The organism is Acidimicrobiales bacterium (assembly GCA_035536915.1).
Classification (GTDB): domain Bacteria; phylum Actinomycetota; class Acidimicrobiia; order Acidimicrobiales; family JAHWLA01; genus JAHWLA01.
In genome coordinates, this window is the sequence record DATLNE010000039.1 from 1 (window position 1) to 53,270 (window position 53,270).

A 53,270-nucleotide genomic window follows, 5' to 3' on the forward strand; every position below is an offset into this window, starting at 1 on the left:
GCCCGCCCTTCTGGGCCTTCAAGCGCTTCAGCTTCGCAAAGCTGACCGGCCAGTACGACCACGTGATCGGCCTCATGGCCGCCATGGCCCGGCTCAACCTGCTGGCCATGATCGGCATCGAGGACGCGGTGATGTCGGAGACGAACGTCATCGGCGACACCGAGGCGGCGAAGTACCGCAAGGGCCGCAACGCAGTGAACTACTTCGCCCCCGGCACGCAGGTGACGAAGATGAACGACCGGGTGCCGTTCGAGTCGTTCACCCAACTCGACCGCCTGGAGCGCCAGTTGCGCATCGTGGCGGGCTACCCCGTGACCGACGACGCCCAGCACCCCGGCGGCGGCTGGGCCACCGGCCGTGGCCTGCAGGAGTTGACCTCGGCCATCGACGAGGAAGTGCGCGAGTACCACACGATCCTCGCCACCGGCCTCATGCAGCTCGACGCGCTACGCCTGGAGTGGGACGAGACCTACTACGGCAACGTCGACAAGACCATGGAGGGAGCGTACGGCGGCGCCGCCTTCGTCGAGACCTACACACCGTCGAAGCACATCAAGGGGCATCGCCGCACCCGGCGGGTCTACGGCGCCATGGCCGGCTGGGACGACGCCACCAAGATCGTCGGCGGGCTCCAGTTGATGCAGGGCGGCATCATCGACGACGACACGTTCCGTGAGAACCTCGACGGCCTCGGCAACCTGGAGAAGATCAAGGAGCGCATCCTTGCGTCCAAGGCCGAGGGCGTCCTGTTCGGCTCGCTCATGGCCATGGCGGAGCAGGGCGACCCCGCGGCCATGGCGATCGCTGTCGAGTTCCTCCCGGCGGGCAAGCTGCGCACGAAGATCGAGGGGGTGCTTGCCGGCCTGCAGGAGCAGCAGGCCGCGGCCGAGCAGCAGGCAGCCCCGCCCGAGGTGATGACCGGCCAGCCGCCGCCCGACGTGGCCACCGTGCTGAGCCGGCTGACCGCCGGGGGCGCAGCGACAGGCGGCGTCCAGACGGTCGGGAGGATCTGATGGAGCACTGGTACCTCCTGGCCGAGGACCGCTTCCGCGAGGCCCTCGTGCGCGCGTCGACGGGCGAGGACATCGACCTGCTGTTGGTCCAGCTATGGAGTGAGTCTCACCCCTGCACGGAGAACCACGGCGAGGACTGCGACGGGTGCGACCTTGAGGGGGGCATCGCCACCTTCAGCTTGCCGGTGGAGGCGATCTGATGGCCCGCGGCAAGGGCCGGGGCGGCTCCCGCACACCGTCGAGCCCGGCCGCCGTGTCCGGCCCCGGCGCACTCTCCCGCCGGACCGACAGCCAGCCCGTGCGTCCGGTCCCCGGCGGCACGTACGGCGACCGTAAGGCGACAGTCGAGCAGCAGCAGGCCGCGCCCATGGCCAGTGCGCCGACGCCGCAGGGCGCGCCTCCGCAGGCTGGCCCCGCAGGCGTCCCGATCGACCCCCGCTCGATCGACCCGTTCGGCCCGACGGCTCGGCCGAACGAGCCTCTCACCACCGGTGCGGAGCCGCTCGCCGGCGGCACGCCGAACATCGACGTCGTCGAGCACCTTCGGGCGCTCTACGCCCGCTACCCGTCCGAGGACTTGCGCGAGGTTCTCGAAGACGCCGAGACGGGGGCGTTCTAGTGCTACGAACCGAACGGATTGTCGAATCTCGTCCTGTCATCCGAGCATGTGTCGGGCGGCCCCCCACTCTGCAGTCGACACCTGAAACCACGATCCTGCATGCACGTGGCCCAGTCGTAGGCCCGGCCTTCTTCGCGGTCCTCCTCGGACACCACGTCAGCAGCGGAATCCGAAAAACCGTGCTCTCGTGCGCTTTTCCGCCACTGCGCTGCCGTGTTGTTTTCCCTCGCCCAGTCCGCACAATCGCTAGTCGCTTTCATGTCTGCCGTAACAGAGCACCCGAAACCCGACCAGATGGCGACAACGGCGATGGCGACATGTTTCCCCCCACGGTTTCCCATGGATGCAGACGCTATCCCTGGTCCCTCCGTAGTGCGACGGGCGCTAGCTCGTGAGCGCCCGCTTCTTCAACGCGGACGAGGACGCTGCGTTCGAGCGCATGAACGCCGAGTTGGCGCGCATGCGGACCCAGCGCGCCACGGCGAACGTGCAGACGGTGTCGAATCTGGCGTCGATCCGCCGGATCGCCCCGTGGATGCCTCCTGGCACCACGTACGCATTGGCCGCTGGCGGGCACGACGGTGCGTCGCCTGTCACGCAGGTCGCGGCGCAAGCTGCTGCCAAGCGCAAGGTCAAGCGCGGGCTCGGCTGGCATTCGATAGGCGACGTGGTGACGGCAACGGCCGACGCCGTGAGCGACGCCGTGAAGCCCGTCGTGCGCTCCGGCCTCACCGCCCTCTCTGCCCCGCTGGAAGAGGCGCAGGGTCTCTTCCGGGAGGGCGTCCAGATGGTCCGCGAGGAGGGCTTCGTCGGCGCGTTCGTGGAGCACGCGAAGCAGGGGGGCGCGGTCAACATGCTGGCCGACAACATCGTGCGCGGCCAGCACTCGACCGCAGGCCAGTCCGTGCGAAAGGTGCTACAGGGCGAGGCCGTTGACCTCGGCTCCGGGTTCATGCCGGGCGGGCAGGCCGTGCAAGACCAGGCCGCCTACGCCCGGACGTTCGGGACCACAGGCGGCAAGGCGATCACCCCCGGTCGCTTCGCTGCCAGCCTGGTGGTCGAGCCGGGGACGACGCCCTTCAATGTGCTCTCGGGCCTGACGGATGCGGCCGTGGCCATCTACGCCGACCCGGGCGGGCGGGCGCTCGATGGGCTTGGCGCCGCGGCGAAGGCCAACAAGCTGTTCGATCCCCCTTCGGTCGGCCTGGTCAACGGCAACCGCACCACGGTGTTGTCGGAGCGGGCGGAGCAGTGGCTTGCCGGTGACGGTTCCAAGGTCGTCGACTACCTGGCGACAGAGACGAACCTGAACCGTATGCGTAGCACGGTGAAGGGCAAGCTGCCCGTGGCGCTCCTGCGCGACCTGACCGACGCCCGCACCACCGACGAGGTGGTCGACGTCCTCGCACCGGCACTCGGCGTCGCCGTGCGCTCGACGGACGAGTTCGCCATGGGCAAGATCGCCCGCTTCGCCCCCGACTTCCGCAAGCGCCTCGACGGCGTGCGAATGCTCCAGCAGATGCCGGGCGAGGCGGTCGACGTGAACGACCTCGACGACGTGGTCGAGCGGATGGACCGCTTCATGCGCAACGCCAAGCTCCCCGGTGAGGTGGTCGACCAGCGTATCGACGAGCTGGCCCGCACAGAGAACCGGGTCGATCTCTTCCGCGTGGTGACAGATGTACTCACAGACACGATGACGAAGGTGGGCGACTACACCGACGCCAACACGGCGCGGCGGATGACCGGCATCGTCCGCAACTACAACGACGAGATGGCGAAGTACTTCGTCGACGAACTCGCCAACAACGTCCCCATCTTCGGCGTCGGGATCGACGGCGTGTCGGCGTCCCTGCCGTCGCCCCACCTGGCCGTTGAGTACCTGAACCGCTCGCTCCCGCTGCCCGACGCCCGTGCGATCCGCCGGATGACGTCGCGCTACGGCCGCCTGCTCAACAAGCCGGCGCTCGACCTGCCCGTCGCCTTCCTCGACTTCGCCCTGCAGGACGTGTGGAAGCCGATGGTGCTGATCCGAGGCGCCTGGACCGTCCGGGTCATCGGTGAGGAGCAGGTGCGCATGGCCGCGTCGGGGATGGACTCGCTGTTCCGTCACCCGTTGTCCTACATCGCTTGGGCTACGGGCCGTCGCGGTGGCGCGGGCCTGACCGGCGAGGGCTTCGCCGACGCCTCGGCTGCAGCCGCCGATGCCGACGAGTTCGCCAAGGCCATGAGCCGCAACGGAGGCGGGTGGCGTGACCGTGTCGTCCACATGGGCAAGCGGAAGGTGTACCGGGAGGAGGACGAGTTCCCCGCCGCATGGGGCGATGAGTTGCTCCAGCTTCGCACCGACCCGGTGGCTTCCCGGGTGGCCGGCGGCTGGGCCGACGGTGACGCCGTACCGGGCCGAACTGTCGTCGACATTATCGACGAGGAAGTCGAGGAACTGGCCGAAATCCCCGGCTCATCGTTCTACCACGGCACCTCGCGCCGGTTCCTAGGCGACGCCATTGATCCCGACGAATTCGGGACGGGCTCAGGCGCCGACAATCTTTTCGGTCCCGGCTTTTACCTGACTGATAACCCCGACGTGGCGCGCAGTTACACGAAAAAAGGTAAGGGCAACGATCCTCGGGTTTACGGCGTCGAGTGGGCTGGAGACACCCCACCCCGCCTCATCGACATCGAGCGGCCGCTCCCCGAGGACGTACGGGGAGCGTTCCGCCGCCACTACGAGGGGTTCTTGGCAGACTCCGACTTTTATGTCGACACTGAGGAGGCCATCCGAAGGGCTCTCGACGACCCGTCCGCAACGGGTGCCCGCCTTTACCAACTCTTTCGTCGCGCCTACGGCGAGGCGGGCATGGTCAAGTACGAGGTGGATGAGTCGTTGCACAGCCTCCACGATGAACTGGTCGACCTCGGCTACGACGGCTTCACGTATAAGGGCGGCGTACGGACTAAGTCCCAAAAGCACAACCCAGTCGTGATCTTTCGGCCGGCGAAACTCCGGGTCGCCCACAGCACCGAACCGGTCACGCGTCGAACGGTGCAATCGACTACAGAGCGGTTCGAGCCCGGCCTCACCGGCAACCACGTCGAGGACGCCAAGCGCTGGTTCTGGGAGGGCCCCGGCCAGAAGTTCCGCGACGAGATGGCAGGCGCCGAGGGCCGCGAGATGCTCAACGTGAGGCACCGACCGGACGGCACCTCGTACCGCGACGACGGCAAGGTGCTGAGCGCCGACGACTACATCGACAGCGTGTTCCACCGGCTGCAGGTGAAGACCGGCGGCGACCAGCGCCTGACGGATGCCGTCGCCACTGGCGTGCTCGACGGGGAACCCATCCGCGAAGGCATCAGGGCGTCGAAGGCGCTCCGTGCCAAGCTCGACGCATTGCGGGCCGAGGGCGTCGGTCCCGAGGGCGTCAAGGGCGACATCGCGCTCGTCGGACGTGGAAGCGCCGGGGGCAAGGTGGCGTCGGCGCTCGACCACGCCGTCGACACGATGTTCTCGGTGCTGATGTCGAAGCCCACGAACAAGCTGTCGCGCTCGCCGTCGTTCCGTCAGTTCTATTGGCAGCGGGTCGAGGAGTTGCTGCCGGGCATGGACGCTGCCGCTCAGGCTGCTGCCCGCCAGGCGGCCGAGAAGGCGGGATTGGGCCGTTCGACGCTGAAGCGCTTCGACGAGCAGATCGGAAGAAGCGACGCCGCCCCCGAGGGTTTCGTGCGGCTCTATCGAGGCGAGGCGGAGCACCTCACCCCCGAGCAGCTCGCGGCGCTTCCTGCCGACGCCCGTGAAAACGTCGGGCGCTGGTTCACTCATCGTCGCGACATCGCAGAGGAGTACGCGAAGGGCGGTGACATCCTCGCTGTCGATGTGCCCAGCGCTGTGTTCGACGAGAAGTTCACAGCGCTGCCCGGCGACCGTGGGTTCGCTGTGCTCCCTGCGGAATGGGCCGGCGCCGCTTCGTCGCGAAGCGGGCTCACGCTCGACGACGTCGACACGCTCGCCAAGGGGTTCGGGCTCGACAAGACCAAGGAGCTGCTCTACGACCTGAGCGACCGCAGCCAGTTCTTCGACATCACCCGCCACATCTTCCCCTTCGGTGAGGCGTGGAAAGAGGTCGGCACCCGGTGGGCCAAGATCGGCGTCGAGAACCCGAAGGTGATCCGGCGTGGCCAGCAGCTCGTGCAAGGCGCCCGCGGCTCGGGGTTCTTCTACACCGACGAGACGACCGGCGAGGAAATGTTTGCCTACCCCGGCAGCCAGTTCGTCACCGAGAAGATGATCGGGGTTCCTGTGCCGATGGCGGGGCGCGTACAGGGTCTCAACGTCTTCGGCGGCACCGTGCTGCCCGGCTTCGGCCTGGCGGTCACCGTGCCCGCCGGCGCGTTCCTGCCCGACAAGCCCGAGTGGGACGCGGTGCGCAAGATCGTCATGCCGTTCGGTGAACTCGACACCGAGGGCGGCCTGATCGAGTCGGTACTGCCCGCGTGGCTGCAGAAGTTCCGCCAGACCGGCAAGACGCCCTTCGGTCGCCAGGACGACCGCATGTGGAACAACACCGTGTGGGACGTGGCCCGCTACCTCAAGTCGACCGGCGACTACCCCACCGACTCGATCGAGGGCCAGGAGCGGCTCCTGAAGGACGCCAAGGACAAGGCCAAGCTCGTCTACGCCCTCCGGGGCGCTGCGCAGTTCGTGGCGCCCTCGGCGCCGTCGCCCCGGTTTCTCGCCTTCGACAAGGACGGGAACCTCCTCATGCAGCAGCGCATGATCGAGGAGTACCAGAAGCTCGACGAGGCGGAGAAGGCGGGCGGCACGCCCGCCCTGGAAGCGTTCCTCGAGCGCTTCGGCGAGGACGCGCTGCTCGTCGTGCAGGGCAAGACCGAGGGCCCGTCGGCACCCACGAAAGAAGTGGCCGACTGGCAGCGTGAACACCCCGAGTTGGCCCGCCGTTTCCCCGACGTCTACGGGTTCTTCGCCCCGGGCGGCGGCGAGTTCGACATCGACGCCTACACACGTCAGATCGCCTCCGGTGAGCGCAAGGCGATCAGCCCCGAGGACGCGCTCAAGCGCGTGAACGCTCGCATCGCCGGGATGGTCTACCGGAACGCCAAGGACAAGCTGGGCGATCGGCGCGACCCCGGCGCCACCGAGTGGCTGCGCACGATCCGCGAGGCGCTCATGGAGGAGTACCCCGGCTACGACCCGGGCTCGTACGACCCGGGGCGCACCGACCGCAACATCCGCCAGGTCGAGGCCGCCCTGGAGCACGAGGCCGTCCGGGCGACCGACGCAGGCGAGGGCGCCCGCCTGTACCTGCTTGCGAGGGAGCGGGCCATCGAGTCCGCGAAGGCGTCCGGGCTGACCACGTTCGGCTCGGCCAAGAAGGCTCGCGGCATCCGACAGTGGCTGCGTGCGGTCGCCACCTCCATCGCGGAGGAGCATCCCGGCTTCGCTCCGCTGTACGAGCGGGTCTTCGAGCAGGAGATGGTCGACGACCGAGAGGAGGCTGCTGCCTGATGCCAGGCCTGGAAGAACTCATCATGGCGGGCCCGCCGCCCGCTGCTGGGCCGCGGTTGCCGATCGGCGTCCCCCAGGACTACGTTGCCGTCCGAGAGCACACAGACCCGGTGACGTCGATGGACCCGTCGATCACCACGACGACAGCGATCCCGCCGTCGTACTACACGGGCGACGAGTGGCTGCCGGTGAACCTGCCGCCGGAAGACCTCGCCCGGCTACAGCGGCGCATGGTCGACGCGGGCCTGATCCCCAAGGGGGCCAAGTTCCAACTCGGCACCTACGACGAGGTGACCCGTGCGGCCTTCACGGAGCTGCTCGCCTATGCCAACGCTTCGGGCCTCGGTAGTCGCAACACCATCCCGCTCGACGCCTTGGAGCAGTACGCCGCCGGCAAGCAGCAGTTCCCCGAGGACACGAAGCCCCTGCCGCCCCTCCGGCTCCCGGGTGCCGACGAGATTGCCCAGGCGGTGAAGTCGACGGTGCGCTCGATGCTGGGCGGGCGAGACCCCGACGCCGAGGAGATGGCCGAACTCACAGGGCTGCTCGCCGGCTTCAGCCGCGAGAGTGCCGAGCAGGAGCGTTCGCTTCTCGTGGCCCAGCGTGATGCGGCCGAGGGTGAGGCGACCTCCGACGCTGTCGTGGTCGAAGACCCGGTGGCCCGGTTCAAGGAAGAAATGGAGCAGCGTTACCGGCCGGAGATTGAGCGTCTCGACAACATCGAGGAGGTCGAGGTCGGCCGCAACAACCTCCTTAAGAGCATCGTGGGGATGGACCAACTGATGGGCGCGCGCTGATGGCCGACAACTCCATGAAGGAACTCCTGCAGGGGGTGCTCGTCGACATGTCGTCCCGCATCGCCGGGAGCGGCCCCACCGGGATGATCCCCGACTTGATGTCGATGCCGGGCGAGGAGCCCGAGGAGGAAGCGGAGCACGACCACGACCACGAGGGCGAGGAGGACACGGCTACCACCGCCGCTCCTGCCTCGGGCGACGGCAGCACGATCATCAACCCCGTGCCCGGGGGCACATTCGTCGACACCATGGGGGCCGACCGCGACGGCGGGAAGCGCAAACACAAGGGGACCGACATCTTCGGCAAGAAGGGGTCACCTGCGGTTGCGCCGATCGGCGGCACAGTGGTCAAAGCAGGCAGTTCTGGAAAGGGCGGCCTCCGGGTGTGGATCAAGGGGACCGACGGCCGGTATCACTACCTCGCCCACCTTGATCGCATCGACGTGAGACAAGGTCAGACGGTCACGCAGGGTCAGCAGATTGGGACGGTCGGAAACACCGGCAACGCCAAGACCACCCCGCCCCACGTCCACTACTCGATCAACTCGCAGTCCGAGGCAGAGGACGCCATCGGCAACCCGGCCTTGGAGCTCAAGGGCCAGAAGTCGCCGCCCGCCAAGCCCGCTCAGTCCTCGCCCAGGACCAGGAGCGCCGCCCGTGCGGCGCGCGCCGCCGTCGGGAGTACGCAGGCGTTGGGTGAGCCGGCGCCGACCACGGACAACGGGATGACAACGAGAAGGGCCTTCTGATGGCCGATCTTCGCAACGTGCCCGGCGGCGCCGAACTGCTGCTGATCGGTGACCCGTCGAAGGGCCAGAACTACTGGTACCACCTCTCCTACACGATCCCCGGGACCAACACACGGATGGTGTGGGCGTTCCCCGCGGGGACCGACACCGTGAAGGCGATCACCGGCGAGACCGCCCCCGCTGCTCGCCAGGTCACGTGGGACACATTCCGCGGCGAGGGGATGCTGCACTTCGGCACAGTCAACGAGCTGGTGAACCGCAGCGAGCACCCCTTCGATGCGTTCGTGGCCGACTTCGAGAAGGAGGCGCAGATCCGGCCGTGGCTGCGCGACGCCGAGGTGCTCGCCCTCACGGCCCAGGCGATCCTCGAAGGCCGCACCGTCACGCAAGCAGAGCTGCAGACCACCAAGTGGTGGACCTCGCGCAACGAAGCGCAGCGGCAGTGGGCGGCGCTGGTGGCCGGCGACCCTGCGCAGGCCCGACGCATCCAGGAGGACAACCGGATCAAGGTCGCGGAGATGCTGCGCAAGAGCGGCCTCCAAGGCGTGCCGGAGTCGGCTGTGCACCTCATGGCCGACAGGCTCACCGTGGGCGACTGGAGCGAAGAGTACGTGGGCGAGCAGGCCCGTCGCCTCGTGAACCCGACGCTGGGCGCCGTCGACCCCGCGCTCACCGGCGCCATCGGCAAGGCGCCGGTGCGCACCGGCGTCGACTTCATCGAAGACGTCCGGGCCGAGGCGCGGCGTTGGCTCGGCCCGGTCCACGGTAGGTGGGACGACGCGCTGGTACAGAAGTGGGCCGGTCGGCTGGCCACCGAGCCCGGCGCCCAGGACATGCTCACGGAGGAGCTGCGGCGTCAGCGCCTCGCTCTGTTCCCCGAGTACGAGGACGAGCGGCTCGACTACGAGTCGATCGCCCAGCCGTGGCGCGGCGTGGTGTCGACGGTGTGGGGGCAGGTGGCCGACGAGTCCGACGCGATGTTCGAGCGCATCGTCCGCATGAACGACCGCACCACGGCGGAGGGGCTCCTGCGCAGCGAGGGGCTCAAGCGTGGTGTCAAGAAGGTGACCGCTGACGGGCTGGAGGCGCTCAGCGCCGCCTTCGCCGGCGGCGGCGTGAGGAAGGCGACCTGATGGACATCACATCCCCCGGCTCCTCTAAGACGTGGACAATTCCCGACGAGGCGCTCCAGCAGTGGCACCCTGGCCAGCCCCCGGCGTCGACTCCGCCGACGACGCCCCCCGTCACCCCGCCGCCTCCGGCCACGCCGGCGCCGGGCTCCGACTTTTACTCGCAGGTGCGCCTGCTGTTCCCCTACCTGCCCGAGCCTTTGGTGCAGGTCTTCGCAGACGCATGGACCACCACGGGCTCGCCCGAGATGGCCTTGCACACGATGCGCCAGAACCGGGCGGTGTACGACGTGTATTTCGCCGGCAACCGGCGCGAGGACGGCACGCTGCGACTCAGCGAGTTCGAGTACCTCTCCAACGTCGAGGGCTACAAGCGGCGCCTCGCAGAGTTCGGCGTGCCGCCCGACTTGGTGCTGACGCCCGAGCGGCAGCGTGCACTCATCGAGGGCGAGAAGTCGCCGGCGGAGTTCGAAGCGGAGTTGAGCGCCCTGTACGTCGGCGTCATGTCCGCGGGCGAGCACGTGCGGGCCTGGTACGCCGACAACTACGGCGCCGTCGAGATCTCCGATGCCGCCCTGTTTGCCTCCGTCATCGACAGGGCGGCATCGCCCATGGAGTTCGAGCGTCGCATCCGCGCTTCGCAGGTCGGCGGCGAGGCTTCCCGCTACGGCTTCGGTGCGCAGGTCGACCTCGAAGAGGCCGAGCGGCTGACCGCCTTCGGCCTCGAGGGCGAGGGCGCTCGGCGTCTGTTCTCGCGGGCGGCGCAAGAGCTGCCCGCGCTCAACGACCTGGTGCGCCGGTTCAACGACCCCGACGACGAGTTGACGGTCGACGAGTTCGCAGACGCCTTGGTCGTGCAGGACGCCGACCAGATCCGCACGATAGGGCGGCTTCTCTCCCGCTCACGGGCGCAGTTCGGCAGCGACGAGTTGGTCGAGCGCGACCGCTCGGGCAGGCTCACGGGCCTTCGTCCGACGTAAATGCTTGACGGCGCGCGCGCCGAATGGCATCGTTGTGACTCAGCAGGTGGCCCGCTCCCTGAGACGAGTGGGAAGGTCGATCGGTCATCACCCGAACCGGTCGTAGAACCAGGGTGTGCGGTAGCAGCGGCACGACGTCGGGGCAGCAGCGCGACGTGTCGTTCCCGTTCTCTTCTGCGCCGGCCGCGATCCAACGCCCGAGTTCGCGTATCGCCGTGTGGGGCGTAGAGGAGAGAGATGCCCGAGCCCGAAGTCGACGACAGCAAGACCGCCCAGCAGCAGCCCACCGAGGACTCCAAGGACTTCGCGAAGCTGCGCAACAAGAGCGAGGCCCAGGCCGCTGAGATCACGGCGCTCCGCAGCACCAACGCCAAGCTGCTGGCCGCCGCTGCAGGTTTCGACACCTCCACCAAGCTCGCATCCATCGCCCTCGACCAGTTCGCCGCCGAGCGCAAGGTCGACGAGTTCACCCCCGAGGCGTTCAAGGCGTTCGCCGAGGAGATCGGCCTTCCCGCCACGGTCGCACCGGCCGGCACGGAAGGCGACGGCACGCAGGCGCCGGCAGGGACCGACGCGGCGACCGCGCTCGGTGCCGTGCAGGCCCAGGCCGACGCCATCAAGGCAGGTACCGGGCAGGCCGCGCCTGCCGCTCTCCCCGAGCAGATCGCAGCCGCCGAGCAGGCGGGCGACTACCGGAAATCCATGGAGCTGAAGGACACACTCACCCAGCAGCAGATGGCGCCTCGGGCACCCGCCTGAGCCGCGACCACCGAGAAAGGTAACGAACGATGGGCGCAGTCACAGGCCAGGGCACGACATTCAACCTCCCCAACTACGTGGGCGAGCTGTTCTTCGTCACGCCCAAGGAGACGCCGTTCCTCAGCATGATCGGCGGGCTCACCGGCGGCATCCCCGCTACGGCGACCGAGATCCAGTGGCAGTCCATCGACAACGCCGCGGCCGCACAGCCGGCCATCCTCGAAGGCGCCGATCCGGTCTACAACGCCCGGACGCGCTCCCCGATCAGCAACATTCTGCAGATCTTCCAGTACGGCGTGGAGCTGAGCTACACGAAGCAGGGCGCCGTCGGCCAGATCTCGGGGGCGTCGATCCTCGGCACCCAGCCGGTGCAGAACGAGCGGGTCACCCAGCGCCGGCTCAAGCTGGAGCAGGCCGCCCGGGACATGGACTACTCGTTCCTGCAGGGCGCCTACCAGAAGCCGGTCGACAACACGACCGCCCGCAAGACCCGCGGCATGAAGAACGCCGTCACCACGAACGTGGTGGCCGCCGCCGGCGCCCGTCTGAACCGCGACCATTTCCAGTCGCTGTTCAAGTCGATGGCCGACAGCGGGGCGATCTTCTCCGAGCTCATCCTGTTCGCCAACGCCTTCAGCCGCCAGCGCATCAGCGACATCTACGCCTACGCGCCGGAGTCCCGTAACGTGGGCGGCTTCTCGATCAATCAGATCGAGACGGACTTCGGGATGGTCGGCGTGTGCTTCGAGCGGCACCAGCCGGTCGACGAGGTGCTCGCCGCCGAGATGTCGGTCATCAAGCCCCGCTTCCTCACCATCCCGGAGAAGGGCCACATGTTCTTCGAGCCCCTCGCCAAGACGGGCGCCGCCGACAAGGAGCAGCTCTACGGCGAGGCCGGGTTGGAGTACGGGCCCGAGCAGTGGCACGGCAAGATCACCGGCCTGGCGACGGCGTAAGGGAAGGAGCCCGATGAACGGAGTCCCCCCCGCCATCCGAGCTGCACTGCGCGGCAAGACCTCGCAGTGCAGCCTCCCGGCGGCACTCGCAGCCGACGCCACCAAGGAGTGGCCCATCTTCATGGCCGAGCGGCCGTGCAAGATCCTCAGCATCACCGTGGTGCCCCAGGCGCTCATCACCGGCGCCAACGCCAACACGTTCCACTGGAACGTGAAGAACCGGGGCACCGACGGCTTGGCCACCACGGAGATCGGCAACGTCGACTTCGTGGCCGGCACCAACGCCGCCGCCTTCGACGGCAGGGAAATCGTCAACGAGGTCGCCGGTCGCCGCATGACCGCCGGCCAAGTCCTGACGATCGAGCGGGAGAAGATCGGGACCGGCATCGCCGCCCCCGAAGCTCTCGTCGTCGTCGCATACGAGTACGAGGCTTAGGAGGCCGCCATGGGCAAGACCACACGCACCGCCAACGCAATCCCGACCGCCAACGACGAGTCGGTCGAAGTCGTCACCGAGGAGGTCGAGGCGCCGAACACCGACGCCGCCGTCTCGGGCGACGCTGCCGACGACCGGGGCGAGGAGGTCACGACCGACACCGTGGCCGTGCTGGGCGCCGAGCCCGACGCGTCGGACCCGAAGGACGGCGACCCCCTCACCGCCACAGTGGCCGCCGCCATCGAGCGCAACCGCGAGGCGGCTGCCGACTTCCTCGACGGCCAGGCCGGCGGGGGCATCGACTTCAGGGACCGCGCGCTGGTCAACCTCTCCGACGCGGGCCAGTTCCCGTCGTCGGTGACGCCGGCCGACGCCGAGGTCGTGGCTCCGTCGGCCGGCGAGATCGCCGGCACCGACGCCGCCGCCCCGGTCGACGAGCCCGCCGCCGCTGCGGACCTGTCCGACGGCACCGATGTCTCGGCCGCTCCCCACGCGGCCGACGACGTGGAGCCCGAGGCGACCGTCGAGCCGGAGCCTGAGGCCGTCAAGGCCGCCCCCGAGCCGGAGCCCGTCACCTTCGTGTGCGACCGGTACCCGAACCTCATCGCCTACTCGCCCAACGGCGAGCTGGTGGGCCAGTTCGTCGACGGCAAGCTCGTCGTCACCGCGCAGCGCGACATCGACATCCTCGAAGCGCTGCCCGAGGTGAAGCGGGCGTAATGGCAACTCCGGGCCTTGCCTACGGGGGCGACAGCCTCATCCCCTTCTTCGACGCCAGCGCTTCGGCGGCCGTCGAGACGATGAAGGCCGCCCCCGGCAGGCTCGGGTACATCGAGGTCTACAACCAGAACGCCACCGGCATCTTCCTCCAGTTGTTCGACGCCGACACAGTGACGCTCGGCTCGACCACCCCGAAGCTGTCGTTGTTCGTTCCGGGCAGCAGCGCAATCCGTGAAGCCCTGCCCGCTCCGTTCGACTTCACACGCTCGATCAAGTACGCCGTCACGGCGACCGCCACCGGGAGCACAGCGCCCGCCGCGGCGGGCGTCCTCAACGCCGGCTACCGCTGAGGCCGGCCATGGCGTACACCTACGCCGGGCTGTACCAGGAGACGTTCCTGGCGCCCCGAGGCGCCCTGCTGAAGAACACGCAGGTCTCGGTCTTCCTGGCCGGCACCACGACACTGGCCACGCTCTACACGTCGCACACCAAGGCGACACCGGCGCTCAACCCCTTCTCGACCGACGCCGCCGGCAACGGCCGCTTCTACGCCGACCCCGGGCACTACGACCTGGACTACGGCGACTCGACACTGCCGATCGTCGTCCACCGCGATCCCGACGAGCCGGTGTCGCTCGACGACCTCGTTGAGACGGTGGCCACCGACGCGGACGTGACCAACGCCGTGGCAGCCCACGCAGCGCTGCCCGATCCGCACCCCGGCTACCTCACGCCTGCCGAGGCCGACGCCAAGGTCGCAGACCACGCCGGCGCCGGAGATCCCCACCCGGGCTACTTGACCGCGGCAGAGGCAGCGTCCGCCTTCGAGCCCGTAGGTGCCGTGGCCGGCCATGCAGGCACACCGGACCCGCACCCCGGCTACCTCACGCCTGCCGAGGCCGACGGCATCTACGCCCCGGCGTCGGCAGTGGCCGCCCACGAGGCCGTGGAGAACCCCCACCCCGTCTACACGACCGTCGGCGAGGTCGACCAAGCGATCACCGACCACGTCGCAGGGGCCGCATTCGAGCGACAGGAGCGGCGCGGGGCGGCCGGTGGTTACGCCGGGCTCGACGCGTCCGCCCTTGTCCCCGCCGACCAGCTCGGTTCCGGTGTGCCCAGCGCCGTGACCTTCCTCGACGGCACACGGGTTTGGGCTGCCCTTCCATCGGGCGGGGCCGTTCTGTTGGCCCCCGCTGGGAGCCACAACCAGGGCGCTAGTAACACCGCGACCGAGCGGACCCTCGTGGCGTTCGACTTTGCGGCGGGGCAGCTTTCCGCCGGTGACGTCGTGATGTTCGCGACGAGCCTCACCATCCAGAACACGACTGCCGGTGACATCACCTGCATCTTCCGGGCCAAGCTCGGGGCGACGACCGTCCTGCAGAGCGACCCGATAGTGGTCGCGAACGGGGGCACGCGAAAGGGAACGCTGGACGGCCACCTCGCCGTGGTCTCCGCGACGAGCGAGCGGCTCGCCGCGTGCCTCGCTTTCGGCGCCCCGACGACGGGTTCGTGGTCGGGTGGAGGCACATTGACCATCGGGGAGGGCGCCGTCGGCGAGGACATCGCGACAGCTCTCCGGCTTGATCTGACCGTGCAGTTGAGCGTGGCGTCTTTGGGCGCCAGGTGCCTGTCGCACGGGGCGCACTCCGCGCTGGTGAAGGCGCCCTCCTGATGCCCGTCCTCGGCTCCGACGCCCGCCCCGTCTCCGGCCTCATCGACCGGATGATGCGCGAGTTCCTCGAACCCGCAGACGACCAGCCCACCCGGTTCACCCTGGCCGCCGAGCTGGCCGAGGACGCGACGTCGCTGAGCTACGACCCCGCACTGCTGTCGCCCGAGGAGGAGGACATTCTCGGCCCGGGCATGCTGATCGAGGTCGGCATCGAGGAGATCGTCGTCGGTGCGGTCGACGCCTCGACGAACGTGCTGTCGTCGCTCATCCGGGGCGCCAACGGCACCGAGCCCGCGCTGCACGCCGTAGGCGGCGTGGCCAAGGTCATGCCCACCTGGCGCCGCCGTGCGGCCTTCGACGCCGTGTGCGACGCCATCGACGCCCTCTTCCCCGAGTTGTACGCCGTGGACACCATCGCGGTGTCGGCCGGGACCGGGAGCACCACAGAGATCCCCGCCGCCGTCGCGTGGCCGCTGTGGATGTGGGACATCAGCGGCGCCCGCCACGACGAGTTGACCTTCCTCGACCACTACGGCGGCAGCTCGACGGGCAAGGCCCTCATGAACGGGGTCACCGGCCACCTGGTCTACGCCAAGTCCTTCGAGCGCCCCGACAGCGAGGACGTCGACCTGGCCGACCTGTCGATCGACCCGGCATGGGAGCGCCTCGTCATCGTGTCGGCCGTCTCGTACCTCATGTCGGGGCGCGAGGCCGACCCGATCGCACAGAAGTTCCTCACCGAGCAGCAGGCCCAGCAGGGGTTCCCCGTTGGCAGCGCCACGAGGCTGCGTGACGCCCTGATCCGCGAGTACGAGTACCTGCTGGCCAAGGCCAAGCGCCAGCTCCGCAGCCGCTACCCCATCACCGTGGCGAGGGGCTGGTAATGCCGCTCCCCAACACCTCGACCATGGCCCGGCCCCGGGCCTACGGCTACGGCTGCCGCCTGGGCGACACCTTCTACCGCCTCGCCGTCGGCCCCGACCGGCCGTTGGAGATCACATCGGCCCCGCTGCAGGCGCCGCAGGTGTCGATGGCCGAGACCCCCGAGGATCTCCGCAACGACTTCGGCTCCTACTTCAGCCGCACGAGGTTCTCCGGCGGCGAGGGCCTCGCCTTCGCCCACACCCGCGAGCCGGCGCCCGAGGACTCGCTGCGCTTCTTCGACTCGGCGCACGTCGACATCCGCCCGGGCCGCCCCGGTGAGCTCGAATCATTCACCCTCCTGCCCGAGACCCGCCTGGTCGACGCCAGCGCAGCGTCGAACCTCGCCCTGGCGTGGGACGGCACCGCGCAGTACATGGCCAGCGGCACCACCGTCCGGCGCTGCACCGACCCCGCGGCGGCGGCGGGCGGCGCCTACAACGACGACAGTCCGCACGTCGGCGAGGCGGCCACCACCGTCGAGGACCTGGTTGCCGTCGGCACCACCGTGTACGCCGCCCTGGGCGCCAACGGCATCCACCGGCGCATCGGGGGCGCCTGGGCCCATTGGAGCGACCTGGCGGCCTCGAGGGTGTGGGCGGCCAAGGCGACGTCGACCGGCGGCTTCGTACTGGCGGCCAAGGACAACGTGCTGTACGAGGCCAAGCCCGGCGTCGGCTCGATCGCCTTGGTGACGCTCGGGCCGGGCGAGACGTGGGTCGACCTCGTGGACGCGGGCGCCGCCATCCTCGCCTCGGCCTCGAACGGCTACGTGTACGCCCTCGGGCTCAACGAGGGCCTGACGGCCTTGGAGCTCAAGGGCCAGACGAAGGTGAGCGACTCGGCCCGTGTGCAGGCCCTCGGCTACGGCGGTGGGTTCGTCTTCTACTCGTTGCGCGAGCCCACCGGCACCGGCGCCGTGGGCTCGTTCTGGCGGGCGCAGCTCGACCCCGACAGCTTCACCCTCGTCAACGCCTCGGTGCGCAAGCAGTGGGACCACCAGGACAGCGACGACCACTCGCCCGACCACGCTCCGCACCGGATCGTCACGGCGCGTGACGCGGTGTACCTCGGTGTGCTTGGGCACGGGGCGGCGGCCGGGCTCTGGCGCTACGACCTCGCCACGGCGGGCATGTCACGCGACCTCGACACGCACAGCTCGGCCGGTGTCGTCACCGACGTGCAGGCGCTGTTCGACCGGCTGTTCGTCGCCGTCGCCGGGGCCGGGCTCTACCGGGAGGAGACGACCTACGAGGTCGAGGGCCACCTGATCGGCCCGTTGGGCGACCTCTTCACCGCGTCGGAGAAGTCCTGGGTGGGCGCCTACCTCGACGCCGAGGCCGTGGTCGACGACACCCGCATCGAGTTCTACGCCACCACCGACCCCGCTGCCCTGCTCGACGCCGACTCGCCTGCGTGGCGCCGCATCGTCAACCTGACGACCGGCACCGTGCCCGACGAGCAGAGCATGCGGGGCGTCACCGGCCGCTACGTGGCCGGCATGGTGAAGCTCTACGCCAGCCCCACCCGCACGGCCCGCCCCGCGGCCCGGGGCTTCGTGTTCCGGGCCTACCCGGGAGCGGGCGACACGATCATCCGCATGCCCATCTCGTGCGGCGACCAGGTGGAGATGCCGGGGCGCCGGCCCATTCGAGCCAAGGGTCTCGGCCGACGGGTCCACGCCTCGCTCAAGGGCATCGAGGGGTCCAACCTCGACCTGTACCTGTTGGAGCCCGCAGAGGAGCTTTACCGCGGCACGGTGATCGAGGTGGGGGCGCCGGTCACCGTGCTGCCCCAGCGTGGCTCGCCCCTCGTCGTCTGCTGGGTGACCTTCCGCGGCGGCATCGTCAGTCTCAGCGGCGGCTCGCAGTCGCCCGGGGCCTTCAACGTCGGCCTGCTGGCCGAGATGTTCCTTGGAGGGCACGAGTGACCGCCATCGAGACGCACCTGCTCGCCGCCTTCGAGACGACCCTGACGGGCAACGTCGGTCCGAACGACATCGTGTTCCCCGTCGTGACCACGGGCGGTGGCACATCGCCCATGTACCTCGTGTTCGAGCCGACCAACGACGCCCGACGTGAGATCGTCCTGTGCGACGGCGCGTTCGACGCTGCGACCTTCCGGTCGACGTCGCTGGCCAAGCGCTACCTGACGGGCTCGGCCGCAGGCTCGGGCCTCACGCACGCCTCGGGGACCGTCGTGCGCTGTTGCCCGGTCCCGCAGCACTTCGAGGACATCTACGACCTCATCACAGCGGCCGACCTACGGGGCCTGGTCGACGCCAAGGGCGACCTCCTGGTCGGCACGGCCGCCGACACCGTGGGCCGCCTGCCCGCCCCGGCCGACGACTCTGTGCTCATGGCCGACTCGTCTCTGCCCTCGGGCTGGAAGGGCGCCCCGCTGGCCGTCGTCGACACAGTGGCCGACGTCGCCGCCACCGAAAGCGCCGGCGTGACCGACACCCTCGCCCGCGGCGACCACGTTCACCGGGGCATCCCGACCACGCTGGTCGACGCCAAGGGCGACCTCCTGGTCGGCACGGCCGCCGACACCGTGGGCCGCCTGCCCGCCCCGGCCGACGACTCTGTGCTCATGGCCGACTCCACAGCCGCTACCGGGTGGAAGGCGGCTGCGCCGGCGGACGCCTCGACAATCGCGGATGTCACCACTGGCGCCGAGTCCGCCGGCGTGACCGACACCCTCGCCCGCGGCGACCACGTTCACCACGTCGACCCTGCGACAGTCGGCATGACCGGCGAGATGCGGATGTGGCCGGGTGCCGCTGCTCCCGCGGGCTGGCACTTCTGCGACGGCAGCCAGCGCTCCGACGGCGCTCCCGGGCAGGCCGGCGCCGCGCTGTACGCAGTCATCGGCACGACCTACGGCGGGACCGGCCCGGCCGACTTCCTCCTGCCGAACCTCAAGGGCCGCTTCCCGGTCATGCCCGACGCTGCGCAGGCCGAGTTCAACGTGCTGGGTGAAACGGGGGGCGCTAAGGCGGTCGCGCTGACCACGGCGCAACTGCCCAGTCACACCCACGTGCAGGACCCGCACGACCACAACCTCACAGACCCGGGCCACACACACGACGTGTTCCTCGCGGAGAGCGGCAACTTCGTGGACGGGGCCACGAACGCCGTGCCCAGCAACACCAACGGCGGGACAACCGACAGCGGCTCGTCGGTCACCGGCATCAACATCGTCCCCGCTACGGCGACCAACCAGCCCACGGGCAGTGGCGAGACGCACAACAACCTCCCGCCCTACTTGGCCGTCAACTTCATCATCAAGCTCTAGGAGGCACGTTGAGCAGACTGACGCCCGGCGAGGAGGACCAGCTCGACGGCTGCGACATCGACTTCGCCGCGGAGGCGGTCAACGACGAGACGACCGAGTACCTGCCCCTGTTCCCTCTCGAAATCCCGGACGTGTACCGGGCGGCCGAGTGGAAGGCGCTGTTCGATGCCTCGTGACGTCGGGATGGCCGACCGCCTGCGTGCGGCGGGGCTCAAGGTCGTCGAGGTCGACGGCTGGCGCACGAGAGGCTCGGACAGCTTCTTCCCCAAGGGCGTCGTGGTACACCACACGGCCGGTGCGGCCACGGGCAACATGCCCTCGCTGGGCATCCTCATCCGGGGCCGCTCCGACGTGCCCGGCCCCCTCTGCAACGTCGGCATCGGCCGTGACAACACCGTCTACGTCATCGCCGCGGGCCGGGCCAACCACGCGGGCCGGGGCGGCTGGCGTGGCCTGATGTACAACTCCTCGGTTCACGGCATCGAGGTCGAGAACGTCGGCACGTCCCGCGAGCCGTGGCGCCCTGACCAGATCGAGACGGCGGCGAAGGTAGCGGCTGTCCTGCTCGACGGCCATGGTCCGGCCGACAACGTGTGCGAGCACAAGGAGTGGACGAGCCGCAAGGTCGACCGCCACTCGATCAGCGGCGCCGACACCCGCCGTCGCGTGGCCGGCTACCTGAGCGGCGCCACTCCGTTCGTGCCCGGCTCCATCACCGCGCTGACCCCCGACTACCCGGAGGACGACATGAAGCTCTACGAAGTGATCCCGCCGAGCACGAGCGGGGCGGCCGACCACAAGGGCGACGGGTGGATACTGCTGCCCTTCAAGCGGGTTCACGTCGTCACGGTGGACGCCATCCCGCAGTTCCCGGTGGGCGACGCCGACGTGACAGTGCCCGACGCCGCCCCGATGTTCGGCGACAACGGCTACCCGCTGCTCGCCATCGACGACGCCGACGCCGGCGGCCGGTACGGCTGGTTCGTGTGGGCCGTGGCACCCCCCGAGCCGTGGCCCGGCTGGGTCGTCAAGGCCGCCTGAGGCCGCCGACAACGAGAGGGGGAGGAACGTGAGGGTTCGCATCGTGGAGGACACCAAGGCCCTGGCCCACCTGCTGAGGCTCGGGCTAGAGGACGAAGGCCACGACGTGGTGACCTCCACGCGCGAGTTCGAGCGCCTGCTGACGCCCGCGCCGTGGGAGGACGTCGATGCGGCCCTCATCGACCTGTACCTGCCCGGCATCAAGGGCACCGACATCCTGCGGTACCTGCTCGACCACCACCCCGAGGTGAAGCGGGTCGCCATGACCGCCTCGCTGTCCATGGCAGATGACGCGGTGGGCCTGGCCCGGGCCGTCCTCGTCAAGCCGTTCCGTACGGCCGATCTTGTGGAGGCGCTGCGATGAGCTCGGCGGAAGAAATCGCACAGCAGGCCCAGGTGTCGATCGCCCGCATCGACGCGACTCTCGTGGCCATCAAGCAGCAGCAGGACCACGCCGGGCGCACAGTCGAACAGCTCGTGCGGCTCGTCGAGGAACGGCTGTCGGCCAAGTTCGACGCCTTCGGCGCCCGCTTCGACACGCTCGAACGGAGGCTCGACGACATGGAGGCTTCCCGCGCCGCCGCCCGGGTGGAGCAGGCCGCCGAGTTCCGTGCCCTCGACCTCCGCATCGACCAGGCCAAGGTCGACCAGGCCGCCGAGTTCCGGGCGCTCGATCTCCGCCTCGATGCCGACTTCAAGGCGCTCGACGCCCGGATCGAGAACGTGGAGAGGTGGCGGGACAAGGTCACAAACCGGGGATGGGGGCTCGCTGCGGGGATGACGCTCGCGGGCGGGGGCGTGGGCGCTGCGCTCGCCACCCTGACGACGAGGCTTACAGCGTGATCCGCCGGATTTCATACCGGGAAATATGCCGTCTCGCAGGCGCCGGGGCCGTGGGCTTCCTGCTGGGCGCCGTGTTCTTCATCGTCCATCAGGTGACGGTCGACGTGGCCATGGGGCACCACCGGTGACGGGCGACCTCGCTGGGCTGGGCACATGTCCGCTTGCCGTGGGCGACAACCCCGGCCACTGCGGCTGGTGTGGTGTCGTCCTGAAGGGGCGGCGCACACGGTGGTGCAGCGACGAGCACCGGACCGCCTTCGCCAACAACCACGAGTGGACCGCCGCTCGCAAGGCAGCGGTAGAGCGGGACGGCCACGCATGCACGCGGTGCGACGCCCACGACCGTCTCGGGCCTGACGGCATGTGGATCGGCGTGCAGTTGCAGGTGAACCACATCGAGCCGCGCTGTGGGCGGGGCTACGGCAACGGCTGCCACCACCACCTCGACAACCTCGAAACGCTCTGTCACCCGTGCCACGTCGAGACGACCAACGAGCAACGGCGAGCGCGGATGGTGTCCGTATGAGTCGCGTGTGGTGGGTGGTGCTCGGCGCCTCCTGGCCGATCGTCTTCGTGGCGCTGCTGCGCCTGTGGAACGCCGCCAAGCGGCTTCCCTTTCGCTCCCCGGTGCGGCCGCTGTTTATGACCGATGTCGAGCGCGCGTCGGTAGGGCTGCGACGAATGGGCTTTCGCCTCCGCTGGCGTGGCTTCGTGCTCGGCAAGCACCTGGGCTTCTCTACGCGATGAAGCCGAAGGAAGGCGAGAGTCCGTGACCATCCCCAACCACACAGGAGCGACCCCATGTCCATGAAACTCGTCCTCGCCATCGTCGCCGCGCTTCTGGCCGTCGCCGCCCTCGTCGGCGTCATGGCTCCCGCCACGGTTCCCCTTGCCATCGGCCTGCTCGTGCTGGCCGTCGCCGTGGCGGCCTGACCGGGGCACCTTGCCGTCCGTCTCGTGGACCTGCCTCGGTACTCGCTCGTGCGAAGCCGACACCTGCATCGGATGTGGCGCCCCGACGCTCTGGCAGGCGAGCGACGGCGGCGAGCAGCTCGGCGTCTGCGACGACTGCGGCCCCACCGACGAAGCCGCCCTGCAGGTCATCGATAACTACCGAAATGGAGCGTGACATGAAGAAAACCACCACGCGCGAGTACGACGCCGAAGGGCGGCTCGTGAAGGAGACGGTCGTTGAGGAGACGCCGCCCCAGGCCCAGCAGGTGCCCGTCCTGGTCGTGCGCCAGAAGGTGACGCCGGTCTGACTATCGGTTTTGCCACCTCAAGTGAGGGGGCGAAACCGATGAAGCCGCAGGTAGCGGCGGGCCAGGAGGGTCGCTCCGAGTCGTCGTCGGGCCGGAGTTGGGAACCAACCGACGTGGGGGTCCGGGCGTCTCCCCCTGGCCCGCACCTAGCAAGCTAGGCGGACTAGGCTCGCTAGGCAACCGCGGCAGGTGGGGGCCGCCCTCTTACCCTCATGCTCTGTGGCCGTCATCAACTACGAGATCCCTGACGACCTCCACCGTCGGGCCAAGGTCGTGGCGGCGCAGCGGGACACGACGCTCAAGCAGGTGCTCATCGACGCCCTGCAGCGGTACGTCGAGGCGGAGGAGTCACCCCGGAAGTCGTAGCCCTGCGGTACTTTGGCGGTGGGACAGTGACGTGTCGATGCCCCGCCCGGGGTCTCAGGGGCGGGGCATCGGTCATTCTTGATCACACTTCTGATCACAAGTAGGGCGCACGAGGGGGTACGTAGCACGCCGAACCCCCGGATTCCTGGTCTAGGCGCTACGTGACGGCACGTCCCGAGGATCACCCTCCGGCCTTCCAAGCAGATGATGCGGGTTCGATTCCCGTCACCCGCTCTCTTCCGAGGGTCGACCGCGAGCGCCGGCGGCGCCGGTAGTCTCGGCCCCGATGAGCACTCCGAGGCAATTGCGCGGGCTGGGGGCGCTCGTCGCGCTGTTGTTCTTGGCCGGGCTGGTGGGTCTGGTCACCCAGGCAGGTGACGACGGCGACGGCATCGACACGGCGGCGTCGAGCTCGTCGTCGAGCACCACGGCGTTTGCCACCACTGCGCCGTCGCCCACGTCGTCCACGTCGACCGTGGAGACCACGACCACCACGGTCGCGCCGACGCAGCCGGGAACAACGTCAGTCGGCGCCAGCAGTACGGGCACAGCGGTCGATCCCGGCTCGGGTTCGGGTTCGGGATCGGGTTCGGGATCGGGTTCGGGATCGGGTTCCGGCGGGAGTGGGTTGGGCGCCGGCGGCAGCGGCACGGTGACCGGCAGCGACGCCATGGCCGACACCGGCGCCGAAGACCTGCTCGTCCCCGGGTTGTTGCTGCTTGGGCTGGCACTGGCCGGACGTCGGCTGGCTGCCCGAGTCGCCGACCAGCGGTAGCTCGCTTGGCCCGCCGGCGGTGGTTCGTCGGCCTGTTCCTCGGGGTACTCGCCGTCGCCGCCGTGGCCGACGTCAACGCCTGGCCGATGACGGGGTGGCGGCTGTTCAGTACAACCCGCGGGCCCACACAGGCGGGGTGGGAAGCGGTCGTCGTCTCATCGACGGGGGCCGAGGCGCCGGTGCCGTTCGAGCGGCTGCCGCGGGGGTACCGCGGTGGGCGGCATGTCCTGCAGGAGTTCCCGAGGTTGTCGCCGTCGGCGCGCGGCGCCGTGTGCCGCGCGTGGGTCGACGGCGCCCGGGCGGCCGGCGTCGACGCGGCCGGGGTGCGGGTCTATCGCACCCGTTCGACCGTCTCGTTGGGCGGCTCGCCTCCCACGACGACGGTGCGTCGGGAGGAGGGGTACTCGTGTTGAACGCCCTCTTCGCGCCGGGATCGTGCCACCGCTTCCAGTGGGTGGTCCGGGGGTTGGCCGTGCTCATCGGCGTGCGGGTGGCGCTCGGGCCGTACCGGGCGCTGGCGGGGCAACCGGGGGCGCTGTTCCGGCCGGTGTGGTTTCTGGAACTGCTGCCTGCCATGCCCTCGGCCGCGGTGTTCGTGGCGCTCCAGGTGGTGGGGGTGGCGGGCGCTTTGGGCGTGCTCGCGCTGCGGGGCCGGCGGCGCTGGGTGGCGTTCGTCGTGGCGTGGCTGGCGTATCTCGTGCTGGCCGGGCTGCGGTCGAGCCTGGGCAAGACCCTCCACAACGACGTGCTGTTGCTGCTGGCGGCGGTCCCGTTCCTGTGGCCGGTGAGCGACGACGACGAGGCCGACTGCGGGTGGCCCGTGCGGCTGGCGTCAGCGGTTGTGGCCAGTGGCTACTTCTTCGCCGGACTGGCCAAACTGCGCCACTCGGGGTTGGCCTGGGTGACCGGCGACAACATGCGCTACATCCTGTCGTGGGCGGTGATCGACGGGCGCATGCGGTTCGACTCGTGGACGGCATGGGTGGCCGACCGGGCATGGCTGTCGACCGCGTCGGCGGCAGGGATCCTGGCCTTGGAGCTGGGCGCGCCGGTGGCCGTCGCGGTGCGGGTGCTGCGGCCTGCGTTCGTCGGCGCCGCCGCCGCCCTGCACGTGGCCACGTGGTTCCTGTTGGGGCTCGACTACTGGGCGTGGATCGGCACCGTCGTCGTCGTGCTCGTTGACTGGGACCGGCTGCGCGCCCCGGCAGCCGCCGAGTAGGTGACAGCCGCCGGGGACGCGTCCGGCCCCTCGATCAGGCCGCCGACGAGTCGTCTCGATGGCGTGCGCCTTGCAGCCGTTCATCGGCATTCTCGTCACGCGGCGAGGACCGCTCCACCCGAAAGACACCGAAGGCGGCCGAGTGTTCCCGGATTCGCCGCGCGCCCCCCGGGTGGGCGCCCCCCGTTGCCCGCCCGGAGGGCGTCCGGCGGTCAGTGGCGCACGGGCTCGTGGGCGTCGACGTCGGACTCGGCTTCGCCCAGGTAGGCCGCCAACACTTCGGGCGAGTCGAGCAGCTCGTCGCTGCGGCCCTCGACGACAACCTCGCCTCGGGCGAGGACGTAGGCGCGGCTCGTGTGGCGCAGCGCCAGGTGCACGAACTGCTCCACCAGGAGCACGGCGGTTCCCGCCTTGTTGACCTCGGCGATCACCTCGAACAATTGCGTGACGATGATCGGCGCCAGGCCCATGGAGGCCTCGTCGACCAGCAGCACCCGGGGCTCGCTCATCAGTGCCCGGCCCACGGCCAGCATCTGCTGCTCGCCGCCCGACATGGTGGCGGCGTGCTGGGTGGCGCGCTCGCGAAGCCGCGGGAACAGGTCGAACACCCGCTCCACCCGCTCTTCCAGCCGGGCCTTCTCCCGCCGACGCGACCAGTGCCCGAGCCGGAGGTTCTCCAGCACGGTCAGCTCGCCGAACAGCTCGCGGCCCTGGGGCAACTGGGCGACGCCGAGTGTCACGACGCGCGACGGCGGCACGTCGGCAACCTCCCGGCCGCCCACCCGAACCGAGCCGGCCGAGTACGGCACGAGGCCCGACACGGCCCGGAGCGTCGTGGTCTTCCCGGCGCCGTTGGCCCCGAGCAGGGCCACCATCTCGCCCTCTTCCACCACGAGCGAGACGCCTCGCAGGGCCTGCACGAGGCCGTAGTGCACGTCGATGCCCTCGATGGCGAGCATCAGAGCTCGGCCCCCGTCCTGGCCAAGCGGCTCCGCCGCGCCCGTGGTTGCTCGGGGGCCGTGGCCTCGGCGCCCAAGTAGGCGGCGATCACGCCCGGGTGTCGACGCACGGAATCGGGTTCGCCGTGCGCCAGCATCCGCCCTTGGTCGAGCACGTACACGTAGTCGGAGAGCTTCGTCACCATGCGCACGTCGTGCTCGATCAGGAGGACCGACACGCCGAGGTCTCGGACGCCGCGGACGACGTCCATCAGGCGATCGGTCTCGGCGTCGTTGAGGCCCGATGCTGCTTCGTCGAGCAGCATGAGCCCGGCTCCCGTCACCAGCGCCCGGCCCAGCTCCACCATGCGGAGGATGCCGAACGGGAGGTTCCTGGCGTACTCGTCGGCAACGCCTTCGAGGGCAAGGAGTTCCAGCACGTCCTGCACCCGGCGGCGCGCCCGGTTCTCGGCGGCAAGCGTGCCCGACGACGCCACGAGGTTGGCGAACAGCCCGGAGTCGTTCTGCAGGTGGGTGGCCACGAGGAGGTTGTCGAAGACGGTGAGCTCGTTGAAGAGCTGGAGCACCTGAAAGGTGCGGGCCACGCCCATGGCTGCTCGCACGTGCGCGGGCAACGCGGTGACATCGCGCCCGTACATGGTGATCGTCCCGGCGGCGGGCTCGTTGAGCCCCAGCACGGCGTTGAACAAGGTGGTCTTCCCAGCACCATTGGGGCCGATGAGCCCGACGATCTCGCCCTCCCGCACCTCGAGCGAAGCGTCGGCGACGGCGGTGAGGCCGCCGAAGCGGACCTCGATGCCCGACGCCTCGAGGAGCAGCGTCCGGTCCGCGCGGGGAACGGGCGCCAGGGGGTCGCGAGCAGCAAACGACAGAGGCATCCGCGGGGTCTCCGTTTGGAGGTGAACGGCATCGCCGTCGGCCGGAGCTGCTTCCGCTGTCGGCCCGCGCGCACGGGTGTACCAGTCGAAGGTTGCCGAGGACGGGGCCTCGGCGATCTCGGACGGAGCGTCGGCAGGCGACACCTCTGCGCCCCTCTCCCGCCGGCGCCGCAGCCACGCCGCCACGCTCTCGGCCAGAGGCTCCACCCGTGCTTCCACTCGGTCTTCCACGACCCGAATGGCGGCGCGGAGCCGGCGTCCACCCGCCGCCAGCCCACCGGGGTATGCCAGCAGCACGAGAGCCAACAGCGCTGCCGACACGACGTCGAGCCAGCCGGACAGGAAGTCGACGCGGAAGAAGACCTCGTTGAGGCTGGCAAACACCACCCCGGCAGCGACGGCGCCCGGGAGGCTCGCCAGGCCACCCACGACCGCGATGGCGAGGTACTGGAGCGACACCGTGAACAGGAACTGCGACGGGACGACGGTCCGCTGCTCGACCATGATCAGCGCTCCCCCGAGGCCGGCCAATGCCCCCGACAGTGCGAAGGCGACGAGCTTGTAGCGCACGACGTCGATCCCCAATGCCGCCGCCGCCATCTCCGAACCCCTGACGGCCGAGAAGGCCCGGCCCGTGCGGGTGTCGCGCAGGTTCGCCATGCCGACGATCACGAGCACGAGCACCACCACCAGCGTCAGGAACACGGCGCGGCGGTTCGTGAGGTCGAGCGAGGGGAAGCCACCAGGACGCCCGATGTGCTGGTTGGGGATGGTCGAGTTGCCGCCTTTGATGCCGACCCACGGCGACTGGAACAGGAAGGCATCGGCCATCCAGGCGAAGATCAGGGTCGCCACGGCGAGGTACAGGCCGCGCACCCGCAACGCGACCGCGCCGAGCCCCGTCGCCACGGCCGACGCGGCCACGACCCCCGCGATCACGTTGAGCGGGAACCCGATGCCCAGTTCGCGCGCCGCCATGCCCGTCATCAGCGCACCGAGGCCGACGAAGCTGGCGTGGGCCAGCGAAATTTGGCCGACCCATCCCGTCAGGAGCACGAGCGACACGGCGATGACGGCGTACTCGATCGCCAGCAGCGAGCTCCCGAGCACGGAGAAGGGAACGAGCCACGGCCACGCCACCAGCAGCGCCACGCCACACACCAATGCCACCTGCGCCGTGCGCGTGCGATCGCCGGACGCCCCGCCCCCGGTGGACTCCGTCAAACCCGCCTCGGCGCTGTCGCTGCCGGAGAAACGGCGACCACGGGTCACCATCACGGCCACCGCGAGCACCGTCAGGACCAACTGCGGCGCACCGGTGAGCTGGAAGATGCGCTTGAAGCCCGGCAGTGAGCTCATCGCCGGCACGATGCCGAACGCCAACCCTGCGACGACGGAGCCGCCCATAGCGCCCGGCAGGCTCTCCAGTCCGCCGATCAGGGCGGCGACGAAGGCCGGGAGCACCTGCAGCGACAACGTGTACGGGCTGAGATTGGTGACCGATGCCAGCAGGATCCCGGCAAAGGCAGCGAGACCGCCGCCAAGTGCCCACGCGGCCGACGCGGCGCGATTGGGGTCGATGCCCATCAGCAACGCAGCGGCACGGTTCTGCGCTGCCCCGCGCATGGCGAGGCCGAACTCGGTGAACTGCAGGAAGGCGAACAGCGCGGCGCACGCGGCGATGCCGCACACCAAGAGGCCGAGGTCGCCGATACGAACGCCCGCACCGCCTACCCGCAACACGTCGGCCGGGAAGATCGTCGGCGCGGCGATCGTGCCGGTGCCGTACAGCTTGCCCACCAACGCGATGAGCAAGCCCGTGACGGCCACCGTGCCGACGGTCTGTGCCGTGGGGCCCTGGCGTCGGAGCCGCCGCACGAACGCCCACTCGACCCCGACGCCCAGCGCTGCACCGACCGCCACGCCGAGCACGAGGGCCACCACCGGCGGCAGTCCCAGCTCCGTCAAGGAGTAATACGCATACGCGGGTGCCATTGCCATGGCGCCGTGGGCCAGGTTCAACACCCGAGATGCGCGATAGATGACGACGATGCCCAACGAGAACATGCCGAACGCGCCGATCAGAGGGATCGACAGGAAGGCGAAGACCAGTACCCGTGTCATCAGGAGGTGCCGGACTCGGGCCGCGGGTCCTGCACGGCGGGCCCGGCCCGCCAACGGCCCCAACCACCCTTGTGCTGCATCACGAAGCCCTGCATCGTGACGTTGGCGAACCTCGTAGTCGGCGTGAACGAGACCTTGTCCTGGATGGTGAGGCCGGTGGCGATCGTCATGTTGTCGAGCGAGGCCCGGAGGCGGTCTCTGGTGAGCGTGGGACCGACCTCTCGCAGCGCTTGTACGAGCAGCTGCATGCCCACGTAGGCGCCCTGCGAGAACTGGTTGTAGAAGTCGACGTTCGGCTTGACCGCCTTCATCGCCTCGACGTAGGCCCGCACCGCCGGGTCGTTCTCGTATTGCTCGATGTACGGCTTGAAGCCGGTCCACACCTGCATCTGGTCACACTTGGCGCCGCAGTCGACGCCGAACTTGTTGGTGAACAGCGGCTGGGCCGCCCCGTAGCCATGTGGCACCCTCGAGTTGTTTGCGGAGACCGCGTTGGGGTCCTTCATCCACGTCAACGCCGTCTCCGGCTCGAGGAAGAGCGCGATGAAGTCGGGTGGATCTCGGTAGAACTGCGCCACTTCGCCGGAGTAGCTGTTCTGGCCCACCTGCACGCCGCAGAAGCGGGAGTCGCACGCGTTGCCGATGGGCTTGGCTCCCGAGAGGCGGCCGACCTCTGCCCTGAACGCAGCCGCCCCCTCCTCGCCGAACTTGTAGGTCTTGTCGAAGACGACACCGAAGTCGCGCGCGCCACGCTTGTAGGCCTCGTTGGCCATGACCCGCGCCGACGACACCGTGGCGGTGGCTACCGGCCAGACCCACGGCTGCGCCTTGTCGCCCTTCCGGTACTGCGAGATCTCAAGGCCGTCGGAGCCCACGACCGGCGTCTTCGTCTTTTCGAGGTCACCGGTCTCGATGACTGCGCCCACGCCTTCGGAGCTGGCGCCCACGGCGATGGCGAACACGCCCTCGTCGATGAAGTTGCGCAGGTACTGGCCGCCGCGCTGGGCATCCCACCCGTCGTCTTTGTAGGTGATGTTGATGAGGCGGCCGCAGACGCCGCCTGCGCGGTTGGTGGCGCGCACCACCGCTTCCATGGCGTCCTTCATCTCGGCCTGGAAGGCGGCACCGGGTCCCGAGTTGACGACGGTGGTCGCCAGGCTGATCTTGTCGGCGGCGACGCCGCGGTCCGTCTTGCCGCCGTTGCCGCCGCGATCACACGTGGCATTTGGGTTGCCCGCGCCGCCACCCGCCCCCGCCCCGGCAGGCCCCCCGGCGCCCGGCCGCCCTCCGGTTGACCCCGTCGCGCCTGCGGGACCGCCTGCGGACGGGCCGGCAGCCTCCCCCGCCTCGCCGAGGAGCTCGGGATCACCGCCCGCGCTCAGCGCGTCGCCATCGCCTCCGGCGGCGCGCAACGATGTCGCCGGGACCACCTCGAACATCGATGCCATGCCCACCAGCATCCCGGCAACGAACACCGCCGCGACCTTGACGCGAGGACTCCAAGTGAGAGGTCTCATGTGTCTCGTCCTTCTTGCGATCAGCGTGCAGTGAGCACGGACGTCAGCCGGCGGCGGCGCGTCACGCCACCGACCGCGCTTCCGAGCAACACGATGAATGCGGCCATGAGGAGGCCTTCACCGAGACCTCGCCGGGTGACGATGAGCCCCGCCAGTTCCGTCCCGGCCGACGGCCGGCCGCCAAGGCCGTCGCCCCGGACGCCTTGGGCGACACCGGAGCCCGCTGCCGAGGTGCCGAGGTCCGACGAAGCGTCAAGGCCACCGGACGTTCCGTCGGGCCCGCTTGCCGTCTCGGCGGGGAGGCCGTCGCTGCCACCGGGGATGCAGCCCCCGGTGTGGCACGGCGGCTCGTCGGGGTTCCGGTTGACCGTGAAGACCGACGTGTTCTCCACACCCGCGAACTGCACGATCGTCCGGGACCGTTCGGCCGAGTCGTTGTAGATGTCGACCTGGACCGCAGGGACGGCGCGGCGCGTCGTGGTGTCGCCTCCGAAGAGCTTGCCCTGGTCGTTCAGGGTGACTTCTTTGGCGAAGTCCGCCGCGCTTTGGCCGATTCCGGCAAAGGCACCCTTGGGCGTGGCATGCACGGCGGCGTCGGGGAAGAAGAGGCGCACCCGGGTCTGGAGCGCCCGCCGCACGGCCTCGGCAAGCTGCTCACACGCAAGCGAATCGCCTGAGCGCTCCAACTTGTGGCCGTCGTGCCTCACCTTGGTGGTGCACCCAGGGCTGTCCAGGACGACGGCGCCCTTGGCATCCTTGACCACGACGCCCCGTAGCGTCCTCGTCCATTCGGCGGAAGCGGTGCCGCGGCGACCGTGCGCGACGGTCGCCGCCGTGACTTCCACGCTCCCGATCTCCAACCGGCCCGCACCGGGAACGTCGATGCCGATGCCACTGCTGCGCGCCACCGAATGCGTGCGCATCCCGTCCTTGACCGTCCGCTTGACCGTCGCGTTGACCACGCTTTCCCCGACGGCCAACCCGGCTCCCGCGGCACCGGCATGCCGGGCTACGGCAGTGCCTTCGTACTCCTTGAGCGCGCACTTCACCTGGGCGGAGTCGGCAGAGCCTGTCGGTTCCGCCGGTTCGGTGGAACCGCCGTCGAGGCAGGTCTCGCTCGGGTAGTTCCAGGGGACGGCGTTGCGCTTGGCGGCCTCCGTCGACGTCGTGTCGAGGCCCGCCTGTTGCGCGGCGGCGGCGGCGCCGGCGGGCTGCACGGTGACCGTCGGCACCCGACCGAGCACGACACCCCGTGACTCAGGGCGAAGCGCGTCCCTCCCCCTCGGCACGAAGCCGACGACGTTGGCGGTGTCGCCGAGCGCGGAGACCCTCGTGCCGAACCCGGCGGCATCGCCGGAGAACGAAATGTAGGTATCGGTTGCTTCCGGAATGTCGTCGGTCAGGCTGTCGTAGTCGGCCACGGCTTCCGGGCGCACCGACTCGGTCAGGTCACGGAGCACCCGGTACTTCGTTCTCCCGAGGTCGCCCATGGGAACGAACATCCGGTCACTTGTCGGGTCGGCCACGATCAACCCGCTGGGTGCGAAGTCAGGCCCGAGCACGACACCGTTCTGCGGGGGCGTCGCCCGTCCGTCGGTGATCAGCAGGAATTTCTTGTCCTCACTTCCACCGCCCATGTAGTAGTGGCCCGTCGTCTGGTTCAGGCCGTAGATGTAGTTTGTGTCGTCCGGAGACGTGATCGAGCCCACCCACGTACCGAGGCGCGCATCGAACACCCACGCGTTCGGGGTCGTGCTCGACAAGCTCTGCACGAACAGCCGGTCGCTGCCGTAGTCGTAGCTGGCGATGCCGTTCGCGCCCCCGTCGAAGTAGGTGCCCGCCACAGGGTGGAACTGGAGATCGAACAGCGCTGCGTCCGCTGCGGTCGCCGTCGGTGAGATCGCCAGTTCGACAACCCCCGGTTGATTCGGAAAGTTGTCGTTGCCGCTAGAACCGGTGGAGCCCGCTGCGCAGGTGAACAGCAATTCGTTGCGGCCGAGCTTGGGGCTGCTGCGGGCGATGAGCGCTCCCAAGCCCATCGTCCAGAGCGGCTGGTTGCACTCCGGGACCGGCTTCGCCCACAGCAGCGAACCGTCGTCGGGGCTGAAGGCGGCCACGGTCGACACCATCCCGGCAGGCTTGCGCTGGTAGCCCCACTGCTGGCCGAGGACTGTTGTGGACATCTCGCCCACCGCGTAAATGCGGTTGTCCTCGGCGGAGTACGTGATGCCGCCGATGAAGTAGCCAGGCAGTTTCTCGGTCATCGTCCACTTCTTGACCGGCGCGGCATCAGGACCGATGCCGACGCTGTACAACGCGCTGTCGAGGATGGAGTCGCCCGGGGCCGTGAAGAAGAGGCGCTTTCCCGCGAGGTCGACGGCGCTCTTCAAGGGCGACGCGTCGGCGGTGCCGTTCAGGAGTGGGCGCTTGGCGACGAACGTCGGCACCCTCGGTCGCAGGTCGTACTCGACGAGGTACGTCGTGTACTCCGGCCCCGTCGTCACCGGCCCGACCATGTGGGGGCCGCTTTTCGCGTACATGCCGAACATCCGTTGCGACACAGGATCGATCGCCGCGATGTTGAACGGTTGATCCGGCACCTCGGGGTCCGGCTGAGGCAGGGTCCCCAGAATCTCCACCGGCGACTTGGGCGCGGCCTCGGCGACGCGCGGCGCTTGGATCCAGACGGTCACCGCTCCCCCGACAAGAGCCAGCGTAAGCAGCAGCGCACGTCGGGAGAGGGTGTGGCTTCGGGGCGAGAGTGACGAGCGAGTACGAATCGGAGTCCCCTTTCGATGCGCGGCAAACGCATCGCGACCCTGGATGGGGCGTCTACAGGTGACTAGTAGTCGGCGCGGGCGTTTCCTTACGGCCGTTCGAAGGTTTTTTCCGGGCCCGTAATCACATCGCCTGACCCCCGTGTATCCCCCGTGAGAAGCATGTACAGGAGCCGGGGGGCGGCCGTGTGCGGCATGGATGCGCGGACGTGCACCTCCTCCCGTGCACGGTGGGTCGACGCAAAGGACGCAGTGGCCACGGGCAACTCGGCGGCACATCCTCAAGGGCCCGACGGTGCGCCGTCGTCCGGCTACGAAACCGACCTTGTCGGAGAGATGTACTACCGGTACTACCGGGCGCTGGTTCGGTTCTGCCTGCGACGGGGTGCGGACGCGCACCTGGCGGAGGACGTCGCACAAGAGACGTTCGTGCAGGCGATGAGGTACCTGCATCACTACGACCCGGAGCGCCCGATGTGGCCTTGGCTCTCAACGATCGCGGCTCGAATCGCGCAGCGTGAGACGACCAAGGCCCGCCGAGAATCACCCCGCGACGTCCCGGGAGAGGTCGACGAACAGGCGCTTACGCCTATCGACCCGTCGGACTCCGATGACGCCGTTGTGCTGCAAACCGCCATGGCCGCGGTGCCGTCCCGGCAGCGACTGGCACTGATGTTGCGGTACGAGCACGACTACACCGGCGCCGAGGCTGCTCGATTCCTCGGCATCGACGACAACGCCTTCGACCAACTGCTGTGGCGGGCGAGGCGAAGGCTCGCCGTCGAGTTCAGCCGAGCGGTCTCGAAGGAGCGCCGCGGAACTTCCTGACCGCTGGGCGCCGGCTCACGACGTGCGGCGGCAGCTATCGCGCCAGGTGCGGCCTCCGTCGACCGAACAACGGACTGGCGCTCCGAGCCCCGGCTTCCGTCCTTCGACCAGCGTCCCGTCGCCGAGCACGACGATGCTCCAGTACGAATGATCCTCTTCGGCCACCAGCCGCCACGTGTCGCCCCGGTCGTCGGAGATGTACAGGCTGTTCGGCTTCCGCTGGAAGTAGCTCACGGCGCTGTAGATGCGCCCGTCGGGGGCGGCCTCGACAGCGATGAGCGAACGGGTGTCGGGTGCACCGGGGAACTCGACGGGCCGGAACGTCCGGCCACCGTCGTCGGACCGGTGCAGAGCCCGGTTCGTGCCGACGAGCACCGTGTCGGGGCCGCTCCATGCAAACTTCGTCCAGGTGGTGTCGAGCCCGCCTTCGATGACCCTGTCGCAGCGGCCGTGGGTGCAGGAGTACATGCTGTACTTCGCCACCAGCCCGGGCGGGCCCCCGACGGTGAGCTCGATGGTGGTGGCCAGCAGCCGTCCCTCACGGGCGAAGTCCGGACTGAAGGAAACCTGCCACGGCACCACGTTGGGGGGCAGCGGAAGATCAAGGGGACGGAGGACGGGGTCGCCGTCCACGTACTGCTTGGCGAGGGGTGCGGTGACTCCCGGCTCGACGCCGAAGAGGATCCTGGGGTCACCGTCGGAGAACAACGGCGACATCGTCGCCGCGCCGTTCAGCGTCGAGATGACGCGAAACGTCTGGCCCCCGTCGGTCGACACCGAGAACGACACGGGCGAGACCGAGAAAATCCTCGCGTCGCGGGGATACGCCGGCGGCAGCAGGATCTCTCCGAAGTCGCGGCCGATCGCCGGCAGCTGCCGCCAGGTGGAGCCACCGTCGGTCGACTTGAACAACACCGGGCACCGGACGTCGCAGTCGGTCTCGGCACCGGCGGCGAACATGGTCTTGTCTTCTTCGTACGACGGCGAGGGCGTGATGTCGGAGGCCCACCATTCGGTGGTGGTCGACGGAGTCGCCCCGGTGGCGTTGCCGCCGCCTGTCGATGTGATGCTCGCTCCGGGGGCAGGCGTTCGTGACGAAGCACCGCGGGCGGGCGCAGCGGTTGCGGACGCCTCGGACTTCGACGGTGCGGCAACGTCCACCGATGGCGGAGCGGAGGGCAACTGCCCGGTCCCGGCCTCGGGGGTGAGCCAGGCGACGGTGGCGGCGAGGAGCGGAACGACGAGCGCGCCGAACGAATCCGACGAGCTTGTGAACCGCCAGGGCCAATGTGGCCAGAACCGGCGACCGAGAAAGGCGCCCGCCTGTCCGAGCGCTTGGTGGAGGCGGGTGCGAGCCCGATGGCGCCGCACCGCCTCCTTCACGCTTTCACGGCGCGAGACGGTGGTGACGGGATCGTCCAGCGTGCTCAGCAACGCGGCACGATCGGTCAACGAGAGCGACCGCATCGCCGCCGCCGTCTCGCGCCACCGCTGGCGTGCTTCGACGTGGCGGCCCAGGTCGTAGCGGTCAGGGCGCTCGGCGGGCACGACGCCGACGGGCAGCACTCGCGTCGAGGCCCGCTTGGCATCCATGGCCACGTTGCGGGCCACGATGTACGCCCATCGGCAGAAGTCGTCGACATCGGTGACGACGAGCCCGCGGCTCAGGGCGCGGGTGGCTGCTTCGGCAACCGCTTCCTCGGCGGTCTCGGCGTCGATCCCCTTGGCTCGAAGTGCGCCGACAAGCCGATCGCGCGCGACGGGCCAGAAGTCTTCGAGCAGAACTGGTGTGAGCACGGCCCCCGCAGTCCCGGCTCCAACTTCCTCCGACTGCATGTCAGACAGTGTTCGGGGGGTGGCCCGCCTTTCCCTCCTCTTTTTGGAAGCTCAAGAGCACCGTAAGGGAAGGGCCTCCTCGCGCACTAGTAGATGTCGTAGCCCTCGGGCCGGATCGCCCCCCGTTCCTGTCCGAGGGCTCCTTCTCGCGCCCGCCGCGCGCTGTACGCAGGGCGCCGGTGCCGATCTCGGATGGCGGTGCACGCCCCCCGGTACGGTGGTGGCCTGTCCCGGCCCCGGTAGCTCAGCTGGACAGAGCGACGGACTTCTAATCCGTTGGTCGCAGGTTCGAGTCCTGCTCGGGGCGCAGTCCCAGATCCCACGACATAGGCGACATCTGTGTCAGGACACAGGAGACACCCGAGCCGAGGAGTCTCCTGTGGACATGCGGCAGTACCTGGTCGAGGCGCAGTGGCCGCCAGCTTGTCGACGGTCTCGCCGGCACGGGCCCAGTCGCCGAGCCCGAACCCGATCGGCGCACAGGTCGCGGAGCTCGTCGATCTGCTCTGTGGTCAACCGGTGCGTGACCTCGACCGAGATGGTTTCGGACGCACGTCGCGTCGCCGGTTCCATCGGCAGGACGCTGAGCATGTAGCAGCGTTCACCGACGGTGAGTCGGGTCGTCACAGCTGATCGACTATCGCGATGACGTCGACGTCGTGCTGGGCGAGTTCCAGCCAACGTCGCATGACAACCACGGGGACGGGCCCTGCGAGTGTGATCCGACCCCGCCGGTCAGGACCCACGCGGATGATCCCCACCAGGCCACCTTCGGTAGCGTGCAGGTCGTAGCATTCGAGAACGATGTCGTCGCCTGTCGATTCAGACAATGCCCCGAACTCGAATAGGTGGCCGTCAGCCTCGAAGTAATCCATCAGTGCCCGTCACTCTGGCGGAGTTTCCTCAACGTAAACGTCGAACGTTATGGAGCTCTTGGCTCGGTGAAGCACGGCGAGTGACTCGACATCCAGTTCGAACAGCGAGCCCATGCTACGGCCCTCGGCCATGACCACGAGGTCGTACTCGACATCGTCGGGCACGCCGTGGGCAAGGCGATCGAACAGCGGGGCGAGGGCCGTCACGTGGTCGTGAAACGTTCCGTCCTCGACGCCGGACTCGTATCTCCAGGTCGACAGCGTGCGGACTGGACCGTCGGGATTGCGGCTGCTCACGGGGGCACCCCGCTCCATGCAGCGAGTCGGCTCCGCGCCCACCAGAGCCGACAACTCCTTGCATGAGCGCTGTGCTGACTGGAGACGCAAGGCGGCCCGCAGGATCGTCATCGTTCTCCCTGAGTCGGAGCGGCGTCGCGCGTCTCCTTGAGGCGCGACACCACGACCGTGTAACGAGAGCTCTTCCCCTGCTTGAGCTCGTTGAGCCGTTCAGCTTCGGCGTCCGCCTTAGCTTCGGTGTAGAAGGCCGAGACGAGCGACAGGTGATCTTCGATTCGTTCTGACGTGCAGTAGTCGTCGATGCGCACGACGACAAAGATGTGGGTGATCCCGCGGCGAGGGTTCGGGGGCGTCGTCATCGGGTGTTTGTCAGGTCACTCATTCGACTCCAAGCCCTCCCTGGCCACGCGACGAACTTCCTCGGAGGGGTCGTCGACACGAAGCTCGGACAGGCGGGCTTCAATCCGGGGATCCCTCGACTCGTTCCACCAGGCCCCCAACTCGAAGACGGCGGACCACCTCACGTCCGTGTTGGGGTCATGCGACAGCTCGAGGAGGAGATCGGCGACCTCATCGAAGCGTTCGGCGCACCCGCTGAGTCCGTCCGGGACGGCGTACCGAACCCTCGGGCTCGGGTGGTGGGCCAACTCGCGGAGCTTGGCTATCGCTGCCTTCGAACCCGTATGGCCAAGCCCGAACACCAGCCACCGCATCACCTTGGGCTCGGCTTCCTCGGACAGCACCTGCAGCACCTCGGCGAGGCGCCGCTCGGCGGGCATGGTGGCCTCGGAAAGCAGCCGAGCGTGAAGCTGCCTCTCATCGACCGTGCCGTCCCGTAGAAAGCGAGCCTCGTCAAGGAGAGGCTCGAAATCGACGGCTGTCGTCAGCTGGTACAGCGCCGGGTTCGGCCCTGTGAAACCTGTTTCCTCCTCGTGCTCCTGCAGGCGCAGGGCCTCGGACAAGAGATCTCTCACCTACCCCCACCTCCACCGCGACCGCGCCTGTCGGCTCATCGAAGATGGGTGCGATCCCGCGTCAGCAGTGAGACCGCACCCATGTCGAGCTCGTGGTTGCCCGCTCAGCTTCCTCGTTCGGCGCCAAGTCGAGGACATCTTCGAGTGACGCGTCTTGGTCGACGAGATGGCCGAGCCCGACAACCGGAACGCCACGGCGTCGTCAGGATGATCGTCGGCACCACAAAGGAAGCACCAGTCGCCCTCCGGCCGAGTCACGTACAGGACGGGGCGTTGAGCGTCGAACACGTGCGTGCAGACGTAGCTCTTCGTGTGACAATTCAGCCGCCCGGGGGCCGGTCCACTCATCACGACGCACCCTAGTTTCAGGTACCTCAGATTGCGGCCACAATGGCGCGCAGCTGGTCAAGGCGTTCAGCCTGACCGATGAACGCCTTCGTTCGTCGATGCGGAGTCCTCGGGCGCGCCGGTCTCGGGCAACGTGGGGTCATACGCTGCATACCGTGTGCACGACGCTCGCCGGTATTCGGAAGACACAGATCTCGAAACGGGGACTTCCTTGGATAAGCAGCATGAACCTATAGAGACCCTCCTCAACATAGAACGAATGGGCGAGAATGGACGCTCTCTCCCCGCTCGTGAGCGTGATCTCAAATGTCCCGGCGTGGGGGCAGAGGCGTAAGTCTTCTGGCAACGGATCCGGATTCATCAATCCAATCCTAGATACTGTCGGCCCTTGCTGATCGCCCGCTCGACGACCGGATCGCCTTCGAGTTGCTTCTTCAGGTTGCGCGGCATGCCCACAAGACTCTCCGGCATCGAAGTCGTAGAGGCACTTTCCACCCGAGCGGTCCTGGAGGTGGAGCTGCCCCGGCCGTACGACCGGTGCGGGGTTCTCGGCGTCAATGCGCCACCCCTTTCCGGTTTCGAGGGTACGGCTCGTCGCCTGGGACCGCGAGCCCCGAGCATGCACGCGTTGGAACCCTCGTTGTGAACGAGGACGTCATCCTCACCCGCGCCCACGAAGTAGGTGTGGATGCCGTCGACGGTCAGATTGACGAGAGGCTCAAAATCGCGACCCTGTCATCAGCTAATTCAGCGCCGGGTTCGGCCGCGAAACCGGTTTCCTCCTCGTGTCCTGCAGGCGCACGGCCTCGGACAAGAGGTCTTTCATCTGCGTCATCCGCTCCCAGGCGTTGAGACCCGCTTCTCATCTGCGACAACTCCGAGCGGACGCTGGTGCGTCAGATCGCCGCCACGATGGCGCGCAGCCCGTCGAGGCGGTCGCCTTCGCTGATTAGCGCCTCCATCCGGGCGAAGTCCTCGGCGAGGTCTATAGCGCCGAGGAGGAGCCGTCGGACCTCTTGGTCTGGTTCGCCCTCTGGCGCGCCCTCGGGAATCGCCACCTGCACCATGAGGGTCCGTTCCTTTCGGGAGAACCGCCCGCTTCGGATGCCCTCGAACTCCGGTGTGAAGTCTCTTCCCGCTGGGACGTGGAATACAACATTCACGTTAAAAGGCGATGAATATGAGTCGCGGACCTCAGCGACTCGCCTCATGGCGTTGTCGATCGCCGTCGTCCAGGCCTTGTTGGACACGACGCCGGACACCGCTCCTATAGACAAGGCCTCCATGGACACACCATCAATGCCGGTCATGTCGCTGCTCCCGCCCACCTCTCAAAGTTCAACGGCCCCGGGTCCATTTCGACGATGATACGCTCGTAGCCGAGGATGTCGGACCGGTTTCCCGCGGTAAGGATCCTCATATTCTTGTCCTTCATAAACCCCTTGGTGTAGCGGCCAGCTGGGTTGCTGGTGATCCCGGTCTTCAGATAGTTCCCTGCCTTGTCCTCGAGGCGGTAGAGGTACGTCAGCTTGGGGCTGTTCCGGGAGTTGCCGTGGATGGGGCATGACGCCGTGTTGTGGACGAGGATGTCATCCTCTCCCACGCCGACGAAGTAGGTGGGGATGCCGTCGACCGTGAGGTTGAAGGCCCTCGTGCGGAGCGCGGATCGGACCTTGATGCCGCCGACGGGGACGAGTTCGCCCTGCGCCGTGCGCACGAGATCGCCGGTATCGAGCGCCGCCGCCTCCTGCCACTCCTCGTCGGTGGCGTTCCAGAAGGGATGGTCTTCGGTGGTGGTGACGAGGTCGTTGTCGATCTCAAGGTCGATGACGGTGTCGTCGTGCTCCCACAGGTGCGTGACACGCCGCGCTCCTCGTTCACCCGTCTCGGGGTCCTCGGCCAGCACGTCGTCGCCCACCCGGACCTCGGAGATCGCCTTGCGGGTGCCGTCGGCCATCAGGACCGACGTGGCGGCCCCGAACGAACAGGCTCCTGCGGCTTTGGCGCTCACCGTCGCCGCTCGCCGCGCTGTCGCCGCCTGTTTCGCCGCCGCCGCTGCCCTGGCCGCCGCCGCCTTGGCCGCCGCTGCCGCCTTGGCCGCCGCTGCGCCAGTCGCTCCTTCGATGGCACCTGAGATGGCGCCCTTGACGGCGGCTCGCGCCAGCCCGCGCAACGATTTGTTTTTGGCGTTCGCCATGTAGTTGGCCGCACCGAGCGCGCCGCCGATAGCTGCCCCGGCCAGGATCAGGCACCCGACGCCGCCGGTGCCGGCGCAGAAGGCGGCGGCGGCCATGCCGGTCGCGATACCGCGCACGACGCTGTTCCTGAGCAGTCCCTTGCCGAACTTGGCCGCCTTCTTGAGCAGTCCCCACCGATGGCCGTCGTCGATGAGCCCGGCCGGGTTGGCTCCCGCATACAGGTACCGGTTGCCGGTCAACGGGTCGAGGGCAAGGTCCATGTTCGCCGCCGCCGCCACGTACGAGTCGGCGCCCACGAACCGGTTGATGCCGGGATCGAGCAGGCGGGCTCCCAGGTTGTATGCACCGGTAGCCGGGTCACGCGGTGCCATCTGGAACCGCAGCCGGGAGTCCCACTGCGACGAGCCCACCTTGGTGAGGCCCTTCTTCTCCTTGCCGTAGGCGTCGTAGTTGTAGACGGCCACGACGTTCTGGGCGCCGTCGAGCTGCTGGGTCAGGTTCCCGCGGGGGTCGTCGACGTAGTACGACCGGCTGCCGTCCTTGTCCTGGGCGACCGGCTCGCCTGTCGAGTCGAGCACGTAGCGGGTCTGCACTGCCCCGACCCCGTCGGTCTCCAGTACCGCCTGCTCGGACGTGCCGTCATGGAAGAACAACGTCGTGCCGGGTGCCGCTCCGCTGTGGTCGACCCGTCGCACCATCCGCCCGAGGGCGTCGTAGGCGTACTCGACCTTCGACGCGGGCTCGGTCGCCACCACCGCGATCGGATGCGACGCCGCGTCGTAGCTGAAGGTGCGTGTGGGTTGGCTCGTCGCCGTCCTCGGCGAGTCGTCTGTCGAGACCAGCGTCGATGTCCGCGTCATTGTCTCGGCCGCCTGGTTCCCCAGGTGGTCGTAGCTGTACGTGGCCGCCTCGTTGGTGGTCGTTGTCTCGTTCTGCTCCTTGTCTTCCTCGACCTCGGTGGTCGTCCTGCGCGTCAACCGGTTCTTGGCGTAGGAGAACGTCGACTCGTCGTCCTGCAGCGTGTTGCCGCCGTCGTCGAGCGGGTACGACACCGTCTTCGCCTCGAACGGGTGCTTCGCCGCGTTGAGCCTGCCTAGCGAGTCGTAGGAGTAGGTGCCCGTCCCCGCAGTGAGCGGGTCGGGGGCGGCATCGGCCGTCAGCTTCCGCTGCGTGACCGTCTCCGACGTGCGGTTGTCGTCCTCGTCGTAGGCAATGCCCGTCCACGCCGAGAGCTGCGTCATCGTCGTGTCCTGCTTGCGGTAGATCCTCGACGCCAGCCGGTCGGACGGGTCGAAGAGCTGCTCCATGAGGACGGTGTTCGGCAACGTCGTCTGCTTCAGCAGGCCGTTCTCGAAAAAGTCGTTGGTGAAGCTGCCCAGGTTCCCCCACGGCGTCACCGTCTTCTCAAAGCCGTTGACGGTGTAGCCGTAGCTGGTGGTCAAGCCGTCTGTCGTGCGAGATGCCGGCAACCCGTCGGCCTGGTAGGCGTACGAACCGGCCTTGGTGTGGGCTACGCCGCCCGCGTCGTGGATCGTCTCGCTGTACGACGAGACCGCGTACGCCTGGTCATAGGCCAGTGACAGCGACGCCACCGGGGCACCGCCGAGTGTCGCCGACGCCGACGTCATGTTGCCGACGTTGTCGTACCCGAAGGTCGACTGGTGCGTGGGCAGGTTCAGGCCCGTCGCCGTCCTCGACAACAGCGCGCCGTCGCTGCGATAGGTCTGCTCGACGGTTCGCTCGATGCCACCGTCGTACCGGTCGTAGCGGTAGCGCTGCCTGCCCTCGGGGTCGTAGACGTAGTGGGTGGTGTGCGAGCCGTCGGACGGGTCGGTTTCCGACTCGATCTCGTTGCGCTTCGTGTACGAGTACGTAGTGGTGAGCTGCCCGCCCTGGCCTTCCGGCTGGGTGAGCGTCATCAAGTTCCCGACCGGGTCGTACGTGCGCGACGACTGGCGTCCCTGGGCATCGATGCTGCGAAGCATGCGGCCCGCCTTGTCGTACACGAAGCTCGTCACCTGGCCCTTGGCCGTCTTGGTGGAAAGCACCTCGCCGTGCAGGCTGTAGGTCATCGTCGTCGGGTTGGAGTGGCCCGACTCGGTGGTCGACGTCACCTGTCCGCGGCGGTTGTACGTGTGGGTGGTGGCGTGACGACCGGCCCCGCCCGGCGGCTGGATGGAGGAACGTACGAAGCCATCGGGCGTGTAGACGACATCGCTCCGGGTCCCGGCCTCGTCGAGCATGGCCGACACCCGGTTGTTGGGGAACCGCAAGTACGTGACCTTTTGCGTGAGGGCAGGCGCGGTCGCCGTTCCTGCGAAGGACCGCGGCTCGAAGATCTCCTTGAGCTGGCCGTCGTCGTAGTAGCCGTAGGTCGACTTCCGCAGGCCGCCGTTCACGGTGGCCGATGCCGCCTTGACCAGGTCGCGGGAGTCGTACTCCCGGGTCAGCGTCGCCCCACTGGGTGGTGTTGCCGTGACCTGGTTGTCGTTGCCGTCGTAGCCGTAGGTGGCGGTGGCGAAGGGCGTCGAGCGTGTCACGACGTTGCCTCTGGCGTCGTAGCCGACGGTCCACGTGACGCCCGTGCGGTCGACGATCGACGTGGTGCGACCGAAGGCGTCGTAGGCGAACTGCTTGGTGTGGCCCAGCGGGTCTGTGATGCGCTCCGGCTGGCCGGAGGCGTGATAGCTCCCGTACGTCGTGGTGTTGCCCTTGGGGTCTGTCGCCGAGGCCAGTCGACCGCCCGGGTGGTACGTGAAGGTGGTGACGGTCCCGTCGGGCGCCGTCGTCGACATGAGGTTGCCCTGTTCGGACAAGCCGAACTTTATGACCCGTTCGTCGTGGGTGCCTGCTGCCACCCGGGCTTCCACCATGTCGGCCACGCCGGGCGCCACGTCGCGGTAGGTGAGCGTGGTGGTGATTGGCTCGTCGCCCGCACCACTCTCGCGTTTCATCACGATCTGGCCGTTGGCGTTGTAGAGGTAGTCGGCCGAGTTGCCTGCTGCGTCGGTCTCGGAGACGACTCGGTTGTTCTCCCACAGGTAGCTGCGCTGGTTGCGCGCCGTGTCGCCTGCGTCCAGGTGGGAGATGAGGTTGCCTGCCGCCGACGAGGTGTAGACCTCGGTGGCTCCTTCGGGGTCTGTGATGCAGGTGGCCACCACCGCCTGCGGGTCACCGGGCTGGCACGAGCTGGTGTTGTAGGTGACGTTCCACTCCTTGCCCGCCCGGTCGGTCACCTTGCGCAACATGCCGCCCGACACCGACAGGTTGGTGGTCGCGCCCCGCCCGTCTGTGACCCCCGCCAGGCCGTCGCCGCTGTACGCGTAGCTGGTGGTGCGTCCCGCCGCTGTGATCGAGTCGAGCCGCCCGCTCCACGTGTTGACGTTGTATGTGACGGTGGTCCCGGCATACGAGGCCGATGCCAGGTAGTCGCCGCTCCACGCGAACGACATCGTGCGACCGGCGGGGTCTGTGATCCCCGACAACCGCCCTGCCGCATAGGTGAACGTGAGCGTGTTGCCGTTGCGGTCGGTGACCGACCGCAGGGTGTAGCCCGAGTTCCCCACCCCCGCGGGGTGGAACTCGTAGGTCACGCCATCGGGCCGCGTGGCCTTGTAACGGCGCTCGACGCCGACGAGGTAGTCGGTCAGCGTCAGGTCGACGCCAGGAGGCGAGTGCCACCCGGGCCCGGCCAGCCCGCCCTTGATGAAGTGGTGCCTGGTGCCGTCGGAGTCGAAGAAGTCGAACTGGTCCTCGGTGACCACCACTTCGAGGATCTGGCCCACGTCGGCCGACAGGACGGCCGAGACCACCGCGCCCAGGAAGTCGGCGGAATCGCCGTCGGCCACGCCGAGCCGCCAGCCGCGGCCCAACGGGCCCTCGCCTTGGTCCTTCTGCGAGTTGTAGGTGTGCGTGAGCCGCATGTTGAGGCCCTGGCCCGGCACGTTCAGGTCGGTCCCCTGCACCACCAGGTTGCCGTTCGACACGTTGAGGTAGGCGGCCTCGGCCCCCACGTCGAAGGCGTGGTAGGAGTAGAAGTTTTCGAGCCCGATGCGGTCGGACGACGCCTTGAAGCCGTAGCCCGACAAGCAGCCGACGGCCGACAGGGCACCCGCGGCGCACGTGAGCGACAGCTTGCGGTTGTAGGCGAAGACGTCGGAGCTGAAGTTGGCGTCGGCAGGCACCAGGTTCGTGGCAAACGACGAGAAGGCGATGTGCATGGCGTCGCTGCTCACCGACGGCGTGCTGCTGCGGCTGTTGGCCTGATGGCCGTCGGCGTCGTGGGAGATCAGCAGCGTCTTCGACGCTTCGATGTCGCGCAGGAAGATGTCCTCGGCGCCGTTGCGGTCGCCTGCCGCCAGGTTGGTGGCGTCGGACCGGAAGGCCACGTAGCGGCCGTCGGGCGAGACGGCGGGGTCGAACGAGTAGCCGTTGGCCTGCGCCTGCGCCGAGCTCACCGACAGGCGCGTGGTCTCGTCCCAGTAATCGTCGTAGACGAAGACGTCGGACTTCGCGTTGGTGTCGCCCGCCACGAGGTTCGAAGCCGACGACCGGAAGACGACCTGGTTGCCAGCGATCTTCGGGTTGGTGCTGTAGCCGTCGGGCTGGCCGTAGTTGATGCCGTTGGAGACCCGCATGGTGCCGTAGCTCGAGTGCCGGTCGTGCAGGAACACGTCGGTGTAGAAGTTCTCGTCCATCGGATCGAGGTTGTTGGCATCGGACTGGAACGCCACCATGCGGCCGTCGTACGACAGCGTCGGGTTCGTGCTCCAACCACCGGAGCTCTCCCCTTGGTACTGGAAGGTCGTCGACACCCGTTCCGTGGTGCCGGCCGCGATGTCGCGCACGAAGATGTCGACGTCCCAGTTGTTGTCCCAGACGAGGTTGTCGGAGTCGGACGAGAACGCAACGAACATGCCGTTGCCGGAGATGGCCGCTTCGTAGTTGCTGCCGTTGCCCTGCCACTCCCAACTGTCGACCGAGGCCCGTGTGGTGACGCGCGACTCGCGGTCGTGCACGAACACGTCCTGACGGTCGTTGGTGTCACCGGGCACGAGGTTGGTGGCGCTGGAGATGAAGGCCACATAGCGCCCGTTGGCCGAGATGGAGGGGCCGAAGGTGTCGAACCATCCAGGTGCCGATGCCTGCGCGCCCGAGCTCGACACCGAGACGCGCTCGGTGACGCCGAGCACGCGATCGTGCACGAAGATGTCCTTGCGGAAGTTCGTGTCGTTGGAGACGAGGTTGTGGGCGTCGGACTCGAAGGCCACGTAGCGGCCGTCGCTGGAGATGGCCGGGTTCTCGCTCTGGCCGCCCGTCGCTTCCTCCCGGAGCGTGCTCAGCGACGCCCGTGTCGTGGGGATGTCGGAGGGAAGCGCGGCAGGCGGGACGCTCGACTTCGACGACACCGTGAACTCACCGTCGACCGAGTTCTGCCCCGTCGCCTCGTGCTCGTCGGTCGCCGTGGCCGACCACGTGTAGGTGCCCGACGACAGCGGGACCGTGGGCACGCCCGAGGAGTAGCCGCCGGAGGTGGCGGGCGTGGTGGCGAAGGTGTCGCGGGTCAGGCCCCAGCGGTCCTTGATGGTGACCTTTCCGCGGTAGGTGTCGTTGTTGGGGTCGGTCGCTGCGATGGTGAAGACCTGGCTGTCTTCGAGGTAGAAGGTCTTGCCCGCGGTGGGCGCCACGAGCGTGGGGATGCCCGGGGGCCGGTTGACGATGACGCTGAAGGCCCGCTGGGGCGTCTCCGCGCTGCGCGCACCTTTGATGTCGGCCGCGCTGGCCGCCCACGTGTAGTCGCCCGCGGCCAGGGCGGGCGCCGGCGTGCCCTGTGAGTTGGTGCCTGACTCGGCGGGTGCGGTGTTGAACGAGGTCACCACCGCGCCCGTCGGGCGCCGGATCGTGATGGTGCCCGTGTAGGCGTCTCCATCGGGGTCGGTCGACGCGATCGAGAACGTCTGCACGCCGTCGGTGGAGAACGCCTTGGCCGCTACGGGCGCCACCAGGGTGGGCGTCACCGGTGCCTGGTTCGCCACGGTGAAGGCGCCTTCGGCCGACGCCGGCCCGTTGGCGCCGTGCACGTCTGTCGCCGTGGCCTGCCACGTGTAGCGCCCGGCGGGCAGCAGCTGCGGCGGCGCGCCGGTGGCGTCGGACCCCGATCCGGCGGCCGCGGTCGGGAACGTGGTCACCGCGTTGGTCCCCGTGTTCCGCACGCGGATCGACGCGGTGTAGGCGTCGCCGTCGGCGTCGCCTGCGTTGACGGTGAACAGTTGCTCCTCGGTGGTGGAGAACGCCTTGTCGTCGTGGGGCGCCACCAGGGTCGGCCGCCCAGGCGGGGTGTTGGGCATGTCGGCCGACACCGAAAAGGCGCGAGGTGTCGACGCCGGTCCTGCCGAGCCGTTGAGGTTGGTGGCGCGAGCGGTGAACGTGTAGTCGCCGGGGCCGAGCGCAGGCTCGGGTGCACCGGACGACGGCGTGCCCGACATGGCCAGGCTCGTCTTGAACGTGGTGGCGACGGTGCCGTCGGGCCGTCGGACGGTGACCTCGGCCATGTAGAAGGAACCGCTGGGCTCGGTCGACGAACCGGTGTAGACAGGGCCGTCGGGATCGGTGGCGCTCACGACGAACGTCTGCGGCTCGCCTTGGAAGTAGACCTTGCCGTGGTCGGGCGCCACGACGGTGGGCGCGCCCGGCGGCTCGTCCTCCGCGCTCGCGGCGACCGTGAACAGCCGCGCCGCCGACGGCGGGCCTTGGGCGCCGCGTGCGTCGACGGCCACCGCCGTCCACGTGTAGCTCCCGCCGGGCAACGGGGGAATCGACGCCCCCGACGAGCCTTGCCCTGACTGCGCGGCGGTCGTCGTCACCGACGTTGTCGCACCGGTGGCGCGGTTGGTGATCGTCACCGAGCCGGTGTAGGCGTCGCCGTCGGGGTCGGTGGCGTTGACCGTAAGCGTCTGCGCCTCGTTCCTGGCGAACTGCTTGCCGTCCGCAGGGCTGACCAGCGTCGGTGCCGCCGGTGCTCGGTTGGGCGCGGCAGCGGCCACCGCAAAGGGCACGGCCGCCGAGGTCGCCCCTTGCGCTCCGTGCACGTCTTTGGCCCGCGCCGCCCACGTATAGCTCCCGGCGGCCAGCGGCGGCACCGCCGCCGCCGAGGAGTTCTGCCCCGACGGCGCCGCCGATGCGTTCAGGCTTGTCGTCGCACCGGTGGCGGCGTTGGTCACCACCACGGTCGCCGTATAGGCGTCCGCGTCGGGATCGACGGCGTTGAGGGTGAACACCTGCGCTTCGTCGGCGCGGAACGTGCTGCCGCCCGCGGGGGTAACGAGGGTCGGCACGTTCGGTGCCTTGTTGCCCGCAGGCGCGGCGACGGTGAACGACCGCGACGCGGACGCCGGCCCCTCTGCCCCGTAGCCGTCCTTGGCCCGGGCGACCCACGTGTACGTCCCTGCCGCCAGCGGTGGCAGTGCCGTCCCCGAGGCATCCGTCCTCGGCGGCGCCGCCGACGTGGAGACAGTGGTGACGAGGCCGGTCGCCGTGTTGGTGACGGTGAGGACGGCCGAATACGGGTCGCCGTTGGCGTCGTCGGCATTGACCGTGAACACCTGTGCCTCGTTGTGCGCGAACGCCTTGCCGTCGGCAGGCGCCACCAACGTCGGTGCGCCCGGGGGCTGGTTCTCCGGACGCGGAGGGACCGTCGTCGTCGGCGACGGGGTGCCCGCTGGGCGGGCGGTGACGGTCACGGGCCACGTCGGCGTGGACTCGCCGGTGTAGCCGTCGGAGGCCTCGATGCGGTACTCCAGGCCCGCGGGCGTGACGCCCGAGCCCGGGATGGCGGCGCTGTAGGCCACGGTGTCGTTGCCCTGTGCGACGGCCGCGGGCGCCGAGCTCGTCATCGGCGCCGCCTGCCACGGCTGGCCCGTGATGCGCCAGTGCACGGTGGCGGTGCACGACGGCGTCGCGCAGTTCGACGTCGCCTCGATGGGCATCGGCTCACCGGTGTAGGCGGTGGGCACCGGCACGTGGGCCGGGTGCGGCGGCTCCAGCACCCGCACCACGAAACGGGCATCGGGCGCCACCGTGCCGCCTTGGACGGGGACGTAGCCGCCCCAGTACGACCGGCCCGGCACCGCCGCGGTGGTGAAGCCGTCGGACGCGGTCATGACGTAGGCGAGCCCTCGGGTTGTGACCTCGGCAGCGGGCACTGTCACCCGCCACAGTTCCACCCGGGAGGCAGTCGTCGTGCTCAGGACCGAGACGCGGCTCATGGGCACGGTCGTCGAGGTGCTGGGGACCGCAGGCGAGGTGGTGTAGACGAGGTCGGCCTTGCACCCTTCGGTGGCGCAGGTCAGCTCGGCCTCCAGCGTCAGGTCCTCCATCGCCGGGGCGGTGGCGGGCGGCACGTGGGCCAGGTGCACCGGCTCCTGCACGTGGATGTGGTGGTAGACGTTGTAGTTGCCCCCGTTGACCCAGACGCCGGGGGCGTCGACCGACGACAGGCCCGGCCACCACGCCGTGGTGGTGCCGTCGCTGACCGAGAAGAAGTAGTCGACGCCGCGGGTGTCGACGACCGCGGCAGGGATGGTGCCGCTGACGGAAATGGCATCGGCACCGTTCGCACCGTCGGTGCGGGTCACGGCCATGGGCGCGGAGCTGAACATGAGGGCCGTCGACGCCGTGGCTGCCGTGTTGGTTGTGCGGTAGTACAACGTGGCCGAGCAGTCGCGATCGGAGGCACAGGTGGCCTCGCCGGAGACGGGGATGTCCTGGCGATAGGTCGCCGTCGGCACCGGCACATGGGCAATGTGCGGGGGTTCGAGGACGTGCACGTGGTGGCTGCCCGCCGGGCTTTGCTGGCCGTCGCGAGGGGCGTAATAGCCCTGGTACACCGTCCCCGGCGAGAACGCCTGCGTGTGCCCGTCGGTGACATGGATGTAGTAGTCGAGGCCCTGGGTGGTGACCGCCGAGCCCGGCACCTGGGCGCGGTAGGTGATGCGAGTGGCGCTACCACCCAAGCTCGTCCCTGGACCCTGCGCGCCCATTGCCGTGGACGTCCACGCCGCGGCCGCACCGCCCTGCGGCGGGGTGGCCCGGTACGAAAGCGTGGCCTGGCAGTTGCCGGTCGAGCACGACGCCCGTGCTTCGAGGTCGATGGGGCGGCCGGAGGTGCCGTAGGTCGCCGGTACGTGGTCGAGCAGCGGCGGAGCGAGCACTTCGACGTGCAGGTACGACCCCGTCGACGGGCTGCCTTCGGCTTCGGTGGTGCCGGGGAACGTCGTGGTACGGCTGTTCTGGTCGACGGCGAGGAAGTAGTCGACGCCCTTGGTGGTGACCGCAGCGCCGGGGATGGAGCCCGACCAGGCGACGACGTCCTCGGTTCCCGTGGCCGTGGTGGCGCCACGGGTCAGCGCCACGATTTGAAAGCCGGGCTCGGCGACGACGCCGGGAACGGCATACAGCGCAGCGGGCGTCGTGCTGCGGTAGTAGAGCAACGCCGAACAGGTGGCGCCCGTGGCGCACGTCGCCGTCAGCGAGATGGCGATGGGCTGCCCGTACGGCGCTGTCGTCACCGGCTGGTGCACGACCACGGGGCCGGCGGTGTCGGCCGTCACCGGTGTCTCGGTCAGCGAGGAGGCGGTGACTGCCACCACCAGGGCGGTGGCCACGACCTTCACCCACTTGGGCACCGATCGCAGTGCCCGGAAAAACCACAGACTGCGCCCTTGGCGCTGAAGGAGTCCGACCCGCATTCCCACTCCCTTGCTTCGCTTCGACCGGTGGGTCCAGCCGAGCGCCCTGGGGAAGCAGGGACAAGCGACCTACTGAACAAATCGGTCAAATCCGCCTTTTGCCTCGGGCCGTTTACCCAACGCCGTGCCCGACGAACCGGGACCTGCCGAGGCTTCCGCGAAAAACGAAAAAGGTTTGAACGCCGAAAGAACCAAATAGCGGGCTGTTCCGTTGCGCCACACGCTGCATCAGGTCCTCGACTACACGGGAACCTCAAGACCCTCGCCGTTGAACGTCAGCATGCGCTCGGCGTCGATGCGGGCGTAGAGGGCGCCGTCGTCGAGGATCTTGGCCCACTCTTCGCCGTAGCGGGGCACATAGATGCCCAGCACGGCGTCGAGGAAGCCTTTGTTCTCGGGCGCCAGCGGCTCGACGATGGCGGCCTTGCCGTGCACCGAGACGCTGAGCTCCTCCCCCGGCAGGTGGGTGGCGCTGACCCACGGGCGCTTGCGGATGTGGCGGAAGCGCACCGACTCGGGCGACGAGCCGAAGTAGAACGCGCCTCGGTAGAAGATGCCGTCGAACGGCCCACTGATCGGGCGGCCGTCGGCCGTCACCGTCGCCACCACGAGCAGGCGCATCCCCTGCAACCGCTCGCACACCTGCTCGGCCGACAGGCGCCGTTCGGGGGTGACGATCTCCCGCAGGTGCTTCCCGGCCCGCTCGTAGCTGTCGTCGAGCAACGCCTGCAGGGCGGCCATGTCGTCGGGGGTCTCGTGCATGGCGCCGACCGTAGTTACCCCTCGAAGGCCGGGGGTTATGGTTCAACCCATGCTGGGTCGCATCGTGATCGACGGAATTCGCCCGAGCACGCCCCGCCGGTACCCGGCCAAGGCGATCCTCGGTGAGGCCGTGCGGGTATCGGCCGACGTCTTCCGTGACGGCCACGACATCCTCGCCGCCCGGGTGCACTGGGGGCCCACGGGCAACGGCAAGCACGCCACCGTGCCGATGCACCCGCAAGGCAACGACCGGTGGGACGTGGTGATCGAGCCGACGACACTGGGCCCCCACGAGTTCTGCGTCGAGGCGTGGACCGACCAGTACGCCACCTGGCGCCACAAGGCCACCACCAAGATGGGCGCGGGCCAGGAGATCGCCGTCGAGCTCGCAGAGGGTGCGCTGCTGGCAGAGCGCCGCTTGGCCCAGGCCAAGAGCGACGAGCGCAAGCTGCTGCAAGGCGTGGCCAAGGCGCTGCGCAACGAGAAGCTGTCGTTGCAGGAACGGCTCGCACCGGCCCTGCAGCACGAGGTGGCCGAGCTGCTGTCGGGCCCCGACCTGGCGACCGACCTCACCCGCAGCGAGCAGTGGCCGTTGTGGGTCGACCGGGAGCGGGCGCTGGTGGGCGCCTGGTACTCGCTGTTCCCCCGCTCCTACGGCGGCTTGCGGGGCACGGCCGAGCACCTGCCGTACGTGGCCGCCATGGGCTTCGACGTGCTGTACCTGGTGCCCGTCCACCCCGTCGGCACCACGTTCCGCAAGGGGCCGAACAACACACTGACATCGACAGCCGACGACGTGGGCAGCCCGTGGGCCACAGGCAGCGAGCACGGCGGCCACACCGCCATCGAGCCCTCGCTGGGCGACTTCGACGACTTCGCCTACCTGGTGGAGCGGGCCCGCGGCGCGGGCATGGAGGTCGCCCTCGACATCGCCCTCCAGTGTTCGCCCGACCACCCGTGGGTGACAGAGCACCCCGAGTGGTTCCACCACCGCCCCGACGGCTCGATCGCCTACGCCGAGAACCCGCCGAAGAAGTACCAGGACATCTACCCCATCAACTTCTGGCCCGCGGCCGAGGCCGACCGGGTGGCGTTGTGGGAGGCGTGCAAGGAGATCTTCGACTTCTGGATCGCCCGCGGCGTGCGCATCTTCCGCATCGACAACCCCCACACCAAGCCCATGGCGTTCTGGGAGTGGGTCATCCCTGCCGTGCAGGAGACGCACGCCGACATCGTGTTCCTGTCGGAGGCGTTCACCCGCCCCAAGGTCATGGCCAAGCTGGCCGAGGTCGGCTTCAGCCAGAGCTACACCTACTTCACCTGGCGCACGGGCAAGCAGGAGCTGGCTGCCTACCTGCTCGAGGTGTCGTCCGGTCCGAAGGCCGACTACATGCGGCCGAACTTCTGGCCCAACACGCCCGACATCCTCGCCGGCCCGTTGCGGAACGGGCCCCCGTCGGCGTTCCGGTTGCGCCTCGTCCTGGCCTCCACCATGGTGCCCTCCTATGGCATCTACAGCGGGTACGAGCTGTACGAGAACGACCCCGCCTCGGTCGCCAACGAGGAGTACCTCTTCTCGGAGAAGTACCAGCTGAAGCACCGTGACTGGGACACCACCGACTCGTTGGTCCCGCTGATCACCCGCCTCAACGAGATCCGCCGCCGCCATCCCGCCTTGGCCCAGCTGGGCAACGTCGCCGTCCACCCGACCCACAGCCCCGACCTGCTGGTGTGGTCGAAGCACACCGACGACCGCTCCGACGTCGTCCTCGTAATCGTCAACCTCGATCCTCACGCCGCCCACGACGACACGCTGTCGCTCGACCTGGAGCTTCTGGGCCTGCCGTGGGACGAGCCCTATGAGGCCCACGACGAGCTCAGCGGTGCCACCTACACCTGGCAGGGCCCCCACCCCTACGTGCGTCTCGATCCCGCCAACGGGCCCGCCCACGTGTTCTCGCTGCGCGCCGCCGCCCCGGCGGCGGTCGGCGCGGCATCCCCCGCGCCATGAGCCGTCCCATGGACGGCTGGTACCAGCGGAGCGTGTTCTACGAGGTCTCGGT

45 protein-coding genes and 1 tRNA gene are annotated in these 53,270 nt (G+C 68.9%); 34 read left to right on the plus strand and 12 right to left on the minus strand.

Going from position 1 to position 53,270, the window contains the following annotated elements; all coding sequences use genetic code 11:
- The 31 genes from VM938_10580 to VM938_10730 form a co-directional block, all read left to right on the plus strand.
- A partial coding sequence (locus VM938_10580; GenBank protein ID HVF75483.1) for a hypothetical protein occupies positions 1-1,013 on the plus strand: 1,013 nt, incomplete at its 5' end.
- Complete coding sequence (locus VM938_10585) at positions 1,013-1,213, plus strand: hypothetical protein (protein HVF75484.1); 201 nt, start codon at positions 1,013-1,015, stop codon at positions 1,211-1,213. The genes VM938_10580 and VM938_10585, both read left to right, overlap by 1 nt.
- Positions 1,213-1,632 carry a hypothetical protein gene (locus VM938_10590; GenBank protein ID HVF75485.1) on the plus strand — a complete coding sequence of 140 codons (420 nt, stop codon included), beginning with the start codon at positions 1,213-1,215 and terminating at the stop codon, positions 1,630-1,632. The genes VM938_10585 and VM938_10590 overlap by 1 nt, the downstream gene beginning before the upstream one ends.
- Positions 1,633-2,023: 391 nt before the next feature.
- Entirely contained in the window at positions 2,024-7,159 is a 5,136-nt protein-coding gene (locus tag VM938_10595; GenBank protein HVF75486.1) for a hypothetical protein, read from the plus strand.
- The gene (locus VM938_10600) at positions 7,159-7,956 is read left to right on the plus strand and encodes a hypothetical protein (GenBank protein ID HVF75487.1); all 798 of its coding nucleotides are present in this window, start codon (positions 7,159-7,161) and stop codon (positions 7,954-7,956) included. Before VM938_10595 ends, VM938_10600 begins: the two co-directional genes overlap by 1 nt.
- The gene (locus VM938_10605; GenBank protein HVF75488.1) at positions 7,956-8,705 is read left to right on the plus strand and encodes a M23 family metallopeptidase; all 750 of its coding nucleotides are present in this window, start codon (positions 7,956-7,958) and stop codon (positions 8,703-8,705) included. Before VM938_10600 ends, VM938_10605 begins: the two co-directional genes overlap by 1 nt.
- Positions 8,705-9,838 (plus strand): hypothetical protein, encoded by a 1,134-nt coding sequence (locus tag VM938_10610; protein HVF75489.1) that lies wholly within the window; start codon positions 8,705-8,707, stop codon positions 9,836-9,838. Before VM938_10605 ends, VM938_10610 begins: the two co-directional genes overlap by 1 nt.
- A complete protein-coding gene (locus VM938_10615) occupies positions 9,838-10,815 on the plus strand; it encodes a hypothetical protein (GenBank protein HVF75490.1) in 978 nt (325 codons plus the stop codon). The genes VM938_10610 and VM938_10615 overlap by 1 nt, the downstream gene beginning before the upstream one ends.
- A gap of 237 nt (positions 10,816-11,052) precedes the next feature.
- The gene (locus VM938_10620; GenBank protein HVF75491.1) at positions 11,053-11,574 is read left to right on the plus strand and encodes a hypothetical protein; all 522 of its coding nucleotides are present in this window, start codon (positions 11,053-11,055) and stop codon (positions 11,572-11,574) included.
- 29 nt (positions 11,575-11,603) lie between these two features.
- Complete coding sequence (locus VM938_10625; protein ID HVF75492.1) at positions 11,604-12,530, plus strand: DUF5309 family protein; 927 nt, start codon at positions 11,604-11,606, stop codon at positions 12,528-12,530.
- 13 nt (positions 12,531-12,543) lie between these two features.
- The gene (locus tag VM938_10630) at positions 12,544-12,966 is read left to right on the plus strand and encodes a hypothetical protein (protein HVF75493.1); all 423 of its coding nucleotides are present in this window, start codon (positions 12,544-12,546) and stop codon (positions 12,964-12,966) included.
- Between the two features lie 9 nt (positions 12,967-12,975).
- A complete protein-coding gene (locus tag VM938_10635) occupies positions 12,976-13,686 on the plus strand; it encodes a hypothetical protein (protein ID HVF75494.1) in 711 nt (236 codons plus the stop codon).
- Entirely contained in the window at positions 13,686-14,036 is a 351-nt protein-coding gene (locus tag VM938_10640) for a hypothetical protein (GenBank protein HVF75495.1), read from the plus strand. Before VM938_10635 ends, VM938_10640 begins: the two co-directional genes overlap by 1 nt.
- Before the next feature lie 8 nt (positions 14,037-14,044).
- Positions 14,045-15,364 (plus strand): hypothetical protein, encoded by a 1,320-nt coding sequence (locus VM938_10645; protein ID HVF75496.1) that lies wholly within the window; start codon positions 14,045-14,047, stop codon positions 15,362-15,364.
- Positions 15,364-16,248, plus strand: coding sequence for a hypothetical protein (locus VM938_10650; GenBank protein ID HVF75497.1), 885 nt, complete (start codon positions 15,364-15,366; stop codon positions 16,246-16,248). Before VM938_10645 ends, VM938_10650 begins: the two co-directional genes overlap by 1 nt.
- Complete coding sequence (locus tag VM938_10655) at positions 16,248-18,215, plus strand: hypothetical protein (GenBank protein ID HVF75498.1); 1,968 nt, start codon at positions 16,248-16,250, stop codon at positions 18,213-18,215. The genes VM938_10650 and VM938_10655 overlap by 1 nt, the downstream gene beginning before the upstream one ends.
- Positions 18,212-19,582, plus strand: coding sequence for a tail fiber protein (locus VM938_10660; GenBank protein ID HVF75499.1), 1,371 nt, complete (start codon positions 18,212-18,214; stop codon positions 19,580-19,582). Before VM938_10655 ends, VM938_10660 begins: the two co-directional genes overlap by 4 nt.
- Before the next feature lie 8 nt (positions 19,583-19,590).
- Complete coding sequence (locus VM938_10665; protein HVF75500.1) at positions 19,591-19,758, plus strand: hypothetical protein; 168 nt, start codon at positions 19,591-19,593, stop codon at positions 19,756-19,758.
- Positions 19,748-20,623, plus strand: coding sequence for a peptidoglycan recognition family protein (locus VM938_10670; GenBank protein HVF75501.1), 876 nt, complete (start codon positions 19,748-19,750; stop codon positions 20,621-20,623). The genes VM938_10665 and VM938_10670 overlap by 11 nt, the downstream gene beginning before the upstream one ends.
- A 28-nt stretch (positions 20,624-20,651) precedes the next feature.
- Positions 20,652-20,987, plus strand: coding sequence for a response regulator (locus tag VM938_10675; protein HVF75502.1), 336 nt, complete (start codon positions 20,652-20,654; stop codon positions 20,985-20,987).
- Positions 20,984-21,466, plus strand: a complete 483-nt coding sequence (locus VM938_10680; GenBank protein ID HVF75503.1) for a hypothetical protein — start codon at positions 20,984-20,986, stop codon at positions 21,464-21,466. The genes VM938_10675 and VM938_10680 overlap by 4 nt, the downstream gene beginning before the upstream one ends.
- Complete coding sequence (locus VM938_10685; GenBank protein ID HVF75504.1) at positions 21,463-21,594, plus strand: hypothetical protein; 132 nt, start codon at positions 21,463-21,465, stop codon at positions 21,592-21,594. Before VM938_10680 ends, VM938_10685 begins: the two co-directional genes overlap by 4 nt.
- A complete protein-coding gene (locus VM938_10690; protein HVF75505.1) occupies positions 21,591-21,992 on the plus strand; it encodes an HNH endonuclease in 402 nt (133 codons plus the stop codon). The genes VM938_10685 and VM938_10690 overlap by 4 nt, the downstream gene beginning before the upstream one ends.
- Entirely contained in the window at positions 21,989-22,213 is a 225-nt protein-coding gene (locus VM938_10695) for a hypothetical protein (GenBank protein ID HVF75506.1), read from the plus strand. Before VM938_10690 ends, VM938_10695 begins: the two co-directional genes overlap by 4 nt.
- Positions 22,214-22,267: 54 nt before the next feature.
- Complete coding sequence (locus tag VM938_10700; protein ID HVF75507.1) at positions 22,268-22,399, plus strand: hypothetical protein; 132 nt, start codon at positions 22,268-22,270, stop codon at positions 22,397-22,399.
- 10 nt (positions 22,400-22,409) lie between these two features.
- Positions 22,410-22,595: a hypothetical protein gene (locus VM938_10705; GenBank protein ID HVF75508.1), complete on the plus strand. Its 186-nt coding sequence runs from the start codon at positions 22,410-22,412 to the stop codon at positions 22,593-22,595.
- 1 nt (position 22,596) lies between these two features.
- Entirely contained in the window at positions 22,597-22,728 is a 132-nt protein-coding gene (locus VM938_10710; GenBank protein HVF75509.1) for a hypothetical protein, read from the plus strand.
- Between the two features lie 219 nt (positions 22,729-22,947).
- Complete coding sequence (locus VM938_10715; protein ID HVF75510.1) at positions 22,948-23,094, plus strand: hypothetical protein; 147 nt, start codon at positions 22,948-22,950, stop codon at positions 23,092-23,094.
- 286 nt (positions 23,095-23,380) lie between these two features.
- Complete coding sequence (locus VM938_10720; GenBank protein HVF75511.1) at positions 23,381-23,869, plus strand: hypothetical protein; 489 nt, start codon at positions 23,381-23,383, stop codon at positions 23,867-23,869.
- A 5-nt stretch (positions 23,870-23,874) separates the two neighbouring features.
- Entirely contained in the window at positions 23,875-24,282 is a 408-nt protein-coding gene (locus VM938_10725; GenBank protein HVF75512.1) for a hypothetical protein, read from the plus strand.
- A complete protein-coding gene (locus VM938_10730) occupies positions 24,276-25,088 on the plus strand; it encodes a hypothetical protein (protein ID HVF75513.1) in 813 nt (270 codons plus the stop codon). Before VM938_10725 ends, VM938_10730 begins: the two co-directional genes overlap by 7 nt.
- 212 nt (positions 25,089-25,300) lie before the next feature.
- On the opposite strand, the gene VM938_10735 is transcribed toward VM938_10730, so the two are convergent.
- The 4 genes from VM938_10735 to VM938_10750 all read right to left on the minus strand — a co-directional run bounded on the left by VM938_10735 (position 25,301) and on the right by VM938_10750 (position 33,259).
- The gene (locus VM938_10735) at positions 25,301-26,047 is read right to left on the minus strand and encodes an ABC transporter ATP-binding protein (GenBank protein ID HVF75514.1); all 747 of its coding nucleotides are present in this window, start codon (positions 26,045-26,047) and stop codon (positions 25,301-25,303) included.
- Positions 26,047-29,049 (minus strand): ATP-binding cassette domain-containing protein, encoded by a 3,003-nt coding sequence (locus VM938_10740; GenBank protein ID HVF75515.1) that lies wholly within the window; start codon positions 29,047-29,049, stop codon positions 26,047-26,049. Before VM938_10740 ends, VM938_10735 begins: the two co-directional genes overlap by 1 nt.
- Positions 29,049-30,524 carry an ABC transporter substrate-binding protein gene (locus tag VM938_10745; protein ID HVF75516.1) on the minus strand — a complete coding sequence of 492 codons (1,476 nt, stop codon included), beginning with the start codon at positions 30,522-30,524 and terminating at the stop codon, positions 29,049-29,051. Before VM938_10745 ends, VM938_10740 begins: the two co-directional genes overlap by 1 nt.
- Before the next feature lie 62 nt (positions 30,525-30,586).
- Entirely contained in the window at positions 30,587-33,259 is a 2,673-nt protein-coding gene (locus VM938_10750; protein ID HVF75517.1) for a hypothetical protein, read from the minus strand.
- Between the two features lie 336 nt (positions 33,260-33,595).
- Here VM938_10750 and VM938_10755 point away from each other — a divergent pair, with 336 nt between their 5' ends.
- On the plus strand, positions 33,596-34,171 hold the full coding sequence (locus VM938_10755) for a sigma-70 family RNA polymerase sigma factor (protein ID HVF75518.1): 576 nt from the start codon (positions 33,596-33,598) through the stop codon (positions 34,169-34,171).
- Between the two features lie 15 nt (positions 34,172-34,186).
- On the opposite strand, the gene VM938_10760 is transcribed toward VM938_10755, so the two are convergent.
- Positions 34,187-35,968, minus strand: a complete 1,782-nt coding sequence (locus VM938_10760; protein HVF75519.1) for a hypothetical protein — start codon at positions 35,966-35,968, stop codon at positions 34,187-34,189.
- A gap of 272 nt (positions 35,969-36,240) precedes the next feature.
- Here VM938_10760 and VM938_10765 point away from each other — a divergent pair.
- Positions 36,241-36,314 (plus strand) — tRNA-Arg (locus VM938_10765).
- Between the two features lie 316 nt (positions 36,315-36,630).
- Here VM938_10765 and VM938_10770 read toward each other — a convergent pair.
- The 7 genes from VM938_10770 to VM938_10800 all read right to left on the minus strand — a co-directional run bounded on the left by VM938_10770 (position 36,631) and on the right by VM938_10800 (position 51,207).
- On the minus strand, positions 36,631-36,882 hold the full coding sequence (locus VM938_10770) for a hypothetical protein (protein ID HVF75520.1): 252 nt from the start codon (positions 36,880-36,882) through the stop codon (positions 36,631-36,633).
- 9 nt (positions 36,883-36,891) lie between these two features.
- Entirely contained in the window at positions 36,892-37,290 is a 399-nt protein-coding gene (locus VM938_10775) for a hypothetical protein (GenBank protein ID HVF75521.1), read from the minus strand.
- Positions 37,287-37,538: a hypothetical protein gene (locus tag VM938_10780; protein HVF75522.1), complete on the minus strand. Its 252-nt coding sequence runs from the start codon at positions 37,536-37,538 to the stop codon at positions 37,287-37,289. Before VM938_10780 ends, VM938_10775 begins: the two co-directional genes overlap by 4 nt.
- Before the next feature lie 15 nt (positions 37,539-37,553).
- Positions 37,554-38,141, minus strand: coding sequence for a HEAT repeat domain-containing protein (locus VM938_10785; protein HVF75523.1), 588 nt, complete (start codon positions 38,139-38,141; stop codon positions 37,554-37,556).
- Between the two features lie 1,256 nt (positions 38,142-39,397).
- Positions 39,398-39,811, minus strand: coding sequence for a hypothetical protein (locus tag VM938_10790; GenBank protein ID HVF75524.1), 414 nt, complete (start codon positions 39,809-39,811; stop codon positions 39,398-39,400).
- Complete coding sequence (locus VM938_10795) at positions 39,808-50,382, minus strand: polymorphic toxin-type HINT domain-containing protein (protein ID HVF75525.1); 10,575 nt, start codon at positions 50,380-50,382, stop codon at positions 39,808-39,810. The genes VM938_10790 and VM938_10795 overlap by 4 nt, the downstream gene beginning before the upstream one ends.
- A 303-nt stretch (positions 50,383-50,685) precedes the next feature.
- Positions 50,686-51,207 carry a pyridoxamine 5'-phosphate oxidase family protein gene (locus VM938_10800; protein ID HVF75526.1) on the minus strand — a complete coding sequence of 174 codons (522 nt, stop codon included), beginning with the start codon at positions 51,205-51,207 and terminating at the stop codon, positions 50,686-50,688.
- A gap of 49 nt (positions 51,208-51,256) precedes the next feature.
- Between VM938_10800 and VM938_10805 the strand changes: the two genes are divergently transcribed.
- Positions 51,257-53,218 (plus strand): maltotransferase domain-containing protein, encoded by a 1,962-nt coding sequence (locus VM938_10805; protein ID HVF75527.1) that lies wholly within the window; start codon positions 51,257-51,259, stop codon positions 53,216-53,218.
- Positions 53,219-53,270 lie beyond the last annotated feature (52 nt).

Excerpts from the sequence above, each read along its gene's own strand:
- VM938_10585 (HVF75484.1), top strand. The coding sequence starts at position 1,013 with ATGGAGCACTGGTACCTCCTGGCCGAGGACCGCTTCCGCGAGGCCCTC.
- VM938_10590 (HVF75485.1), top strand. The coding sequence starts at position 1,213 with ATGGCCCGCGGCAAGGGCCGGGGCGGCTCCCGCACACCGTCGAGCCCG.
- VM938_10600 (HVF75487.1), top strand. The coding sequence starts at position 7,159 with ATGCCAGGCCTGGAAGAACTCATCATGGCGGGCCCGCCGCCCGCTGCT.
- VM938_10605 (HVF75488.1), top strand. The coding sequence starts at position 7,956 with ATGGCCGACAACTCCATGAAGGAACTCCTGCAGGGGGTGCTCGTCGAC.
- VM938_10610 (HVF75489.1), top strand. The coding sequence starts at position 8,705 with ATGGCCGATCTTCGCAACGTGCCCGGCGGCGCCGAACTGCTGCTGATC.
- VM938_10615 (HVF75490.1), top strand. The coding sequence starts at position 9,838 with ATGGACATCACATCCCCCGGCTCCTCTAAGACGTGGACAATTCCCGAC.
- VM938_10620 (HVF75491.1), top strand. The coding sequence starts at position 11,053 with ATGCCCGAGCCCGAAGTCGACGACAGCAAGACCGCCCAGCAGCAGCCC.
- VM938_10625 (HVF75492.1), top strand. The coding sequence starts at position 11,604 with ATGGGCGCAGTCACAGGCCAGGGCACGACATTCAACCTCCCCAACTAC.
- VM938_10630 (HVF75493.1), top strand. The coding sequence starts at position 12,544 with ATGAACGGAGTCCCCCCCGCCATCCGAGCTGCACTGCGCGGCAAGACC.
- VM938_10635 (HVF75494.1), top strand. The coding sequence starts at position 12,976 with ATGGGCAAGACCACACGCACCGCCAACGCAATCCCGACCGCCAACGAC.
- VM938_10640 (HVF75495.1), top strand. The coding sequence starts at position 13,686 with ATGGCAACTCCGGGCCTTGCCTACGGGGGCGACAGCCTCATCCCCTTC.
- VM938_10645 (HVF75496.1), top strand. The coding sequence starts at position 14,045 with ATGGCGTACACCTACGCCGGGCTGTACCAGGAGACGTTCCTGGCGCCC.
- VM938_10650 (HVF75497.1), top strand. The coding sequence starts at position 15,364 with ATGCCCGTCCTCGGCTCCGACGCCCGCCCCGTCTCCGGCCTCATCGAC.
- VM938_10655 (HVF75498.1), top strand. The coding sequence starts at position 16,248 with ATGCCGCTCCCCAACACCTCGACCATGGCCCGGCCCCGGGCCTACGGC.
- VM938_10670 (HVF75501.1), top strand. The coding sequence starts at position 19,748 with ATGCCTCGTGACGTCGGGATGGCCGACCGCCTGCGTGCGGCGGGGCTC.
- VM938_10680 (HVF75503.1), top strand. The coding sequence starts at position 20,984 with ATGAGCTCGGCGGAAGAAATCGCACAGCAGGCCCAGGTGTCGATCGCC.
- VM938_10695 (HVF75506.1), top strand. The coding sequence starts at position 21,989 with ATGAGTCGCGTGTGGTGGGTGGTGCTCGGCGCCTCCTGGCCGATCGTC.
- VM938_10700 (HVF75507.1), top strand. The coding sequence starts at position 22,268 with ATGTCCATGAAACTCGTCCTCGCCATCGTCGCCGCGCTTCTGGCCGTC.
- VM938_10710 (HVF75509.1), top strand. The coding sequence starts at position 22,597 with ATGAAGAAAACCACCACGCGCGAGTACGACGCCGAAGGGCGGCTCGTG.
- VM938_10720 (HVF75511.1), top strand. The coding sequence starts at position 23,381 with ATGAGCACTCCGAGGCAATTGCGCGGGCTGGGGGCGCTCGTCGCGCTG.
- VM938_10735 (HVF75514.1), bottom strand. The coding sequence starts at position 26,047 with ATGCTCGCCATCGAGGGCATCGACGTGCACTACGGCCTCGTGCAGGCC.
- VM938_10740 (HVF75515.1), bottom strand. The coding sequence starts at position 29,049 with ATGACACGGGTACTGGTCTTCGCCTTCCTGTCGATCCCTCTGATCGGC.
- VM938_10770 (HVF75520.1), bottom strand. The coding sequence starts at position 36,882 with ATGGATTACTTCGAGGCTGACGGCCACCTATTCGAGTTCGGGGCATTG.
- VM938_10775 (HVF75521.1), bottom strand. The coding sequence starts at position 37,290 with ATGACGATCCTGCGGGCCGCCTTGCGTCTCCAGTCAGCACAGCGCTCA.
- VM938_10780 (HVF75522.1), bottom strand. The coding sequence starts at position 37,538 with ATGACGACGCCCCCGAACCCTCGCCGCGGGATCACCCACATCTTTGTC.
- VM938_10790 (HVF75524.1), bottom strand. The coding sequence starts at position 39,811 with ATGACCGGCATTGATGGTGTGTCCATGGAGGCCTTGTCTATAGGAGCG.
- VM938_10800 (HVF75526.1), bottom strand. The coding sequence starts at position 51,207 with ATGCACGAGACCCCCGACGACATGGCCGCCCTGCAGGCGTTGCTCGAC.
- VM938_10805 (HVF75527.1), top strand. The coding sequence starts at position 51,257 with ATGCTGGGTCGCATCGTGATCGACGGAATTCGCCCGAGCACGCCCCGC.